Origin of the sequence: Gilliamella sp. Choc5-1 (assembly GCF_001690595.1) — a bacterium.
Taxonomy (GTDB): domain Bacteria; phylum Pseudomonadota; class Gammaproteobacteria; order Enterobacterales; family Orbaceae; genus Gilliamella; species Gilliamella apicola_M.
In genome coordinates this window covers 1-45,104 of the sequence record NZ_LZHH01000115.1, presented here as the reverse complement: position 1 = coordinate 45,104, position 45,104 = coordinate 1, and the positions used below count along the sequence as shown (strand labels likewise).

Below are 45,104 nucleotides of genomic sequence, written 5' to 3'. Positions count from 1 at the left end.
CAACATAAAACAGCAGAGCTTGTTATGTCGGCATTAAGCCAAATTAAACTGCCATTATCGAAATTAGATTTATTTCATTCAGACCGCGGTAAAGAGTTTGATAATCGGTTATTAGCGGATTGTTTTAAGACATTTAATATCACGCATTCATTAAGCAAGAAAGGATGTCCTTATGACAATGCGGTAGCGGAAGCGACATTTAAAACAATTAAAACGGAATTTGTAAAAGGCCAACGTTTTAACTCAACGGCTGAGTTACAACGCGCTTTTTCTGCTTATGCTTATTGGTATAATCATAAACGATTACATTCTTCGTTAGGCTACTTGCCTCCCGTTGAATTTAAAAAACACTTACCCCTTAATTTTTTTGTTTGAAAATGTGTTGCCATTCCAGTGTTGTTTTTTAGGGTGAAGTTGTAATTTTAGCTGTGTGGTAAGAAATTGGTTAATTTGCTGTTTCCATGCCAATAGTTGTTTAGCCGAATTACCGAGTATAAGAAGGTCATCCATATAACGCACATAACCCTTTATTTTTAATTGGTGTTTTATAAAGTGGTCAAGCGGATTTAAATATAAATTAGCAAAAAGTTGGCTACTTGCAGAACCAATCGGAATCCCTGTATCCGTAGGAGACGAGGCTAACCGTTTATGCTTAGGAATGGTGGCTAATAATGCTTTGCTACCGCTAACAACATAAGCGGATTGAGCGACATTTTGTAGTAATATTTTACTTGATACATAGGCAATTAATGATTGGTTATGGGGTGCATGTTTTTTTAGTAAGGTTAACCAGTTATTGAGTAATGTAGGGCGATGAATTGAGTTGAAATAATTTTGAATATCGAGGTGTAAATAGTAAGTATTATTGGGTCTGCGCATTAATTGTTGTACTCGCTTTACGGCATATAAAGTACCCTTACCAATGCGATTAGAATAAAAGTCTTCAATAAAGTGAGGGCTAATTATAGGCTCAGCTTGGTTTACTAACCAACATTGCAATAATCGGTCACGATAAGCTGGTGCATAGATTTCGCGTAGCTTTGGGTCGCAAACGGCAAAACGTGTATAGGTGCTTGGTTGGTACTTTTGGTTTAGTACATCGCTTGCTAACTCGTTACAGAGTTCAGCAATGTTCAATAGTGATAACGATTTTTGTAAACTTTGTGCGGTTTGTGTGGCTACATTTAATAATTGTTTTGTGAGGTTATTATGCATGATGAATTGCTCAACATTGTTAAATCAACTTTTGTTCGACCTAAAATATTTAATGATTTAGTGACATTATACCAATGCTATTGGCAAACGCATTGTCATTTACCTAAATCGTTTAAATTTACCACCGGCGAAGCGATTTTAACCGAGCTTACAGGAGCAATACGCTTTGCGGTATTGTCTAATATCGTTGACCGAGATAACATCGAAGAATGTCAATCAGCCGTTAAACAGTTACAACTTATTCGTGCTTCGTTAGATGTGATTAAAGGGTTGTTGTGTGTGGGTTGGAAGATGAAAATGATTTCGCACGGTGCTTTTGCTTCATTCAACCAATCCATCGACAACATCCAAAAACAGACTACTGGCTGGCAACGTTGGTTTATGGCGCAGGTGGATGATGAGGATTTGGGTCAAGTTAAATAAGTATTTTTAACTTACATCAAGAACAACATTTTGAATGCTTTAGGTTTTGGTGGTAAATAGCACTATTGAAAAAATAGAAGTAAAACATAAATAAAATCAATATCCTATCGGAGCGATTTTATACCTTTAAAAAGCACCTACCCCATCAACCAAAACTAACCCTATCAATAACGTGCCTTATGGTATCAATACTGTTTTTTGATATATTCGCTAAGTTTGATGGATTTGTTGGATCTTTTTAGCCAAACATAATAACCCGATTTTAATTTGAATAAATTTAAATAATTCGTAATTCTTTTAGTGATAATTTTATAAACGCATAAAAAATAGGTGCAAAAATTAAACCAATCACGCCAAAAAGCGTCTCTAAAAAAAGCATCGCAATTAACAATTCACAGATACCTGCATGAATTTTTGCCCCAACTATTTTTGCATTAAGCACATATTCCATTTTATGAATTAAAATTAAATACACAATAATTACCATTGCAACGGTAAACGATACCGTAAATGCAACAAAAAAGATTAATACATTGACAATCAAATTTCCAATAATTGGAATAAGTCCAAAAACAAATGTGGCTAGCACTAAACTTTTACTAAATGGTAAATGAATACCAAACATAGGCAAAATAATAAATAGCAAAATGGCAGTCATTATCGTATTAAATAATGCAATCACAACTTGAGACATAGCAACATATTGGAATACCACAACTAATCGGTTTAAACTAGCCTTTAACGCTTTAGTTAATGGCCTTTGTGTCACAGAATTATGAACTGTATTACGTTGGTTTTGTTTATAACCTAAAATTAATCCAATAATCATTCCCACAATTAATATGACTAAATCATGAAATACTTTTTTGATAATCGATTGTAAATAAAAAACATGATCTTTAAGATAAACCATAATAGTTGATTCAATTTCATCAATATTATCAGGTAAATAATCGGTAACATTTGACGGTAAACTGTTTATTACATTGTTTACAACTAACCTTATATTGGTTAACGTTTCGGTTGGATGCTTGGCCATATCAACAAACCAAGCAAACAAATACCAAAAGCCACCGATAAAAATACCCATAATCACAGTCGTTAGCACTAATATCGAAATTAATTTTGACTGATGGCTAAACCGTGCCATTTTTCGCGATAAAAAATCATCTAATTTTTGTGTTAACGTATAGGTCAACAACCCCGCTATCACTGCCGGCATTAAATGCACTTGCATTAAAATAATGAAACTAACGGAAAACAGTGCCAGACAAAACAGGCCTAATTTTTGATTATGATTAAGTAACATTGTTGTATTATTTCCTTTAATAATCAATGCAATATATTTAGTAAATATATAAGTTAAAATAAGGATAAAATTATAACAGATGGTTTATTATTCGTCCGCTTATTATTAGTCAAATAAAATAAGCTTGAGATAATATTTTTTATAATAATAAAAATCGAATATTTATAGAGTTGGAATTATAAGGTATCAATATTCCATATGAATTATGCTTAGCCAATATAACTATATTAAAATGGGAGGGATATTTATATAGATAATAAAAAATATTATCTATATAAATCGAATTTGTAGAAATCCCTCGCGTTGTTTACAGTAATTTGAAAAACACTGTAATGAATATCCATAAAAAACAAAATTAACTCCTTATCACAGACAAAAAATATGGCGCTTATATCATAAAGAAAAAATAACGGTCAGTGATTTGACAAAACGCTTTATGGTCAGTCGTCCTACCATTTATAACGTACTAAAAAAGCCCGATTGAAGCTGTTTGTGTCTTTAACCAGTCAGAATGAATGTTATAAAACCATCAACTAGGGTATTAAACGTCTGGTTAAAGTCGAAAAATCGATTGAAGATAAATTAAGACGGCAAGCTAAACGCGATAACAAAACCTATCCGGATGGAATGTTACACGTTGATACCAAAGGTTTACCTTTACTTAAAAATGAAACGAAACAGCAAACGAGAAAATATTTATTTGTTGGCATTGATGATTTTTCACGTGAGCTTTATGCCGGTATTTATCCTGATAAATCCCAATTTAGCTCGGCACAATTTTTACAAAACGATGTGTTAGCCCAGTGTCCTTATACCATTACATGTATTTATTCCGATAACGGGCGTGAATATCAAGGCACCAGCGAACACCTATTTGTTAAAATGAAAGCCGATGAGTAATACGTGTCTGTCAGATTAAGCTTGAGCTACTACAGCTCAATCGTTTTATTAATTTTTATAATACGGTTAAAATCCATAAAGCGATCTTTAGGAAAACGCTTATGCGTTTTTAGAGGATTATTTTAACCATGAGGTGTAAACAATTCGACGTTTTCCTACAACAGGAATACCTGCTTCTGCTTCTTTTAATATCGATACAATTTGGTGTTCAGTTATTTTTTTCATGTTTAAATCCTCTTTTACTTTTTATTATGGAGAATTTTCTACTTTTTTGCTGTACTATTTTAGGGGATAGTTATAGATAACTTTTAAATCTATTGATATCGCCTTTGGACAAAGGCGATTTGTCATATCAGAAAATTTACATCGAATATTAACGATATCAATAATTACTTCTATCGCATTTGATACTAACGGATTGATAAATATTACAATTGCATCTGTAAAACAGTTTAAGGAGTTAGCCGTTAACGGTGGAGATGCAATTGTACTGTTATTAACAAAATAAAGTAGAACTTTCGAAAAGAACATGTTTAATAATCTAGAGAAATCTAGAAAATTAATATGTATTGTCGCTAGTGTTTTTATTTCCGTTAAAACAATTACAACCTTATGTCACAAGAATAGATAATAATACTGTTTATACAGATGTCATCCCATCGTTTATTAAAACAGATATCCCTTGCATTATTGGCGAGAATGTCACTATTGGGCATAATGTTATCCTACATAGTTGCACCATTGAAGATGGTGTATTAATTGGTATGGGTAGTACTATATTAAACAATGCTAAAATTGCAAAAAATTGCCTTGTTGGCGCCAACTCGCTAGTAACACACACCATACCTTATGAAGAAGGTTGTTTAATTATGGGATCACCCGCAAAAATTATCCGCAAATTAACTAAAGCTGAAATTACAGCAAATATCACTAATGCACAACGATATGTACAAAATGGTATAAGATTTAAAACTAGCCTACTTCCTGTTGCATAATAACCCAACAATAAATTGCGTTTTAAACGGTATTGGCTCTGTGAGCAAGCACAATTTATGATAAAATGCTAGCTATTTTAATAGCAATAATTTTTAGGTACTTGTTTGAAAAAGCCCAAAATTACAAAAAAACAGATCATTGCTCAATTGATCCTACTAACAATAATAGGTTTATCTGTTTGTTTATTTCTATCGCAGTTCAGTTACGATCCATCCGATCCAGGTTGGTCTCGTACAGCTTGGCACTATCCTATTAGTAATTTTGGCGGTTATATTGGCGCATACATCTGTGACGTTCTGTTTCAATTTTTAGGCTTTATTGCTTATAGCCTACCTTTTATCGCTATTTTTATTTGTTTACAGTCAATCGTTTATTTTTATAAACATGCTAATGATCCTATAAACTACTTTAGTCTTTCATTTCGGATTATTGGTGTGTTAGCATTTATATTTAGTACTACAGGATTTTTTACTTTAAATATTGCTGATTCTGAACAATTTGAAGCGGGCGGTTATTTAGGTGCGATTGTCATCGAAAGCCTTTTACCAATTATAGATAGCATTACTTTATCCTTAATTCTTCTTGGAACTTGCTTGGCCTGTGTCACATTATTAACTGGATTATCATGGTTGAATCTAATTGAAAAATTAGGTGCTTTTGTCATGATTTTACTACTACCGATTAGATGGTTAATTAAGCCTCGCACAGCCAATAAACTTAAACAACCAGATTCACTAAACGAAAAACCAATAGCACAGACTAATGAGGAAATAAAAGATCCTCAATTTACAATACCTTTTGATACAAAACTAGATAAAAAATCAGATGATGATATCAATATCATTCCAACATCAAATACTATCTCTAGTGTTGAAACAACTCAAAATCAGGCTGGAAATACCATCATATCGGCTGACGATAAAACAATCTCAATAAAAACAACCGATGAATTAATCAATTCATCCCACAAAGATACTCAAGTACCGCAGTCAACAACAGCGCCCCTAACAAGTGATAATCCACCAAATAAAGAGCTCGATCCTAACGAGATTTTATCTTGCCTTGAATCAATTATTCAAAACATGAATGGAAACAAAGCTACTCCAGAGCAAGAGCAAACCTTGTCTTCATCAATAGAACAAATAAAACAGGTAATACAAACACAAAAATCAGAAGAAAAACTACCATTCGATGAACCAGAAAAATACACAATTTCAGATGCACCAAGTAAACCACTGTTTACATCAGTACACAACGAACCCAAAATTAATTTTACTAATGAACAAACACCGTTTGAATCATCCATCAACCTTTCAGCTATAGAAACAACTGAAACCAAACAACCATTTATTCAAGAACCACAGGTTATTACAAGTACAAAAGACACTGCATCTATAGAAGATATAGAAAACATAACAGATACAGAGACTGAAACTGAAATAAAAGAAGTGAAAGCAGACGTAGAGCAACTAGAATATGTTGACACTGAAGCTCTAAAAAAAGCAAATCCAATTATTGACGATATCTATCCTGAAGAAGATCGTGTTGAAGATATTCAACATAATCATTTTAATGAAAATGACGAAGATAGCTTAATTCATCCGTTATTAAGACGTAATGATAAACCGTTACCTAAACCGACTACGCCACTACCGTCACTGAACTTATTAACTGCGCCACCAACAGCTCGAATCGAAGTCGATCATGGTGCCTTAAACGCAATGTCGGAACTGATTGAAAAAAGTTTATCGGATTATCGAGTTAAGGCTAAAGTGGTTGATTATTTACTGGGACCTGTGATTACTCGATTTGAAATTGAACTTGCACCGGGTATCAAAGCGGCACGAATTTCAACGCTAGATCGTGACTTAGCACGATCATTATCAATGCCATCGGTTCGTGTAGTTGAAGTTATTCCGGGAAAACCTTATGTAGGTATAGAATTGCCCAATAAAAATCGTCAAACAGTCTATTTTAGAGAAGTCTTAGACAGCCCTCAATTTAAAGATGCTCAATCGCCGTTAACTGTCGTATTAGGAAAAGATATCGCTGGGCAATCAGTGGTTGCTGATCTTGCTAAAATGCCTCATTTACTTGTTGCTGGTACTACTGGCTCGGGTAAATCAGTTGGTGTTAATGCGATGATTTTAAGCATTTTATATAAATCGCAACCTGAAGATGTCAGGTTTATTATGATTGACCCCAAAATGCTAGAGTTATCTATTTATGAAGGAATACCACATTTATTAACACAAGTGGTTACTGATATGAAAGATGCCGCTAATGCATTAAATTGGTGTGTTAACGAAATGGAACGACGCTATCGTCTAATGTCAGCATTAGGTGTGCGTAATATTGCTGGTTATAACGAAAAAATAAAACTAGCAGAACAAATGGGCAGACCAATTCCCGATCCACTTTGGAAACCAACTGATAGTATGGATCTTAATATGCCGACACTCGAAAAATTACCCTATATTGTGGTTATGGTCGATGAGTTTGCTGATTTGATTATGGCTGTCGGTAAAAAAGTCGAAGAACTAATTGCACGGCTTGCTCAAAAAGCGCGAGCAGCAGGTATTCATCTAGTTTTAGCCACACAACGTCCATCGGTGGATGTCATTACGGGCTTAATCAAAGCGAATATACCAACTCGTATCGCTTTTACAGTATCAAGCAAAATTGATTCTCGCACTATTTTAGATCAAATGGGAGCAGAATCATTACTTGGTATGGGAGATATGCTTTATTTAGCCCCTAATAGCTCCATTCCAATTCGTGTTCACGGTGCATTTGTGCGTGATGAAGAAGTGCACGCCGTTGTGCAAGATTGGAAAGCACGTGGCACACCAAAATACGTTGACAATGTCACAGTTGCGACCGATGATAGTGAAAATGGCAATTCCAACTCGTCAGATGAAGAACTCGATCCATTATTTGACCAAGTTGTTGCTTTTGTCATAGAAACACGAAGAGCTTCTATCTCTAGCGTACAACGAAAATTTAGAATTGGCTACAACCGAGCAGCCCGAATTGTCGAACAAATGGAAGTAGAAGGCATTATTAGCGCCCCAAGTCATAATGGAAATCGGGAAGTACTAGCTGTATCAACACATAACGATTATTAGTTTTATCACACACCAATCCATTTAAAAGAGTGGCTTGGTGTTTACATCATAGCATCATGCAAATTAATTAAATCGAATCCCTATAGGTAACCAATAGTAATGAGTGATTATTCTCAGCAAGTAGCATTATTAGAATTACAACTCAATAATGACCCTAACCGATGTTTACCTGCGCAATTAGCAACTAAAGCATTAATCAAAGAAATTTGCTTATCACCAAAACCCGGATTAGTTGATATGAATAATAGTGGAGCACATCGTGATATGGATTTCCAAACCTTTATTCAAAGTATTAGTGCTATTTGTGTCTGGTTTGAACGTTTTTACCAATATGGTAAAACATCAGCTTTGCATAAAAATCAACTTTTTTTAGCTGGCATTAGACCAATTGGTATTAATTGCGAACAAGCGATGTTTAAAGCCACCAATCAAGTTAATACTCATAAAGGCGGGATATTTGCCTTTGGTTTGCTGCTCGGCGCTATTGGCAAGTTAGAGCAATTAAACTTACCAATCAATATACAAAGCATTTGTAACGAAGTTTCATCCATTTGCCAAGGCATTGTTCAAAGCGAGCTAAAACAAAATAATCTAACAAATTCTGTTGGTGAAAAGCTATTTAAACTCCATAACCTTACAGGAGCAAGAGGAGAAGCAGAATCAGGTTATGCAACAGTTAGAAATATCTCACTGCCTATCTTTCAACAAATGCAAAAGAACGGCTATGATGAAGAAACTTGCTTATTACAAGCGATGTTACATTTACTTGCTTTTAATCAAGACACTAATGTAGTTTCACGAGGTGGACTTGATGGCTTGACCTTTGTCCAAGAACAAGCGAAAAAACTCATCAAACAAGGTGGGGTAATCAATCCCAAAGTACGAGAAAATTTATATCATCTTGACAGTGAATTAATAAAACGTAATTTAAGCCCTGGCGGATCAGCGGATTTAATTGCGATTACTTGGTTTTTATCTCAATATAATGGATAAAACAAGACAATAAAAAGATAAGATTTATTGATATAAAAAGTAATTAAAAATAACAGAATTTAATATTTAACACTATTCTCCAATTAATTTTGGGGCTTTAATATCGGCCCCAATTAATATAACCAAAGATGAGTAATAATTATTGATTAATAAAATAACTCACCTTATGTGCTTCAGTCGGTAATGGAACTTCCCATTTATTTAATAACCGCTGAATTGCTTTATTTGGCAACGTAGTATCTCGTGCCGAATTACGGCGATACAACTCTTTTTCTGGTTGTTCAAGATAGACAATTTCCACATTCGCATGATAAGCATAAAGCAAATCGAGTGCTTTTTGACGCATTTCTTGCGATAAGTGGGTCGCATTCCAAATAAAAGGTTGTTTTGTTCTTAACCACTGTTTAACCTTTGCTAACACAAACTGAATAACTAGCCCTTCGTTTTCACCGTGCTTTAGTCTTAGCTCAGATCTAGCATCATCATAAGAAGCAACATCCCATGTTGGATAATGTTTACTCACCCAACTATTTTTACCCGATGCAGGTAAACCAGCTAGCATAATCACCTTAGATCCTTCTTGAGGATATAATGCATAATCGGGTAATACATTACTACCTCGAAAATATTCGATACGAGTATAATCATCAACAAATTGACGAGGTTGATATAAACACCCTTCTTCAAGTGCCAATTGCCTAAAGAGTTCAACTTCATCAAGCGCTCGGCGTTTATCAGCACAAATACGACCTTCCATATCTGCTTTAGCTTGCAAACACAACATCCAAATAGGCAATTGCCACGATAAGCGGTGAATTAAATATTCGGGTGATTTATTTCTTCCCTCATCACTTAAAGCAAAAAAAGGCACTTGATGTACACTAATGATTCGGCAGATTTGTTCCCGCAAATCAAATGGCACCCCCATTCGCCATAGTAATATACGACTACGGATCTCGCCTTTTTTGGAATGCCGTGGTTGTGTAATTTTACCTGTCAACTCATCTATAACGGTGGTTTCTGGCTTAGCGATATCATGTAATAAAGCAGTCATAAATAATACAAACTGCTCATCTTCTGTTGCGTTGGTAAACTCTTCTTGCGTTAATAATGCACGCACAACCATTTGCGTATGAACCCAAACGTTTCCCTCTCCATGATGCGAGGGATCTTGTGGCGTTATTATCAAACTATTCAATTCAGGAATACAGGTTAACCATGGGCTAAAATCATCTGTTGCCAACGTACTTGCTATTTGTTGTTTTAGTACTTGGTAATTCATAATTTACCCCCGTTTAGGCATCCATTATTCCAATTCACTGTTAATTGAGGTGTATATAACTCAACACCTTGAGCCAATTGGTTTGGAATAAAAGGCTGTTCACTATGATGTTGCCCTGCATCTAAAATCGCCTGAACAAAATCCTGCCTAACCCATTTTAATCGATCAATGGTTTGTTCTTCCGATTCGATTTTAAGATATAACCCTTCCATCAAGTCAGAGTTATCGCATTGTTGCCAAGCTTTGCTTAAGTCAAGCTTTTCACGCATCACGATTTGTTCAAAGCAAGTACGCCAATTAGCGGTTTTAGCCAAAGATGGTCTGACTAACGCCAATAAATCGCTCAATTTAGAAGGTGCAATCCCTGCAAATAGCACAGGTACCGATAAAACAGGACCACCAGCTAATAATTGATGTCGCTTTAGGGTAGATAAAAAACAGTTTTGTTGTCTATCCCAAATATCAAACTCGCAAAAATAGTGCGGTAAAGCATCATAAAAAATAGCATGTTTTTTGTGTAACCATTCACCATAAAGGATATAGCGATCTTCTAAACGCTCAAGTAACCAATATTCATGCACGCAAGCCCAATGCTTTAAAAGGTTAAATTGGCGTTCTCGTGAACCACCTATTAAGTAATGTCCTCGAGATTGAAGCAACAGCTCACCACTAGCTGAAAAACTGATAGCACAGTTTGCTCCGTCAAGTTTTTCTTCAATAACAATATATTGACCAGCTAATTGCTTATAAGGACGTTGTCCATGTTCACTATCACCAAACTGTAAGCGTGAGCTTTCTAGGTGCGGTGTTCGTGGATATTTAATTAATTCTAAATTTTGAATATAAGATTCCATTGTCATAATGTTTTCTCCAAAAAAAATAAGGGAAAACCGACAAGGCAAAAATCTATAGATTGAATTGCAACGAAGGGGCTTAGATAATACTAAGCAAAAGACAATATGATAGAAGATACCAAGTCGGCATTAAGATAAAGTGTTAACTACAGGCATTTTGCCACCTCGCTATAATAAAAAATTCAGGTTAAAAAAACGGCGCTATTATTAACGACTGTTAATTATTTGTCAAGTTTAATTGTAATAATTAATTAAGAAATTAAACCAATAATCGATGGTAAATATTACTTTTGCACTAATCTCTATTACGATTTGAATTCCATTGATTCAAATGATTTTCTACTTAATGAAAAGATAATAATATTCAATAAAGCTGAATTCTTGGGAGTAACTTATGAAGGTAAAAATTGTACAATTTTCCATGACACAATTAGTCATTATTAACATTATAGTTCACCTTTATTATAATATAAAACGGTCAATAAACTGGTTAAACAGCAACAAGATAACAATATGTTAGATTGCTATAAATACCAAAGTTATAGCATTACTATCCCAATCCTAATACCACTTCGTTGTAAGATAAACAGCATATTGATTTTGTCATATCAATTGATAGACCAATTGCGGAAAATCCTTATGATGTTATCAATAAGACCATACTACCACTACACTGAGCTAATGCTAAGGGCGCCTGCTCAAGAAAAAATAATCAAGCTATTATTTACTTATTCACAATACGTCTACACAAGATAAGAAGTAAATGGTTACTTTCCGCCAATTTTCCATTATGTAAATGTAATTCCTAATATTCGATCACAATGCATGATAACCGATGTTTATCTGCCATTAGCATAAAAAAATTGATTATTTAGGTGAATAATCTGTACCAAAATAATGTTCACTAATTTTCGACAACTTGCCATTATTGATAATTTGTTGTATCCCTTGGTTAATATCTTTAATTAACTGTTCACCTTTAGCATCTTTACTGATCAATAAATAACTGTATGGCGAACCAATACGATCAGTATCATCTTGGTTTAATTCTATTATTTTTAGATTAAGATTATATTCAGTAATCAATTGCGATAGCATCACTTTATCGATTAATTGAAAATCATATTGTCCAGTTTCAACATGCTGAAGTACAGGCAATAAATCAGCTTCACTATAAACAATTTTAACAGGATTATTTGGATGTTGTTCATTATATAACTCTAATGCGGTAGCATAATTCAGTCCCGGCGTCACTTCGGTTGATTTGCCATTAAGATCGGTAAACTGTTTAATATTGTTATTTTTTGTTGCAACTGCAATAGCATATTGATTTTTAAAAATAGGATCAGAATAGAAATACTTTTCTTTCCGTTTTTCATTCATGGCAAAATTATTAGCACCTACCTGATAACGCTGCGAATCGAGCCCCGCTAAAACTGATGGAAATTCAGTAATTTCAAAGCTAATCTCATATTGAGGTAGATTTGCAAATATTGCTTTTACCACCTCAATATCATACCCCATTAGCTCACCTTTTTTATCTACCGTGGTGAAAGGACTTGGAGCCCCAGATGTTGCAATAATAATTTTTTCTTTACCTTTTGCTTGCGTATCTTTATTTTGATTATCACAGCCAGTTAAAAATAAAGTTCCTACTACTAAAATATTTAACCACTTTTTGTAATTCATAACACTATTTTCTCCTTAAATTTGGCTTAATCTTGCCAATGGATTGATTGAACTGTTTTTATCTACATTTTAAATAAAACCCATTTTTCTCATTTCAGTTAGATGATCGGATTGATAACGAACCATGCCCGTTTTCATTACTTCAAAGCCTAAATTTTTATAAAACTCGACGGTTTGTGGGTGGGTGTAAAGAATAATATTGCACTGTATTATCTGCTCAACAAGTTTATCAACTATCAGCCTTCCATACTGTAGCCCATGTAGATGTTTTGCCAATGCAATGTTATATATAGCCGCCTGACAAACACCATCAGATAATGCACGCCCAACACCAACAATGCGCTCTTGGTCCAGTAAAAATACAACGGCATAGCTATTACGAAACACTAGTTCTTGCATTTTAGCATCCAATGAACTAAGTCCATAAAAAGCAAGTAAATCTGCGACGTCTTGCCAATTAATACCATCACAATGTTGTTGAATAATAATATTCATTCATACTCCATTTATTAAATTTCATAATCAACTGCCGAATAATGTCTGGCTAAAAAATCTTTGGTTCTTTGCTGAGTTGGATTTGAAAACACTTGCTGCGGTGAACCATCTTCAATGATTTTTCCTTTATCTAAAAATAGCACCCGAGTTGCAATGTCATGAACAAAACTCATTTCATGAGAAACTAAAATCATAGTGATACCTGATTTAGCTGCTATTTTTATTGTTGCTAACACTTCTCCCACTAGCTCAGGATCGAGTGCCGAGGTGGGTTCATCAAGCAACAAAACTTTCGGCTCCATAGCTAATGCTCTGGCAATTGCGACCCGTTGCTGTTGTCCTCCTGATAACTGTTTTGGATAATGATAAATTCGCTCAGCAAGACCGACCTGAACTAGTTTTTCATATGCTATCTGCTTTGCCTTATCCTTTGAGTATTTTTTTACAATCATTAGTCCTTCCATGACATTTTCTAAAGCATTTTTTTGTTGAAATAAATTGAATTGTTGAAACACCATTGCTGTTTGCTGGCGAAAGGCTACTACTTTATGCCGTTTTCTACAGCTGACATCAAATTCAAAATTATCAATACGGATCTTTCCTTGCTGTGGTTTTTCTAATAAATTTAGACAACGTAAAAGTGTCGATTTACCCGCTCCGGATGCTCCAATAATCGCAACAATTTCATGGGGGCGAATGTGAAAGTTAAGTTGATTCAATATAATATTATGATGAAAAGATAATGTTAAATTTTGAACATTAATCATAATAATTTTCCTCGGCGATAACTTGGAGTGTCAACACTTTCAGAAATGGTTAAACGCTTTTCTAAATTTTTTATGATTAGCTCAATAATGATGGTTAATGCCCAATAAATTAAAGCCAATGAGATATAAACTTCAAAATAACGGTAACTATGCCCTGCTAAAGTTTTCCCTCTACCAGTCATTTCAGTCACCGAACAAACAAATGCTAATGATGTGCCTTTTAGTAAACCAATCAGCGCATTCGCTAAATTAGGTAATGCCACAATAAAGGCTTCAGGGATCACAATTCTTCGTAACAATTGGCTATAGGTCATGCCCAATGATTGTGCAGCTTCAATCTGACCTTTATTCACAGACTGTAATGCTGCGCGGATTGTTTCTGAATTATAAGCTGCCTCGTTTAACGAAAAGGCAATTAACACAAAAAACATTGGGGATATACCATTAATATTATAGTGAGTATCATAAAAATAATTGATATAACACAATAAGATAGGAATACCATAAAAGCTTAAATAGAGCTGTACTAATAATGGCGTTCCTCTTATAAAAGAGACAAATACCGTTGCTATTTGTGATAATATCGGTATTTTATTCATTTTGATGATAGCAATAATCAGACCGAGCATTACCCCAAGTAACATTGAGAAAAAAGTAATAAAAAGTGTTACAGGTAAATAAGCAAGTAACATTGGGATTTGAGTAAAGATTAATCCAATATCTAATATATTTGGCATTATAATTATCCCATTAATTAAATTAGTGACTTGAACTAAACTGTTTATCTCGGTTATGTGGTGTATGCCAATTACTCACATCTGGACCTAAGGGTAAAATATCATAAGGATTATGCGCATTATCACCCAAAAAATAGCCTTTCTTTATTGCTTCAAAATCAGTAGTTTCACCAAAAGCAGGGATTTGATAAAGGTCTCGAGCATAAGCCCACAAGTTAGGGTAGTCGATAATTCGATTACGATTGGTTTTAAAAGCACAATAGTAGGCAACATCAAATCGAGCTAATGTCACATAGAGGCGAATATCAGAATCAGTTATCTTATCACCAAATAAGTAACGTGACTGACTCAAACGCTGTTCTAACTTATCCAATTGATTAAAAACAAGGTTGTATGCATCTTCATAAGCTTTTTGCGAACGTGCAAAACCTGCTTTATACACACCATTATTCACTTCATGGAATATCACATGATTTAGTTCATCAATATCCGTTCGTAATTTTTCTGGATAAAGGTCAGGTGCACCCTTTTTATGGAAAGGTTTAAATGCGGTTTCCCAATAATAGGTCAGTTTAAAATAATCATTATTAACGACTTTGCCTGTTTTTACATCGACAACCGTTGGCACTGTCGCCCTGCCGTTATACTCACGATCAGTTAAAGCGTAGATTTCAGGTAGATAACGAATACCTAGTACAGGATCAACACCGCTAGCATCAAGCGAAAATTCCCAGCCATTAGAAGTTCTAATCGGACTTACTTTACCGATACTAATTACATCTTCTAATCCCAATAATTTAATAGCAATCATTGAGCGATGCGCCCAAGGGCAAATAGCCGCCCAAATTAAGCGATAACGGCCTGCTTCAACCGGTAGCTGTCCAGGTTCATCGCCAAATGGTGTAATAAAGCGATTTGTCTGGCGAACAAATGCTCCATTTTTGTCAATCTCATTATTTTCAGTAGTAACGATCTTTCCTACCACTAAAGACATACGCTTACTCCTTATTTTTTTGTACCGCAAAATTTTAACTATTTGGCAACTAGGTGGGTTAAATTTAGCATCAAATATTTTGCAGTTAAAATAACAAATAAGCATATTTATATAATTATCAATTATATAGAAGATAAGCCACTATATGAAAATTATCTTAACTTAAATATTTATTTTCCTAACCGTCTATATAATCTTTCTGGTCGTCCAATTTTTCCATGATTAAGCTCTACCATTAGTAATTTGATTTGGACACAATATTCTAAATACCGCCGTGCGGTTGTTTTACTAATGTTGGCCTTTTCTACAATTTCGTCAACGGTGAGTGCTTTATCGGTTTGCATAAATAGGTCTTTGACTTTTTGTAGTGTGATTTCTTCAATACCTTTTGAGCGGCGATTCATGTTAACAAAGTCTTTGGTTTGTAAGTTGAACAGTTCGTCAATTTTGCGTTGATTGACGTGTTTTTGTAGGCTTTGTCGGTATAAAAATAGTTCAAAACGCTCAAGCGAGTGTTTTAATCGTTGATAAGAGACGGGTTTAATCAAATAATCAAAAGCACCATAACGAATTGCTTTGCTGCAAGTATCCATGTCGCTTGCTGCGGTAATAAAAATAACATAACTGTCTAGCTGGTTATTGATTATGTATTCAAATAATTCTATTCCCTGTCCATCTGGTAAATAGTTATCAAGCAAAATTAAAGTTGGTTTTAGCTTTTCAACCATGATTTTGGCTTCGTCTAAATTTGATGCGATGCCAATGACTTTGACTTTGGTATCTTTTTGAATAAACTCTGCATTCAATTCGGCTAATATTGGTTCGTCTTCGACAATAAGTACTTTAATGGCGTTTTCTTGAAATTCGTTCATACAATTACCTTCCTATTATTTGGGAATAAATACAGAAAAAATTGTTCCATACGGAGTATTATCTTCAAATGTAATATAACCATTAGCTTTTTTTATGTAGGTTGAAACAAGATGTAAACCAATACCATGCTCTTTACCTTCTTGAGAGGTAACTCCAGGTTCAAAGATAGAGCTACGAATACCTTGATCGATCCCACAACCTTGGTCGCTAATTTCAAGGACGATTTCGTTTGTTGCGTCACTAAGATATAAGTAAATTGTTTTATCGCCATCTTTGTTTTTTAGGCTAGCGTTGAAAGCATTATCAAGTAAATTACCTAAAATTGACATAAATTCTGTTTCGGTGATAAGTGACGGTAATGCACTTAATTGGCATGCGGGGTCAAATATGAGCTTTAGACCGATTTCGTGCGCTTTTGAATATTTGCCAATGAGTAATCCGCAAATCGCGGGGATTTGAATATTTTCGGTAATAAAATCCAGATTATTTTGGTTATCAGCAGACTGTAAGGCGATAAATGATTGCGCTTCTGCATACCGTTTCATATAAATCAATCCTGATAACGTTGCCAACCAGTTAAGATGTTCATGCCTAATAGCACGCAGATTATCGACATATTGTGTTACTTGCGTTAGTTGCATGCTCAGTAGATTGATGTCGTTAAAATTACGAAATGTGATAACCCAACCCTGGATTTTTTCGTCTACAATAATACGGATTCTATTGGCAATAACGCTAATATTGTTAAAGTAACAGATGTGGTCATGTATATCTTGATGTTGATTATCCTTGCCATAAATAAAATCGTTAGATTTTATAAAATCACTTAATTTGTGGTTGATTAAGGAATCATCGTTGTAGCTAATTTCTAACATGCATCTGGCCGATTGGTTAATATTGATTATTTTATAATTAAGATCGATTGCGATAACGCCTTCAAAAATCGACTCCATGATCGACTTTTGGCTTTTTACGAGTAGTGCAATTGCTTTAGGTTCTAGATTCAGCATCTGATTTTTAATCGCTTTTGAAAAAAAGTATGAAAAAATAAATAATGCTAAAAACAATAACGAACAAAAAACAATAAACGGTATAAATTGCTTTATACGCAATGCATAAATATCATCAATCAGATAACCAACTGAAACAATTCCTATAACTTTACCATGTTCAATAATTGGCGCTTTACCCCTTAGTGCTAACCCTAAAGATCCTTCGCTAATGGTGATACTACTATTGCCATTAAGCACCTCTCGATTATCATTACCTATCATGGGCGAAAATAAAGATCTACCAGATGTATGAAATAGGCGATTTGCATTCATATCGCCAATAACAATATAGCTTGCATCACTTTGTTCAAATATTTCCTTAATTAAAATGGCTATTTTATTAATGTCTTTGTCTTGGACATATTGAATTAAATTTGGTAAGACAGATAACTCTTTTGCCTGAATTTGAGCCTTTTCGCCTAGGCTTCTGTATAAATTGGTTTCTGTTATATTCCAAATGTAGCTTTGTAATAACGCAAGAACAGTCAACGAAAACAACAAAAGCGATAAAAAAAGCTTTGTTGTAAACGATAATTGGAGTTTTTTTTGCATTTTTACATGATTATCTATTTGTATTAAGTTGAAATAAGTGTAACACAGCATTAAAAAACATAGATCCTTTAAAACCATAAAAACCACAGTTAATTTATGATTTATATCACAAAAAATTAATTAATTTTTTGTAAAGATAGCCGCCATTGATTTCGAATAAATAAAATCATTTTTGGAGAAAAAATACATGGTGGATTTCAATTCAATTGGAAAAACGCATAATGAAGAAAAATCAACAATTAATCATATAGAAGAAAAACAAACAGGGTGGCCATATAACTGGTGGCGACTGATGGACAATTATAAAATTGGTGTCATTCCACTTCCATTATTTATTATTGCCGGTATTCTTATTTGTTTAGAAGTGTTAGTAACAGGTAAATTACCTAGCGAAATCGTTGTAATGGTGGTAACTTGTGCTTTCTTTGGTTTTTTATGTGGCGAGATAGGTAAACGCTTACCGATTGTTGGGAAAATGGGTGCAGCTGCAATTTGTGCAACGTTTATTCCATCTGCACTAGTTTATTATGGTATTTTGCCTAAACCCGTTGTTGAAGCAACAACTAAATTCTATAAAGATACCCATATCCTTTACTTATATATTTGCTGTATTATCGTGGGTAGTATTATGAATATGGATAAGCGAACACTTATCCAAGGCTTCTTAAGAATCTTTGCGCCAATGCTTTGTGGTGAAATTGTTGGTATGATCGTTGGTGTTTCTGTTGGTTATTTACTTGGTTTAACTCCGTTTGAAACATTTTTCTTCTTAGTATTACCAATTATGGCTGGTGGTGTTGGTGAAGGTGCTATTCCTCTTTCAATCGGTTATGCGACAATTTTAGGTATGGAACAAGGCGATGCGCTTGGTCGCGTGTTACCAATTGTTATGCTTGGTGGTTTAACAGGTATTATCTGTGGTGGTATTCTTAACCGTATTGGTAAAGCTTATCCGCATTTAACTGGTAACGGTCGTTTATTACCTGCTTCTAAAGATGATCACTCAATGAACAAAAAAAATACTAAAACTGAAATGGCAATAGACGTTACAACATTTGCTTCAGGTGTTTTACTAGCAGCTATCCTTTATATGGTAGGTATGATTGGTCACAAATTAATCGGCCTTCCAGCACCAGTTGGGATGTTATTTGCTGCCGTTTTTGTTAAGCTAGTATCAGGTGTTTCACCAAAAGTATTGAGCGGTTCACAAGTTGTTTATAAATTTTTCCAAACATCTGTAACTTATCCTATTTTATTTGCAGTAGGTGTGGCAATTACTCCTTGGGAAAAAATTGTTGATGCTTTCACTATTACTAACTTAATTGTTATTGTTTGTACTGTTGTGAGCTTAGTGACTACTGGTTTCTTTGTGTCAAAAGCGCTTGGTATGTATCCAGTTGATGCTGCGGTTATATCTTGTTGTCAAAGTGGTCAAGGCGGAACAGGTGACGTGGCAATTCTAACTGCTGCCGAACGTATGGAATTAATGCCATTTGCACAAATTGCAACGCGTATTGGTGGCGCAATCAATGTGTCTGTATCATTACTCATTTTGGGCAATTTCTTAGTATAGATTTTACATTTCAAAAAACAACCTTAGTTTATACTAGGGTTGTTTATTTTATAGTTACAATTAGTACAAACAGCTTTTAAGGAGTTTTCATGAAGCTTATCAGTTATCTTGTCTCTGGTAGAGCAAGTTTTGGTCTTCTTACTCACAATGGCATTGTTGATTTGAAACAAAAATTAGGTGATAAATACGCTGATTTAAAATCACTACTCGCTGATGATCAAGGATTAGCTATTGCCAAAACCTATCTCGATGCCCCAAGCGACATTGATGAACAAGATATTACTTATTTACCTGTTATTCCAAATCCAAATAAGATTTTATGTGTTGGTATGAATTACGCTGAAAAACGCGCTGAATTTAATGAAACCAGTTCAGCTCCAACACTTTTTGTTCGTTTCCCTGATTCTCAAACAGGTCATAAAACTAATATTATTAAACCTGCTATCACTAATGAATTAGATTATGAAGGTGAATTAGCTATTATCATTGGGAAAGCAGGTTTTCGTATTAGCCAAGAAGATGCGCTATCTTATGTAGCAGGTTATAGCTGTTATATGGATGGTTCAATTCGTGACTGGCAATACACTTGGTTTACCGCAGGTAAGAACTGGCCAAGCACGGGAGCATTTGGTCCATGTATTACAACAAGTGATGAGATCCCAGATCCAACAGTATTATCGTTAACCACTTATTTAAATGGTCAAGAAATGCAACATGATTCAGTCAAAAATCTGGTGCATACTGTTCCTGAGTTAATTTCTTATATTAGTACATTTACTCATTTATCACCTGGTGATGTAATTTTAACTGGTTCACCAGGCGGTGTGGGGAAAAAACGTAATCCTCCTGTGTTTATGCAAAATGGTGATACAATAGAAGTTGAAATAACTGGGATTGGTCGTTTAACCAATTATATAGTCGCTGAAAAAGGGTAAATTTATGTACGATTTGGTTGATTATGCCGTTGTTGATATTTCTAAATCTGAGCAAGATTATCAAGAAATTAAGCAGTTATTATTACGTTCTGATCTTAATTTAGATTCACAAGTGACTATTTTTATCGTTGCTAAAGTTAATACTAAAATTATAGCTTGTGCAGGTATTGAGCGTGATATTATTAAATGTGTTGCTATTGATTCTGATTATCGCGGTAATCAACTAAATCTAACTTTAATGGATCACGCCATAAAATATGCCAACGATAATGGCTATTTTCACCTTTTTTTATATACTAAGCCTGAAAATATTGACTTTTTTAAAGGATGTGGCTTTTACCCTATTGTAGAAATTACCGATCTGGTCGTCCTTATGGAAAACACCCCTGTTGGTATTAAACAGTATTGTAAAAAACTCAATATACAGCAAAAAGAAGGGGGGAAAATTGGCAGTATTGTGATGAATGCCAACCCTTTTACAAAAGGACATCAGTATCTTGTGCAATATGCAGCGAGCCAATGTGACTGGTTGCATGTTTTTGTTGTTAATGAAAATGCCTCGCTATTTTCATTTGATACACGCTTAAAGTTAGTTAAAGATGGCACAAGACAAATAAAAAATGTTACAGTGCATGCAAGCTCGCCTTATATCATTTCAAGAGCTACGTTTCCTACTTATTTTTTAAAAGATAAGACAAAAATAGATCAAGCTTATATGGGGATTGATCTTCTTATATTCCGAAATTATATTGCGCCAGCGCTTAACATTACCTATCGATTTGTTGGGACTGAACCTTATGATGAAGTGACGAAAGCTTATAATGAAGCAATGCGCTATTGGCTTGAAGATAAAAAAGTCACTGCTCAATCAGTGATAAATGTGGTTGAAGTTCCACGAATAACCGAAGACGATACTATTGTATCGGCCTCATTAGTGAGGAAATTATTAGCATCTAAGCAATATGAGCAGGTAAAAAAACTAGTTCCACCAACAACGTGGGATTACCTTTCAGCTAATTTGGATCAATTTAAAATTTAATACATTTTAAAAGGTAACAAAATGAAAATACAAAAAGAAGCCATGGCAGGGACTCTCGAATCAAGTGATTTGTTAGTCAAAGTTATACCTAATACCGGGATTGAAATTGTTATTAATAGTGATGTTAATAAGCAATTTGGCGATCAAATTCGCGCTGTGGTTGAGCAAACATTACAAGACTTAAATGTAACCGATGGCCTAATTATTATTGATGACAAAGGCGCACTTGATTGCGCTATTAAAGCAAGAATTCAATGTGCTGTATTACGTGGCGCAGAAGAAGAAAACTTAGATTGGAGTAAACTACTATGAAAAAATTACGTCGAAGTATGCTATTTCTTCCTGGTGCAAATGCAGCAATGTTATCAACCTCTTTTGTTTATAAACCCGATTCAATTATGTTTGACCTTGAAGATGCGGTTTCAATCAAAGAAAAAGATTCAGCTCGTTTATTAGTTGCACAAACTTTACTTCTTCCTGTTTATAAAGAACATGGAATTGAAACAGTAGTACGAATCAACGCGCTTGATACTCCATTTGGTTTAAAAGACCTTGAAGCAGTAGTAAGAGCTGGTGTTGATGTTGTGCGTTTACCAATGACCAATAGCGCTGAAGATATCCATGAGCTAGAAGCGCATGTAGAACGAATTGAAAAAGAGTGTGGGCGCGAAGTGGGCAGCACTAAATTAATGGCTGCAATTGAATCTGCTCAAGGTGTGGTTAATGCGGTTTCGATCGCTCAATCTTCACCTCGTTTAATTGGTATTGCACTGGCGGCATTTGACTATCTTGTTGATATGCAAACTGAACGTGGCGATGGTACTGAGTTATTTTATGCTCGTTGTGCCGTTTTACATGCTGCGCGTGTAGCTGGCATTGATGCCTTTGATGTGGTGTATTCAAATGTTAATGATGATGAAGGCTTTTTAAAAGAAGTCAGCCTAATTAAAAAACTCGGATATAACGGTAAATCACTTATCAATCCAAAACAAATTGAACTGTTACATAATGCTTATGCGCCAACTGCTGCTGAAGTTGAAAATGCCCAAAAAGTAGTTGAAGCGGCTGAAGAAGGTGAAAGAAAAGGCCTTGGTGTTATTTCTCTAAATGGCAAAATGATTGATGCTCCGATTATTGCTCGTGCTAGAAAAGTGATTGAGTTAGCAAAATATTCCGGTGTACGTAAAGAAATTTGATAGGATTGAAAAATGACTACTTCTATAAACAAAAAAATTGATGATTTGCTTAAACAGCACCCTGATCTCAAGAATATTAAGCCTTTTATTGACGCTAATGCTACGACTCCATATTTAAAAGATGAGTCTAAATACACGCGTAAATTGTGCGATTCTATTGAACAAGCAATTCATAAATGTGAATTGCGTGATGGTATGACAATTTCTTTCCATCATGCATTTCGTGAGGGCGATAAAGTTATCAACAAAGTGGTTGAAACGATTAGCAAATTAGGAATTAAAAACCTAACATTAGCGTCAAGTTCTTTATTAAGTTGTAATGCAGCACTTATCCCTCATATCGAATCAGGTGTGATTACCAAGATCTATACATCGGGTTTGCGTGGTAAATTAGCTGATGCCATTTCACACGGTTTAATGGATAACCCTGTTCATATCCATTCTCATGGTGGACGTGTAAAACTGATTCAAAGTGGCGAAATTAATATTGATATCGCATTTTTAGCGGTTTCTACTGCCGATGAACAAGGTAATGCTAATGGTGTATCAGGTAAATCACAATGTGGTGCATTAGGTTATGCCATGGTTGATGCACAATTTGCTAAGAAAGTGGTATTACTTACTGAAGATATTGTTGGCTACCCTAATCACCCTGCAAGTATCCGTCAAGATCAAGTGGACTATATTGTTAAAGTCGATGAAGTAGGTGATCCAACTAAAATCAGCGTTGGTGCTGCTCGTATTACTAGTAACCCTCGTGAGCTGATGATTGCGCGTTATGCGGCAGATGTTATTGAGTATTCAGGCTATTTTAAAGATGGATTTTCTATTCAAACAGGTTCTGGTGCATCTTCAACCGCAGCAACACGTTTCCTAGAAAATCGTATGCGTGCTAAAAATATCACCGCATCATTTGCTTTAGGTGGTATTACTGCAAGTATTGTTGATCTGCATGAAAAAGGTCTAGTAAAACGCTTACTTGATACACAAAGTTTTGATGGCGCAGCGGGACAATCTTTAGGTCGAAATAAAGATCATATTGAAGTTTCAACGAATGTCTATGCAAACCCAGCCTCTAAAGGTGCGAGTGTCGATGAGTTAGATATTGTGATCCTTAGTGCGTTAGAAATTGACCTTGATTATAACGTTAACGTGTTAACCGGTTCTGACGGTGTTATGCGTGGCGCATCAGGTGGTCACTGTGATACCGCTGCTGGTGCAAATTTAACGATTATTGTTGCGCCACTCATTCGTAGCCGAATCCCTACTGTAATTAAGAAAGTGACAACAGTTGTAACGCCGGGTGAAAGTGTCGACGTTCTTGTTACTGACCATGGTATAGCGGTTAACCCTGCTCGCCCTGAAATTGCAGAACGATTAAAAGCGGCTAATTTGCCAGTCATGAGTATTGAAGAGCTATATCAACGTGCTGTTTCCTTAACGGGTGAACCAAAACCAATTGAATTTAATGATAAAATCGTTGGTATTGTCCATTTCCGTGATGGTTCAGTCATTGATGTGGTTCGTCAAGTTAAGGACTAATTAACCACAAGGTAGCATGGCATTAGTCGATGTCATGCTACTTATTTTTCATTATGAATGATCTATTAATTAAATTTGATGATGGCACCCCTATCACACTTGAACAGATGCTTTTGGCTAAAGAAAAACGTGTACAAAGCCAACAAGAAGCAATAAAACGTTATCATTATCCGCTTATTTCATTAAGCTTAGTTATTCCCGGCCCAATAAAAAATAGTAGTGGCGCCAGTCGATTATTTAAAGAGGCCATTGCCACTATACACAACAGCTTATCAAAAAACAGCATTCCATTAATACATGAAATCCAATTTCATCACATTACTGGCTATGAAGCCATTATTATCGCAAAATGCGCTGCCGATGTACTAAAGCAGTACTGTATTAATATCGAAGATAATCATCCTTTAGGTCGCCTGTGGGATATTGATGTCATAGACCCAATAACCCAACAAAGTATTTCTCGCGCTAAATTTGATCACCACTCAAGACAATGTTTAGTCTGCCAAGAAATGGCTAAAGTATGTAGTCGAAGCAGAAAACACACTATTGATGAGGTCTTTTCTGCCATTGAAAAAATAACAAACGACTATTTTAGCAAGCCAATGTATTAGACCTAGAAATTAATTACGTTGTTTACAGTAATTAGAGAAACTACTGTAATAAATGTACATAAAAAAACAACATCCCCAGTATCACAGACAAGCAATATGGTGCTGATATCATAAAAAAAAATAACTGCTACTGATTTGCTAAACGCTATAAAAAATCTATCTTAGTAAAATACGACATATCGAGGCCAAGCGTCTATCTAGAACATGCTATTTATAACTCCCAAAAGTTCACATGACATTAAATAACATTACTGCGATGAACATAAAAAACTAAAATAAACGACGTAATTTTTTAGGTAAGCTGTGATCGCTATTGAGTAGTTACTCGATTGTTCGCTTTTTAGGTTATATTTTTGTAAAAAATATTCAGGATTCTATACCGTTTGGAGATTAAAAAAATCAAAAGAGTAATATGTATTTCAAATTAAAATTTGCATAACTAGCAAACATTTAGCAGTTTAAATTTATAAAAAAACAAAACATTATAGATTTATTAACTTTCATAATACCGTTAAACCGTCCAAAACGATTTTTGGGGAAAACGCCTTATGCGTTTAAAGGATTATTTTAATCATGAAGTGTAAACAACTCGATGTTTTTCTACATATCAAAGAATATAAAAACATTTGGATTAACGAAATAAACCTATTTCATTAATCCAAATAGCTAACTGTAGATAAAACTTAAAAATTAAACTTTTGCTAATGCTTGTTGTAAATCAGCAAGTAAATCGGCAATATCTTCCAACCCAACAGAAATACGCAATAACTGATCGGAAATACCCGCTGTTTTTCGAGCCTCAGCACTAATGCCTGAGTGAGTCATCGTTGCTGGATGGCATACAAGACTTTCAACACCACCAAGTGATTGAGCTAAGGTGAAAATTTTAAGCGATTGTAAAAACGTTGGCATGGTATCAGCATCACCTACTAATTCAAAACTAAGTAATGAGCCAAAGCCTTTTTGCTGTTTTTTTGCTATATCATGCCCAAGGTTTGAGGGTAAAGAGGGCTGGTAAACTTTAGCTATTTTGGGGTGATTAACTAAAAATTCAACAACTTTTTGTGCATTGTCCTGCTGTAATTTTATCCGCGCTGATAGTGTTCTTAATCCACGTAACAGAAGATAACTGTCAAATGATGATGTCATCGTGCCAATATTATTAGCCCACCATAAAACATCTGTAGCTAGTTGCTGATCTTTAAAGACTAAAATTCCCGCTAATAAATCTGAATGTCCGTTTAAAAATTTAGTACAAGAATGACTGACAATATCAGCACCAAGCTCCAAAGGCTTTTGTAATATCGGTGTCATAAAGGTATTATCGACTAAAACTAATGCTCCGACTTGATGGGCTTGCTCTGCAATTTCTTGAATATCAACAACCCGTAATAAAGGATTACTTGGTGTTTCAATTAATACTAATTTAGGGCACAGACTAAGTGCTTCTTTTAATGCAATAGGATCGGATTGATCAACAAATTTGGCTTTAAAATAACCACGTTGACTTAAACTATTAAAAAGCCGGTAACTACCACCATAGCAATCATGTGGTGCCACAACTAGATCATTAGGCGTTAATAATGCAACACTGATTAAATGAATCGCCGACATACCACAATTAGTTAAAATGGCATCAATACCACCTTCAAGTTTAGCAATTGTTTGCTCTACCAAGCGACGGCTAGGATTCGCTTTTCGAGCGTAGTCAAACTCTCTTGGTTTAGCAAATGCTTCATAGCGATAACAAGTAGATGGAGTAATAACGGGAACAACACTGCCATATTGATCATCAGTATTTAATCCACCGCGAACAGCAATAGTCCCTTGACTTAAGTTTTCAGTTTGAATAGTCATGATAATGCCCTCAAACAATATTTTATTTAATATAAGATTAGTCCTTTAAGCATAACACATAAAAAAAAGACGTCAACATGTCTAGACGTCTAACTGTCTTGATGTGTAGATTGCAGTAATCTGAAAAAAAAGATAAAATTACTCACATTATTTGTGATGTAATTTTGGTGAACAATGATGGAATGGAACGGCGAATACATAAGCCCTTATGCAGAGCATGGTAAAAAAAGTGAACAGGTAAAAAAAATCACAGTGTCAATTCCACTTAAAGTATTAAAAATACTAACTGATGAGCGTACTCGCAGACAAGTGAATAATTTGCGTCACGCAACAAATAGTGAATTATTATGTGAAGCTTTTCTTCATGCTTACACAGGTCAACCTTTACCTGGTGATGAAGATTTGCAAAAAGACCGAGAAGATGGTATTCCGATGAAAACACAAAAAATAATGCGAAATCTAGGTATCGCCCCAGATTTAATTGATGAATAAAAGGTTATTTTTCAATAATTTTTTCTTAAAAATAAAAAGGCACATTAAGCGCCTTTTTATTTTTGCTTATCGCAATATTATTTTTTACCGCCAACCATAGCAAAACGTTGTTTAAATTTATCTACACGTCCGCCAGTTGCAACATCACGTTGTTTACCTGTATAAAACGGATGGCATTCACCACATACGTCAAGATGAATATCATGACCAATAGTTGAATGAGTTTTAATTACGTTACCGCAAGAGCAAGTTGCATTAATTGCAGTATATTCTGGATGGATACCTTCTTTCATAATAAACCTCTAAAGTTTGTTCGTATCGCTATATAAATGGCTATAAAAGCAAAATCTATACACCATACGAGGGCTAAAAAACATGATAAGGCTGCAAATTATATGCCTTAAAGGTTAAATAATCAAGCTACAAAAGGATAATTAAACAGGTAACTGTCCTATTGTTACTTGTAACTCAACTTTTTCACCATTTCGCAATACAATAATGGGGACTGTTGTGCCAGGTTTCAACTCAGCAATTTCATCCATTGTTTCAACTATTGATTTAACGGGTTTGTTATTTACCATAATCAAGATATCATTTGTTTGTACGCCTGCTTGTAACGAAGGACCTTCAGTATTGGTGACTAAAATACCTAATACCACCGGTATATCACTTGGATTTTGAGTTGGCGCAAACTCTAAACCATCAATCCCAATATAACCACGAATAATTTTTCCATCTTGGATTAATTTATTCATAATTTTTACAGCTAAAGAAGTTGGAATCGCAAATCCAATACCTTCTGGAACATCGTTCCCTAAATTTTTTGCAAAGGAGAGAGTATTAATCCCCATTAATTCGCCTTTGGTATTAACTAGTGCTCCGCCAGAATTACCATGATTTATTGATGCATCAGTTTGAATAAAATTTTGTCTTCGATAAGGACTTAACCCATCACGACCAGTGGCACTAATAATGCCTTGTGTAATGGTTTGACCTATATTGTAAGGATTACCTATTGCTAAAACCACATCACCAATCTTTGGTTCACGTTTCAGGTTTATGGATATAGTTGGAAGATTAGTTGCTTCAATTTTTAACACCGCAATATCCACTAGCTTATCAGAACCAACAGGCAGTGCTTCAAAAATTCGTCCATCTTGTAATGCAACAATAATTTGTTCTGCACCATCTATAACATGGTAATTAGTCACAATATATCCCTGCTTACTCATAATTACCCCAGAACCAAGCGGAGTTATTGCACTATTTTGTGCTCCTTGAGATAAAGAATTAATTGAGCGACTATAAATATTAACTACAGCAGGGGCTGCAATTTTAACAGCACTAGAATAACTTAATGGGTTATCACTAAAAATTGAGTTTGGAAAATCTGATTGAGTTCCTTTTTGTAAAGATGGGAAAATAATCAATAAAACAATAGCTAAAACAGCACCAATTAAGATTGGCCATAGAATTTTTTTGAGCATTAATTTTAGAGTTATAATGGGATGAATAGCAAAGATTTTAACACATAAGTATAAAGGTTAAAATTGGAGTTTTTGTCGATGCTAAAGCATCGACAATATAAAAATAAGTTAATTAGCGTAAAATTAAATATAAACGACTATCACCACGAATTATATTCAATGCAATTACCGATGGGCTACTCTCAATAATTTTACGAAGATCTGTAATATTTGTTACTCGTTCTTTATTAACACCAATAATAAGATCACCCTCTTGTAGGCTGAGTCGAGATGCAGAGGAATTTTTAGCAATATTTTCTATTAATACCCCTTTTTGTCCTTTAATTTCGCCATTGATAAGCGTTGCACCATCAAGAGCAGAATGCAATGATTTTGCTTCAGTTGTGGTTTCGTCACTATTTTTCAATTTAACATCAACTGTTATCTCTTTACCGTCTCGAATTAATCCTAATTTTACCGTTCTGCCTGCACCCGTTGTTGCAATTTTAGCACGCAATTCAGCAAAACTATCCACTGGCTTACCATCCATTGAAACGATAACGTCTCCTGACTTAATTCCAGCCACTTTTGCTGCTGAATCATCAAGAACTTCACTAACAAATGCGCCTTTTTGAATATCTAAACCAAATGCTTTTGCAATATCAGAAGTTAACTCATTACCTTTTATACCAAGTACACCACGTTTCACTTCACCATATTCAATAAGTTGAGAAGTTAGATTTTTTACCATATTACTTGGGATTGCAAAACCGATACCAACATTACCTCCGCTAGGAGCAATAATTGCGGTATTTACACCAACTAACTCACCATTCAAGTTGACCAACGCACCACCTGAGTTACCCTGATTAATTGATGCATCAGTTTGGATAAAATTCTCAAAACCATTCATATTAAGCCCTGTTCGAGCAAGCGCTGAAATGATTCCAGAAGTAACTGTTTGACCAATACCAAATGGGTTACCAATTGCAACAACGTAATCGCCAACACGTAACTCATCTGAATCTGCAAGTTTAATTGCGGTTAATTTTTTTGCATCTTCGAGTTTAAGTAAAGCTATATCACTTTGTGGATCTTTACCAATAAGTTTTGCTTTATATTCATGACCATCATTTAATGAAACTGTTATTTTATCAGCATTATCAATAACATGATTATTGGTGACCACATAGCCTTTTTCTGCATCAATAATCACACCTGATCCCAAGCCTGAAAAAGCCCTTGATTGACTATCCGGATAACCAAAAAATCGTCTAAATTCCTCTGGCATATTGTTTTGCATTTGTGCAGTACCTTCAACCTTAATACTAACAACTGAAGGTAATACTGTTTCAAGCATAGGGGCTAAACTTGGTTGCTGTACATTATTATCAGTTGAGATAGGAGGAAAAGAAGCAAAAGCATTTGGAAGAGCGGACAAACTCAATCCTAAACTTAATGCTATAATACTTAACAATTTTTTTTGTTTTTTTAATGAATCAATCATTTTATAACTCTCACTTTTACAAAAAATTAATCTCTATAAAAATATTTTGCCATTAGTTAATGGCAAATAAAATTACCACAGTTAATCTTAGTTAAGATTTGTTTTCATCTGTTTTAAATAAGCCAGATGAATTATCTGAATAATCTCTTGGTTGCTTATCAAGCATAGCTTCTTTTGACTCATCTGAATCAGAGGTAGAGTCAAAATCCAAAGATGATCCTTTATCACTATGAATAAATTGAGTAGAATTCTCAGCCATATGTTGATAAAGACGGCGAAACTCTTTTGCCATATTATCCAATATTTCCGCACTGTGAGAAAAATGTTTGGCAATCATTTGTTTTTGTTCAACTAATTCATCCTTTGTTTGATCTAGCTCCTGTTTAATTTTCGCATATTTACGAGCCTTAGGACTAATAATATTCATAAAAATGTAGCCTAAAATAAAGCCAATTACTAACCCAATTATAAGATAAATAAACATATGTTTATCCATAACTCACTCCTTGTATCTTTAAGATATAAAATTAATGTATTGTTATCAGTTCTTATTTTGCATGGTTGGCAAGTTTTATCAATTGTTTTTTTAACTTGTTTGGTGCATTTTCTGCTAATGCATATAAAAGCATTGAACTTTTAATTGTCATCGCACTAGAAGCTAACGATGAATTAGATGTTTGGAATTGCCGCTGTGATAACTTTACCGCTATATTTGGATTAATCAAATATTGAATAGATGACAGGGATGTCAAAACAGTTTTTCGTATCTCTGAGATTAAATTGCTTTGTTCATATTTCAATCTAGTCAGCCAGCCAGCGGTACTTACTTCTAAAATTAAGATGCCTTGGCGATAATTAGCTACACGACATTGTTCACTCAGCGGTGAGGGTAATAAATCATTAACCACTTTAGATAATGTTTTTAATGCATTAGTTCTATCTTGAATTTTAGACAAACAAGAGGCATGCGTCACTATTGACGTTAGCATTTGTGGCTCGTTATAACGCATATTTTAGCTACCTCTCCTTTTTGAAAAATAAATGTTATTTTCTAAAAAACTAAAAGAATGGATAGTATAATAATTTATCTTATTTATAGGTAAAAGTCTTATTGAAAAACTTTATTTACAATTTGATAAACACCTTTTTACAAGATTAGCGTAATTTCTACAACGTCTAAAAATAACTTACCATTTTATAATGAATTGAAAAATGAATAAATTTATGTTAACGTAAAATTTAGCTTGCTTGCAATTATTTTAAATATGTTAGCTAAATAAAATCAGGGATATATACATAAAGAGCTATAAAAATATACACTACAATTGAATCATAAATAACCTATTAGAGACCAATAAACAACAAAAAATTTTGGCCCACCCTTTTTATGTAATATGTCAAACAATAAAAATATAGAAATTTAATTATAAGGAATTTTTTACTTTATGTTAATAAATTTTCTCCTAGTATTAATTATAGCTTTAATTTGGTTATTTTTTGCATACAATAAGCTTAGACATTTAGCTGAAAATGTTAAACAAAAACAATCAAATATTTATGTAACAATAAAGAAAAGACATGATATAGCACAAAGACTGTCTGATATAGCATCTAATTATGGTGATCACGAAAAGTTAGCTCATTTCACTATTACTGAGAGTGATAGTGTTTCTAATGCAAATATTACATCCTCTCAAACATCACGTATTATAGGCAATATCCAGATGATGGCTAACCGTTTTCCTGATTTAAAAGCGAATTCAACTTATCAACAATTGATGACACAGCTTGATGAAATTGAAAATACTATTTTAGAAAGAAGAGAGGCTTATAACGCTGCTGTTCAAATTTATAATTCAACCCGTGGTAGTATTCCTCATTTATTTTATGCAAGTAAACTTGGTTTTGTTGAAGCCACCTATTTTGAAGTAGATGAAAATGGAATAGAGCAACTTCCATCATTTAAAACTGATGATGGCAAAATTTTAAGGGACACTATGGGTAGAATGGCATCTGTAGCAACTGAAAATGTAAAAAAAATTAAAGACCCGAAAGAGCACAAGAGTCAAGAGACGAACCAGCAAGAATAATCAGTAATTTCTTAATTTATCGATTAGGTCTTCTTTTTATATAATTTAACTGAATTTAAGAAACTCATAGTTTGTTTGTATTTTCAACCAAAATTTAGCCGACAATTGTCGGCGAAAAAGCAAAAATAATAGAATATTACGCAAAGCCTTTCAAACCAACCACATGCACATGTTCTTGGTTATTAATAACTTTACGTACTAGTTTATAGGTTGTTCCTTTTTCAGGACTGATGTTTTCAGGGGCGGCAATGATTAATTGCATTTCTAATCGTTCACAAAGTTCAAATAGTGTTGCAATTGATTTGGCATCTAGTCGAGCTGCTTCGTCTAAGAATAGTAGACGACATGGCAAAATATCTTTATTCCGAAGTCGTTTGGATTCTTCTTCCCAACTTTGAATCACCATAAGTAAAATTGACATACCTGTACCAATTGCTTCACCCGTTGATAATGCACCGCTTTCAGCACGTAACCAACCATCTGCACCTCGATTCACCTCAACATCCATTTCAAGATAATTTCGATAATCTAGCAGTTCTTCACCAATATTTTGAGCAGTTCGTTGTCCCATATCAATATGTGGATTTAAACGTTGATAGAGTTTAGCTAACGCTTCTGAGAAGGTAATACGATTATTACTAAATAGATCTTGATGTTCATTTTGCTCATCGGCAAGTGCAGCTAAAAGAGTTGAATGAGCTTCGCGAACATTGACATTTAAACGCACGCCATTAACTTGACCAAATGCCACTGCTTGTAATCCTTGGTTAAGCATACGAATACGATTTTGTTCGCGCTGTATGGTTTTACGAATAATATTCGATACACTCTTCGAGCTAATTGCCAGTTGCTGTTCACGCGAAGTGAGTTCTTCTGTTAAGCGTGACAATTCAATTTCCATCTGTTCAATGGCTTCAATTGGATCGTCAGTTTTAACAATATCCTGGCGAATCCGTTCACGCAAATGTGCGTAAACAGCGATATAGAATTGGATTTTACGTTCTGGGCGTTTTGGATCTTCTGATAGTCTTAATACATCCCGCAAATGTTCATTGTCATTAACAGCTAAACGTAAGGAACCTAATGCTTTATCTGACATTGAGCGCAATTCATCCGCACTTAAATAGGCAAGTTCACGTCGATGTAAACGCCGTTCAACACTATTTTCTTTAACAAGCCTTAAAACTAAACACCAACCCGCTTTGGCTTGCACTACTTGTTCGCGTAGTTGCTTATAATCTCGCAGTGTTTGAGTTAGCCGTTTTTGCAATTGTGTCATTTCGCTTTCGCACATAATGAGTTGCTTTTCAAGCGATGTACAATGTTGACGATTGTTATTTAATTTTTGATGGATTTCATCACGACGTAATCGAGCACGTTCTTCAGTGATCGCATCGGCTTTTACCCCAATTTGTTCAATTTCTTTTTGTAGCTCATGCAACATATCGCGCTTGGTTTCAAATGCACTTTTAAGCGAAGCTAGCGTTTGATTATATTGATTGTATTTGTCTTGATACTGTTGCATCTGGCTGCGAGCTTCAGTTCTTTGAGTTTCGACGATTTCTAAGCGAGAACGTAATTTTTCATTTAAATCACTATTTTCATTTAACATACCTGCCGAGTCTTCATAGCTAAAGTGGGCACGACGTTGCATTACTTCAGTTAAGGCAAAAACTTGTTGGCGGATAGTCTGTTGTTGTGCTTTAACTGTATTGTATTGTTCTCGTAAAACCTCATTTTGTTCAGGATCACTTTGTAAAACAGCTAAAATTGGTTCAAGCTCTGAAACGGTATTACCATTACGGCTAACATATTGCGCAGATTCTTGTGCTTGTGCTACTTGTTCACGTAAATCGTCAATCCTATCGGCCAGATCATCATCAGCCAATAAATGCATTTGCGCAACCAAGCGATTTATGGTTGCTAATTGTTCTTTGCAATTAGTAACTTGTTGCTGATTTTGTTTATCAATACTTTCCTGAGACGATAATTGTCGTTCAATTTCAGTGCGTCTTGTCGTTAATTTTTGCGCTTCAGCTTCAGGATCGATATCAAAAGCAACTCCTAAATGTTGACCAATAAATTGCCCAACATTTTGTTCAATTCGTTGTAATTTTTGTAAATCAAATGAGATAGTTGCATAGCGTTCATGTAATTCATCACGTTCGGCAGATAATTTTTCAAGGTGAATCTCACGAGCGGCACGACCAAATAGTGGTACTTTAGGAAAGCTTGAGAATCGCCATTGACGATCGCCCGTTTTGACAAGTACCGCTTTATTCATTTCCTCACAATCAAAAACACTATCATCAAATGATGAAGGATCACCTTCGATAAAATAGATATCTTCAGGGTAATCTTCATCACTTGCGGTAAGGTTTTCTAATTGCTGTTTAACTAATGATAAATCTGGTACAACAATAGCTTGTCTTGATGGACCATATAATGCAGAAAAGTAAGGTGCATCATCAATTGTTACATCTTCATAAATTTCAGAAAGTAATACACCATTAAATCGTTCTGCTAACGAAGACAAACGTCCATCATCGACACCACTAGGTTGATTTAGTTGCTCAATTTGAACATCTAATTGGTTGCGTCTAAAACTGATTTGGTCTCGCTCAGTAACAAGTATTCGCTCTTTTTCTAGCAGTTTTTGCATATGTTGAGTGACATCTTGACTATTATTAAACTGTTCACTAGTTTGTTCTTGTAAAGCGATTAATGCATCTTGTGCTTTCAACCATAATGGAGCTTTTTGACGATAATCAGCTATTTTTGATTGAATTTGTTCAAGCTCTTGCCTAAATTCAATACGTTTTTCGCTAGATTCATTAGCTCGTTCGGCTGTTTCGTCTAATTGCAATTCAAGTTCTTGTTTGAAATCATCTAGTTCATCGTAATTAACTTGGCGTTCAATACGTTTACAAAATTGTGTTAATAACGATTCTGCTTCTTTTTGTTCAAAAAATCGTTGTTCTAGCTCATCTAGTTGTAGCTGTAAATGCTCGGCTTGTTCTGCTTGGTAACATTGTGATGGCCATTGTCTTAATGCTTCTTTAGCGGCCGCAAAAGCGTCACTTCGGGTAACATCGCCAACTAATTTGATCACTAATTGATAAGCACGGTCAAACTGATTAATTGCCGCATCAGATACACTTAATTTTTGCTCGAGTTCAAGAACTTGTTCCGTGATCTCTTTTTGCTTTTCTTCAAACAATTCATAGTGATTTTCAATATTACTAATACCTAATTTTGGTAACTGGCATAATGACTGAGCATTTTTTAACGCCTGTAAGGCCTGTTGGTATTGAATTGCACGTGTTTGTTGAACATCAAGAGCCTGTTGGTAATCAGCTAATTGAGTCTTGATTTCGTCAACTTCTTGTTCTGTTTGTTCTACTTGCTCACGATAGGTTTGGTACTGTTCATTCGCTTCAAGTACCACTTCGTTTTGTTCTTCTAACTTTAAGTTTAAATCATCTAAATCTGCTTGATAACGGTCAATTTTTTCCTGTTGACGTAATGCTGTTTGCACTAAATTGAGGTGATCATTAGCCGCCTGTAAGTCGGTTTCCAAATCACTTTGCGCATCTTGATGTTCTTTAAGTTCTTTTGCCATTTCAACTTGGCGGTATTGATTGCTTATAAGCAGATCTTGTGTTTTAAACATATCACGGCGCAGGCCAAGTACTGATTCTATATGAACTCGGCGTTCATTATTATGGCGCATATAATCAGCTGCCACATAATTAGTTGACTCAGTAATTAAGTGTTTAAATAAGTCACGATCCGATTGTGTTACTCGAATGGCTTCTAACGTCATCCGATTCTCGCGTAATGCGGCTTCCATATCTTGGAAAGCTTTTCGCACACCACTATTTTCTGGTAATAAATAATCACGTAGGGAACGAGTAATAGCACTTGAGATACCACCATAAAGTGAGGCCTCAATCAAACGGTAATATTTACTTCTATCGGATGGAGAGCGTAAGCGTTTTGGTAAAATACCAAAATCAAACATAACCGAATGATAATCAGTAATTGAGTTAAATTGTTTAAAGATAATGCCTTCCATTGATTCGGCTTTATCTTTTAACTCTGGTAACGATAAGATTCGCGCTTGTTTATCATTTAAACGCTCCGTAACCAACTCTGTTGGGCTTACACTGATAGATAATCCTTGCAATAAAAAAGGCTTGATATCGACTTTTTTGTCCCGCCCTGCTACTTGTTGCAAACGTACACCACAAATAATCCTTTGGTTCCGTGAGTTAATTACGTCCAGCATAGAATAACAGACGCCTGGTTTTAATTTACCATGCAAGCCTTTATCTCGTGAACCTGATGTGGCTCCAGCCTCGGTTGTATTTCTAAAGTGTAATAAAGTTAAGTCGGGTATTAATGCAGTTACAAATGCCGCCATGGTAGTTGATTTACCAGCACCATTACCACCAGATAATGTCGTAACTAATTGGTCAAGCTCAAAAGTTCGTGCAAAAAAACCATTCCAGTTAATTAGCGTTAATGAGTGAAATTTACCGTGTCCAATCATGATTATTCAGTCTCCTCATTAACATCTTCATCTTGTTCTTCATTATTATCATCTAAAATAAGTGCTGATTCGATTTTAATTGCTTCGCCATCTCGAATTAGGCGTAATTGCGCTTCTTGTGCGTCATCACTACTTCGTACATCCGCACCAAAACGGAAAATTGATTCGTTAATGCGAAAACGGCTACTGTCATTACCAACAATAAAAAAAATCATGCCTAGCCGGCGTAGGCGATTTAACGCTGTTTTCACTTTATCAAATAGTTTTTGGCGATCTAAATCTGAACCTGTTGAACGTTGGTTTACTAATTTGAGTAACTTACTTTCATCTGCTAATGAAACCAGTTCATCAAACAATTCTTGTAAGGTAAAAATCCCCTCATGCGCTAATCTCTCGGGACTTAAATACAAATAACAAAGTACTTTGCCAACAAGCATATCAAGCTCCGATAATACTGAACGAGGAATCAATGTTGTTGAGCGAGGACGAAGATAGAAAAATCCTTCAGGCGCACGGATTAGCTCAACATTATAACGTTGATAAAATTGTTCAAGCTCAAGTTGGAAATCCATTAGAAAAGCATGATGATCAAGTTCATCAATACCAATATGACGGCCAGAGCGTAGTAAACTATCCAGTTCTGGAAAGATCGGATTAGCAATTGCTTGGGCCAATTTAACGGGTATATATTTATCGATAGAAGCTTGAGAACTAGCGACTATGCGCCCCATAACTTCATCAAGATGATGTGCGGTTTGTTGTGTTTCGAAATCGTTAGTATCTGTTGATGACATGTGCTTGTACCTTAGCTCCATAATCGTTAATAGGTTTCCATTCGGCAGGAATTCCAAGCCAATCATCTTCAGCAATACCGAGACGAATAGCCTGATCAATAAATAATCTCGCTATATCAAAATGTTGTTCGCGCGGGAACTGAGCCAAATAGTTATGAATGGTAGCGCCCATATCAAGTGGTTTATTTTCTTGCTTAAATACCATTAAATTTTGTTCAATATGAGCAATAATATGTTCTTGAATCTCTTCAATCATTTCAAATTCAAGTTCCGAAGGTAATTCTCCAGTTACCTCAGCATCATGTAGTGCCAATTCTTCATCACGCATATCTAGTAAGCGATCGGCATTAGCAAAAGTGAGTGACCAAGGCAAATCAAAGTATCCTTGAATCGATTTTCGTAAGCGTTGCGAAAACACACGATTTTTATCTAAATCAATAGCAGTACGAATAAATTTATGAACATGGCGATCATAACCGATCCAAAGATCAATCGCTTTTTGCCCCCAACCAATAATTCGATCTAGTTTACCTTGCAGATCCATAACTACATTGTTGATTTTATCTAGTTCTGGATTATCAAGCGTCGCATCTTGTATTAAAAGTAAACTGGCTTGTAATTTATCACCTGCAGCAGCCAAAGTATCTTGTAATTCCCGCAATGTTTGTGATGTTTCAGTCAGTAACCCTTCACAACTGCTAATTGCTGCTTGCCAATCTTGACTTAATAGAGCAGAAATATTTTGTTTAACATCAGCTTGTTGTTCATCCATCACTCGTTGTGTGATATCGATACTATCAAAAATTTCAGCGACTGAATATTTTAATGGCGCAAAGACATTTCGATGCCAATGTAAATCATCACCACCTTCGATGGCTGCATCTGCAGCTCGTTTTAACTCTTGCGCAACAATAGATAATTGAATGGATAAACGCAGCGTTGAGAATTCACGTTGGCGAATATAATAATCAGAAATACCTATCCCTAACGGAGTTAAACGATAAATCGAAAAACCGTCTGTCATTTCACTTGCAAAACGTGTGATTAAGCGTTGGCGTACCAAATCATTGATAGCATTATTAGCTCGCAATGTAATAGTGTCTTCACTCTGCTCGAAAATTTGTGAAACATGCCTAAAAGCATCAATTAATTCAGATTCCGTCATTTCACCGTCAAAACGTTCGCTATTTAATACGGCAATAGCTAATAAAAAAGCTAACCTTTCCACAGGCAAAGCGATCGAAAAATCATTCTTTTTTGCCCAAGAGACCAGTTCTGGCACTGATTGGGAAAAATCAATCATAAAAAATCCTTAATTCAAGGAGAACAAAATCGAATCATGCCTTAAAGTTTACACTTCAAGGTAGACACAAAAATAACGCCAATTATATAACAATATAGAGTAAATTTGTAATGGAATTCAATGAAAGCATTAAAACTGTTTTATTTAAATTATAGCTATTTCGATATAGCCTTATAATAATATTAATTAATAAATATTACTCAGATAATTTAAAAATCTTATTTCTTGAATAAAAAATAGATTCCCTACTCGCACATAACCCTATTTATGCTAAAATCAACTTACATACAATAAACTAACATAAGGACGTAACGAAATGCATATCGGTATACCTAAAGAACGGTTAGCCAATGAAGCTAGAGTTGCAGCAACTCCTTTGACTGTTGGACAACTGTTAAAACTGGGCTTTACAGTTTCCGTAGAACAAGGCGCTGGACATGCTGCTCATTATGAAGACCAAGCTTTTATTGATGCTGGGGCTACAATTCAAAACGCACAAGACATTTGGCAAAATGATTTAATTTTGAAGTTTCATGCACCAAACGACGATGAAATATCTTTAATGAAAGAGGGTTCAACCCTTATTAGTTATATTTATCCAGCTCAACATAAAGAACTATTAGAAAAATTAGCCACCAAAAATATTACTGTAATGGCTATGGATTGTGTACCACGTATTTCACGCGCACAATCTCTAGATGCATTAAGCTCAATGTCTAATATTGCTGGTTATCGTTCAGTTATTGAAGCAGCAAATCAATTTGGTCGATTCTTTACAGGTCAAGTTACTGCTGCTGGTAAAGTGCCTCCTGCTAAAATATTAGTTATTGGAGCAGGTGTTGCTGGCCTTGCCGCCATTGGCGCAGCGGTGAGTTTAGGGGCAATTGTTCGTGCTTTTGACACCCGCCCTGAAGTTGCCGAACAAATTAACAGCATGGGAGCTGACTTTTTAGAGTTAGATTTTGAAGAAGAAGCAGGCTCTGGCGACGGCTATGCTAAACAGATGTCAGCGGCCTTTATTGAAGCTGAAATGGCACTGTTTGCAGAGCAAGCTAAAGATGTTGATATCATCATAACAACAGCACTAATTCCAGGTAAACCAGCTCCAAAACTCATTTCGAAAGAAATGGTTGAATCAATGAAACCTGGTAGTGTTATTGTTGATTTGGCTGCGTTAACTGGTGGTAACTGTGAATTAACTAAACCAGGTGAAATTTTCGAAACAGATAACAATGTTAAAATTGTTGGTTATACTGATTTAGCTAATCGTATGCCAGCACAAGCATCACAGCTTTATGGTACAAACATTGTTAACCTATTAAAACTACTTGCTAAAGAAAAAGACGGTAATATTGATATCAATTTTGAAGATGTTGTAATTCGTGGTGTAACTGTGGTTAAAGATAAAGAAATCACTTGGCCAGCACCGCCGATTCAAGTATCTGCTCAACCTCAGAAAAAAGCAGCAGAGCCAATTGTTAAACCAGAACCAAAGCCAATGGATCCTCGCAAAAAATATGGTATTTTAGCTTTAGTTCTCATTGCTTTCTTCTGGCTTGCAAACTCCGTTCCTGAAAGCTTTTTAGGGCATTTTACTGTATTTGCATTATCTTGCGTTGTTGGTTACTACGTTGTATGGAATGTTACACATTCTTTGCATACACCACTAATGTCGGTAACTAATGCAATTTCTGGAATTATATTGGTCGGAGCAATTCTGCAAGTCAGTGATGATAATGGCTTAACTACGGCAATTGCTTTTGTTGCTATTTTGATTGCTAGTATCAATATTTTTGGTGGATTCTTTGTTACTCAAAGAATGCTGAAAATGTTCCAACGTGGCAAGTAAAGGAGAGCATACATTATGAGTAATGGAATCATTCAAGCAGCCTATGTTATTGCTGCATTACTTTTTATCTTTAGCTTACGAGGTCTTTCCAACCAAGAATCTGCCAAATCTGGTAATATTTACGGTATGATTGGTATGGTAATCGCACTTATTGCAGCAGTTGCAAGTATTAAAGGCGGATTACACTGGATAGTTATTGCAATGATTATTGGTGCTATAATTGGTTTATATTTGGCTAAAAAAGTTGAAATGACTCAAATGCCAGAACTTGTTGCACTACTTCATAGCTTTGTTGGAATGGCTGCTGTTCTAGTTGGTTTAAACAGTTATTTAGATCCACACATTCAAAATTTTCAAGGTGGAGAGTTAACTGTACATTTAGTAGAGATTTTTGTTGGTGTCTTTATTGGCGCAGTAACCTTCTCTGGCTCTGTTGTCGCATTTGGTAAATTAAATGGACGCATTAGCTCAAAACCATTATCAATTCCAAATAAACATTATTGGAATCTAGCAGCAATTGTTGTTTCTATCATTTTAATGTTTACTTTTGTTGAAGTAAAAAGTGGTGCTGGTGCAACAATTAGTTTATTGATCATGGCAATTATTGCATTCGTGTTTGGTTTCCATCTTGTTGCTTCAATTGGTGGTGCTGACATGCCTGTTGTTATTTCAATGCTAAATTCTTATTCAGGTTGGGCAGCAGCAGCAGCAGGCTTTATGTTAGGCAACGATCTACTAATTGTAACTGGTGCGTTAGTTGGTTCATCAGGCGCAATTCTTTCATATATTATGTGTAAAGCGATGAACCGCTCATTTATTAGTGTTATTGCTGGCGGTTTCGGTAGCGATGGTAGTACAGCTAGTTCATCAGATGAAGAACAAGGTGAATACCGTGAAATGCAACCAGCCGAAGTTGCGCAAACATTAAAAGAAGCCCGCTCAGTTATTATTGTTCCTGGATATGGTATGGCAGTTGCTCAAGCTCAAGGTGCAGTAAGTAATATTACTGAAAGACTACGTGGTATGGGTATAGAAGTTCGTTTTGGTATTCACCCAGTAGCAGGACGTTTACCTGGGCATATGAATGTATTATTAGCCGAAGCAAAAGTCCCTTATGATATTGTATTAGAAATGGATGAAATCAACGATGACTTCCCTGATACTGATGTGGTTTGGGTAATTGGAGCTAACGATACAGTCAACCCAGCGGCAGAAGAAGATCCAAATAGCCCAATTGCTGGCATGCCTGTTCTTGAAGTTTGGAAAGCAAAAACGGTTGTTATTTCTAAACGCTCAATGAATACTGGTTATGCAGGTGTACAAAACCCACTATTCTTTAAAGAAAATAGCTATATGCTATTTGGTGATGCTAAAGACAGTGTTGAAAAAGTATTACAAAATCTTTAATGATTAATTCATTCAATATACTGCGGCTTCTGTCGCAGTATATTTCTAAAATAGGCACTTAATTTAAATTCGCCTTAGCTAAAAAATCGATTATTTGATCCGTTATTTCACGGCGTATCTCTGTCCTTATGCGATTCCCACCATCTTTACAAATGATTGCTTCTCCTTTAGCCTCTTGCTCTAAAATACCTATAGCACCTGATTTACAAATTTGCATGAAACTAAAATGCATTGCATCAGGTATAAAAACGCCGAGTTGTTTACATTCATGATTAAAATAATCCTTTAACGGCTTTCCTATTGGTTTATAGGTAGTTGATTTTTGTCGACTTTTGCTTGATACGCTAGTTATCGCAGTTTATCTACATAAACATTTATCTAACCAACAAAGACAGCGCCATTTTTGTCAAGAAGTTTCAGGAACGCCCTATGTTTATGTAAAAAACCAAAAAATCATATTTATACCAACAAGCAAAAATTCTCTAGTTTGCTGTTTGGTTTTATTTTTAAGTAAAGGTAAACCTTTGGTATCAACCTGTAGCATTTCTCTCAAGTAGGTTTTGTTATCTCCTTTAGCTTACTGTTTTAATTTATCTCCAATGGATTTTTTCAAGTTTAACCATATGCTTAATTCCCGAACCGATGGTTTTATTGCGTTTAAAATTATTTTACATCTCTATGATGTATAAATTTCACTCAAATAAATGATATTTTTTAAGCTTATCATAATAATATCTTTAAAAATTATCTAAATAGGAGTAGATTATTTTTTCAGTAAAAATAAAAAAGAGCGATATTATGGTAAATTTCCAAAAATCCAAAAAATTGGATAATGTTTGTTATGACATCCGAGGACCAATTCTTGAACATGCAAAACGATTAGAAGAAGAAGGCCAAACAATCCTAAAACTAAATATTGGAAATCCAGCCCCATTCGGTTTTGCCGCACCAGATGAATTATTGGTTGATGTTATTCGCAATTTGCCATCCTCACAAGGATATAGTGATTCAAAAGGGCTTTATTCTGCACGAAAAGCGATCATGCAGCATTATCAAGCTAGAGGGATCACCAGCTTGGATGTTGAAGATATTTATATTGGTAACGGCGTATCAGAGCTCATTGTTCAGTCCATGCAAGCATTACTCAATAGTGGTGATGAAATACTTGTGCCTATGCCAGATTATCCATTATGGACAGCAGCTATTAGCTTGTCTGGAGGTAATGCTGTACATTATCTTTGCGATGAAGAAGCAAATTGGTCGCCAGATTTAGATGATATTAAACAAAAAATCACACCAAAAACAAAAGGCATTGTCATTATTAATCCAAATAATCCAACGGGGGCAGTTTATAGTAAAGAAGTATTACTTGAGATCGCCGAAGTAGCTCGTCAAAATAACTTAATAATTTTTGCCGATGAGATTTACGACAAGATTTTATATGATGATGCTATGCATCATTCCATTGCTGCATTAGCTCCCGATTTATTTGTCATTACCATGAGTGGGCTATCAAAAACATATCGTGTAGCTGGATTTAGGCAAGGTTGGATGGCGCTTTGTGGTCCAAAACACCATGTAAAAGGCTATATTGAAGGTTTGAATATGCTTGCATCCATGCGTTTATGTGCCAATGTACCATTACAACATGCTATTCAAGGAGCGCTAGGCGGCTACCAAAGTATTAATGAATTTATCACTCCTGGCGGACGTTTGTACGATCAATGTATGCTAGCATGGCGTTTGCTTAATGATATTCCTGGAGTTTCATGCACCAAACCACAAGGTGCATTATATTTATTTCCAAAACTTGATCAAAAAAAGTTTAATATTCACAATGATCAGAAATTAGTTTTAGATTTTTTATTACGAGAAAAAGTCTTACTTGTGCAAGGAACTGGTTTTAACTGGCATAAACCAGATCATGTTAGAATGGTTGCTTTACCTTATTTAGGTGAACTTGAAGATGCTATTGGAAGGTTTGCTAAGTTTTTATCTCAATATAAACAATAAAAGAAAATTTTAATTAAATCCCCCAATATAATTGGGGATTGTACTATTAAATTAACCCTATTATCTATATTCAAATCGCATTAATTGATATTAACATAATAATTATTTTAAGGAATTCCTATCGTTATTTACAGGAATTAGAGAAATTACTGTAAACGACGCGAGGCATTTTCTACAGATATGGATTTTAATGATATAAATGATGTTGGCGTTCATATCATTACCCCGCGTGCCTATGAGCTACTCCAACCTTTATTCGATAATTCGGTCGAAGTGTTACCTTTAAAAAGTAATGACGGTACTTATTTTCTGCTCAATATCATTTGGATCGGCTACACTAATTCATACAACTTTTTTAAGGGGTAAGGTAAACTTATCACAACTAAAAAAGGAACAAATATGAATAAGATTAAACGCAAAAGACGAACATTCACAGATGATTTTAAACAGCAAATGGTCAGTCTTTATCAACATGGTAAATCACGTAGTGAAATCGTTGCAGAATATGATTTGACGCCATCAGCATTGGACCGTTGGATAACGCAATCAAGCCAAAGTGGCTCATTTAAAACAAAAGATAATCGCAGTCCACAAGAACAAGAGCTAATCGCGTTGC

Annotated in this window: 40 protein-coding genes and 1 pseudogene; 20 read left to right on the top strand and 21 right to left on the bottom strand. The window is 35.0% G+C overall.

All coding sequences use genetic code 11. The annotated features are described in order from the left end of the window. Positions 1-375 (top strand): integrase core domain-containing protein (locus A9G35_RS10390; RefSeq protein WP_141673858.1); only part of this gene is annotated, 375 nt, incomplete at its 5' end. On the opposite strand, the gene A9G35_RS10385 is transcribed toward A9G35_RS10390, so the two are convergent. Next, positions 352-1,215, bottom strand: coding sequence for an RNA-directed DNA polymerase (locus tag A9G35_RS10385; RefSeq protein WP_065636800.1), 864 nt, complete (start codon positions 1,213-1,215; stop codon positions 352-354). The genes A9G35_RS10390 and A9G35_RS10385 overlap by 24 nt on opposite strands. Between A9G35_RS10385 and A9G35_RS10380 the strand changes: the two genes are divergently transcribed. After that, positions 1,210-1,638: a four helix bundle protein gene (locus tag A9G35_RS10380; RefSeq protein ID WP_065636799.1), complete on the top strand. Its 429-nt coding sequence runs from the start codon at positions 1,210-1,212 to the stop codon at positions 1,636-1,638. The genes A9G35_RS10385 and A9G35_RS10380 overlap by 6 nt on opposite strands. Positions 1,639-1,915: 277 nt before the next feature. On the opposite strand, the gene A9G35_RS10375 is transcribed toward A9G35_RS10380, so the two are convergent. Further along, positions 1,916-2,947, bottom strand: a complete 1,032-nt coding sequence (locus tag A9G35_RS10375; protein WP_065636798.1) for an AI-2E family transporter — start codon at positions 2,945-2,947, stop codon at positions 1,916-1,918. Between the two features lie 379 nt (positions 2,948-3,326). Between A9G35_RS10375 and A9G35_RS14190 the strand changes: the two genes are divergently transcribed. The 5 genes from A9G35_RS14190 (at position 3,327) to citG (ending at position 8,964) form a co-directional block, all read left to right on the top strand. Next, positions 3,327-3,431 (top strand): HTH domain-containing protein, encoded by a 105-nt coding sequence (locus A9G35_RS14190; protein WP_141673859.1) that lies wholly within the window; start codon positions 3,327-3,329, stop codon positions 3,429-3,431. Positions 3,432-3,574: 143 nt separating this feature from the next. Further along, a complete protein-coding gene (locus tag A9G35_RS13280; RefSeq protein WP_065636797.1) occupies positions 3,575-3,847 on the top strand; it encodes a DDE-type integrase/transposase/recombinase in 273 nt (90 codons plus the stop codon). Positions 3,848-4,425: 578 nt separating this feature from the next. Further along, positions 4,426-4,842, top strand: coding sequence for a gamma carbonic anhydrase family protein (locus tag A9G35_RS10365; protein WP_065609079.1), 417 nt, complete (start codon positions 4,426-4,428; stop codon positions 4,840-4,842). 105 nt (positions 4,843-4,947) lie between these two features. Next, a complete protein-coding gene (locus A9G35_RS14185) occupies positions 4,948-7,971 on the top strand; it encodes a DNA translocase FtsK 4TM domain-containing protein (RefSeq protein ID WP_081300200.1) in 3,024 nt (1,007 codons plus the stop codon). Between the two features lie 99 nt (positions 7,972-8,070). Then, the gene (citG, locus tag A9G35_RS10355) at positions 8,071-8,964 is read left to right on the top strand and encodes a triphosphoribosyl-dephospho-CoA synthase CitG (RefSeq protein ID WP_065636796.1); all 894 of its coding nucleotides are present in this window, start codon (positions 8,071-8,073) and stop codon (positions 8,962-8,964) included. A gap of 139 nt (positions 8,965-9,103) precedes the next feature. Here citG and A9G35_RS10350 read toward each other — a convergent pair whose 3' ends face one another. The 9 genes from A9G35_RS10350 to A9G35_RS10310 all read right to left on the bottom strand — a co-directional run bounded on the left by A9G35_RS10350 (position 9,104) and on the right by A9G35_RS10310 (position 18,259). Beyond that, a complete protein-coding gene (locus A9G35_RS10350; RefSeq protein ID WP_065636795.1) occupies positions 9,104-10,246 on the bottom strand; it encodes an AAA family ATPase in 1,143 nt (380 codons plus the stop codon). Then, complete coding sequence (locus tag A9G35_RS10345; protein ID WP_176701420.1) at positions 10,243-11,106, bottom strand: RNA ligase family protein; 864 nt, start codon at positions 11,104-11,106, stop codon at positions 10,243-10,245. Before A9G35_RS10345 ends, A9G35_RS10350 begins: the two co-directional genes overlap by 4 nt. Before the next feature lie 861 nt (positions 11,107-11,967). Continuing rightward, complete coding sequence (locus A9G35_RS10340) at positions 11,968-12,789, bottom strand: transporter substrate-binding domain-containing protein (RefSeq protein ID WP_065636794.1); 822 nt, start codon at positions 12,787-12,789, stop codon at positions 11,968-11,970. Positions 12,790-12,858: 69 nt separating this feature from the next. After that, positions 12,859-13,284 (bottom strand): GNAT family N-acetyltransferase, encoded by a 426-nt coding sequence (locus A9G35_RS10335; RefSeq protein ID WP_065636793.1) that lies wholly within the window; start codon positions 13,282-13,284, stop codon positions 12,859-12,861. A gap of 14 nt (positions 13,285-13,298) precedes the next feature. Next, positions 13,299-14,051, bottom strand: coding sequence for an amino acid ABC transporter ATP-binding protein (locus A9G35_RS10330; protein ID WP_065636792.1), 753 nt, complete (start codon positions 14,049-14,051; stop codon positions 13,299-13,301). Beyond that, on the bottom strand, positions 14,048-14,788 hold the full coding sequence (locus A9G35_RS10325) for an amino acid ABC transporter permease (RefSeq protein WP_065636791.1): 741 nt from the start codon (positions 14,786-14,788) through the stop codon (positions 14,048-14,050). Before A9G35_RS10325 ends, A9G35_RS10330 begins: the two co-directional genes overlap by 4 nt. A 22-nt stretch (positions 14,789-14,810) precedes the next feature. After that, positions 14,811-15,782: a glutathione S-transferase family protein gene (locus A9G35_RS10320; protein WP_065636790.1), complete on the bottom strand. Its 972-nt coding sequence runs from the start codon at positions 15,780-15,782 to the stop codon at positions 14,811-14,813. Between the two features lie 170 nt (positions 15,783-15,952). Continuing rightward, positions 15,953-16,654, bottom strand: coding sequence for a response regulator (locus A9G35_RS10315; protein ID WP_065636789.1), 702 nt, complete (start codon positions 16,652-16,654; stop codon positions 15,953-15,955). A gap of 15 nt (positions 16,655-16,669) precedes the next feature. Next, complete coding sequence (locus A9G35_RS10310; RefSeq protein ID WP_065636803.1) at positions 16,670-18,259, bottom strand: ATP-binding protein; 1,590 nt, start codon at positions 18,257-18,259, stop codon at positions 16,670-16,672. Between the two features lie 280 nt (positions 18,260-18,539). Here A9G35_RS10310 and A9G35_RS10305 point away from each other — a divergent pair. The 7 genes and pseudogenes from A9G35_RS10305 to citX form a co-directional block, all read left to right on the top strand. Beyond that, positions 18,540-19,832 (top strand): annotated as a pseudogene (locus tag A9G35_RS10305) (2-hydroxycarboxylate transporter family protein); the annotation flags it as partial. Positions 19,833-19,921: 89 nt separating this feature from the next. Then, positions 19,922-20,767, top strand: coding sequence for a fumarylacetoacetate hydrolase family protein (locus A9G35_RS10300; RefSeq protein WP_065636788.1), 846 nt, complete (start codon positions 19,922-19,924; stop codon positions 20,765-20,767). Between the two features lie 4 nt (positions 20,768-20,771). Further along, positions 20,772-21,806, top strand: coding sequence for a [citrate (pro-3S)-lyase] ligase (gene citC / locus A9G35_RS10295; protein WP_065636787.1), 1,035 nt, complete (start codon positions 20,772-20,774; stop codon positions 21,804-21,806). A 21-nt stretch (positions 21,807-21,827) separates the two neighbouring features. After that, positions 21,828-22,118 carry a citrate lyase acyl carrier protein gene (gene citD, locus A9G35_RS10290; RefSeq protein ID WP_065636786.1) on the top strand — a complete coding sequence of 97 codons (291 nt, stop codon included), beginning with the start codon at positions 21,828-21,830 and terminating at the stop codon, positions 22,116-22,118. After that, positions 22,115-23,002 (top strand): citrate (pro-3S)-lyase subunit beta, encoded by an 888-nt coding sequence (gene citE, locus A9G35_RS10285; RefSeq protein ID WP_065636785.1) that lies wholly within the window; start codon positions 22,115-22,117, stop codon positions 23,000-23,002. Before citD ends, citE begins: the two co-directional genes overlap by 4 nt. A 12-nt stretch (positions 23,003-23,014) precedes the next feature. Further along, positions 23,015-24,544 (top strand): citrate lyase subunit alpha, encoded by a 1,530-nt coding sequence (gene citF / locus A9G35_RS10280; RefSeq protein ID WP_065636784.1) that lies wholly within the window; start codon positions 23,015-23,017, stop codon positions 24,542-24,544. Between the two features lie 53 nt (positions 24,545-24,597). Then, positions 24,598-25,155: a citrate lyase holo-[acyl-carrier protein] synthase gene (citX, locus tag A9G35_RS10275; protein WP_065636783.1), complete on the top strand. Its 558-nt coding sequence runs from the start codon at positions 24,598-24,600 to the stop codon at positions 25,153-25,155. 690 nt (positions 25,156-25,845) lie between these two features. Here citX and metB read toward each other — a convergent pair. Further along, positions 25,846-27,012, bottom strand: a complete 1,167-nt coding sequence (metB, locus tag A9G35_RS10270) for a cystathionine gamma-synthase (RefSeq protein WP_065636782.1) — start codon at positions 27,010-27,012, stop codon at positions 25,846-25,848. Between the two features lie 174 nt (positions 27,013-27,186). Here metB and metJ point away from each other — a divergent pair, with 174 nt between their 5' ends. Continuing rightward, positions 27,187-27,504 (top strand): met regulon transcriptional regulator MetJ, encoded by a 318-nt coding sequence (metJ, locus tag A9G35_RS10265; RefSeq protein ID WP_065636781.1) that lies wholly within the window; start codon positions 27,187-27,189, stop codon positions 27,502-27,504. Positions 27,505-27,581: 77 nt separating this feature from the next. Here metJ and rpmE read toward each other — a convergent pair whose 3' ends face one another. The 5 genes from rpmE to A9G35_RS10240 form a co-directional block, all read right to left on the bottom strand. Beyond that, a complete protein-coding gene (gene rpmE, locus A9G35_RS10260) occupies positions 27,582-27,797 on the bottom strand; it encodes a 50S ribosomal protein L31 (protein ID WP_065636780.1) in 216 nt (71 codons plus the stop codon). A gap of 141 nt (positions 27,798-27,938) precedes the next feature. Next, positions 27,939-28,991, bottom strand: coding sequence for an outer membrane-stress sensor serine endopeptidase DegS (degS, locus tag A9G35_RS10255; RefSeq protein ID WP_065636779.1), 1,053 nt, complete (start codon positions 28,989-28,991; stop codon positions 27,939-27,941). 112 nt (positions 28,992-29,103) lie between these two features. Further along, positions 29,104-30,477, bottom strand: coding sequence for a Do family serine endopeptidase (locus A9G35_RS10250; RefSeq protein ID WP_065636778.1), 1,374 nt, complete (start codon positions 30,475-30,477; stop codon positions 29,104-29,106). A gap of 91 nt (positions 30,478-30,568) precedes the next feature. Further along, positions 30,569-30,973, bottom strand: coding sequence for a YhcB family protein (locus A9G35_RS10245; RefSeq protein ID WP_065636777.1), 405 nt, complete (start codon positions 30,971-30,973; stop codon positions 30,569-30,571). Between the two features lie 52 nt (positions 30,974-31,025). After that, on the bottom strand, positions 31,026-31,487 hold the full coding sequence (locus tag A9G35_RS10240; RefSeq protein WP_065636776.1) for a DUF721 domain-containing protein: 462 nt from the start codon (positions 31,485-31,487) through the stop codon (positions 31,026-31,028). A 435-nt stretch (positions 31,488-31,922) separates the two neighbouring features. Here A9G35_RS10240 and A9G35_RS10235 point away from each other — a divergent pair, with 435 nt between their 5' ends. After that, positions 31,923-32,567, top strand: coding sequence for a LemA family protein (locus A9G35_RS10235; protein WP_065636775.1), 645 nt, complete (start codon positions 31,923-31,925; stop codon positions 32,565-32,567). A 136-nt stretch (positions 32,568-32,703) separates the two neighbouring features. On the opposite strand, the gene mukB is transcribed toward A9G35_RS10235, so the two are convergent. From mukB to mukF, 3 genes are read right to left on the bottom strand one after another with little or no spacing between them, the layout of a single operon-like run. Next, on the bottom strand, positions 32,704-37,122 hold the full coding sequence (gene mukB / locus A9G35_RS10230; RefSeq protein WP_065636774.1) for a chromosome partition protein MukB: 4,419 nt from the start codon (positions 37,120-37,122) through the stop codon (positions 32,704-32,706). 2 nt (positions 37,123-37,124) lie between these two features. After that, positions 37,125-37,853, bottom strand: coding sequence for a chromosome partition protein MukE (gene mukE, locus A9G35_RS10225; protein ID WP_065636801.1), 729 nt, complete (start codon positions 37,851-37,853; stop codon positions 37,125-37,127). A 43-nt stretch (positions 37,854-37,896) separates the two neighbouring features. Continuing rightward, a complete protein-coding gene (gene mukF, locus A9G35_RS10220) occupies positions 37,897-39,219 on the bottom strand; it encodes a chromosome partition protein MukF (protein ID WP_065608633.1) in 1,323 nt (440 codons plus the stop codon). Positions 39,220-39,535: 316 nt separating this feature from the next. Between mukF and pntA the strand changes: the two genes are divergently transcribed. Next, the gene (gene pntA / locus A9G35_RS10215) at positions 39,536-41,068 is read left to right on the top strand and encodes a Re/Si-specific NAD(P)(+) transhydrogenase subunit alpha (protein ID WP_065636773.1); all 1,533 of its coding nucleotides are present in this window, start codon (positions 39,536-39,538) and stop codon (positions 41,066-41,068) included. A gap of 15 nt (positions 41,069-41,083) precedes the next feature. Continuing rightward, the gene (pntB, locus tag A9G35_RS10210) at positions 41,084-42,475 is read left to right on the top strand and encodes a Re/Si-specific NAD(P)(+) transhydrogenase subunit beta (protein ID WP_065636772.1); all 1,392 of its coding nucleotides are present in this window, start codon (positions 41,084-41,086) and stop codon (positions 42,473-42,475) included. A gap of 58 nt (positions 42,476-42,533) precedes the next feature. On the opposite strand, the gene A9G35_RS13750 is transcribed toward pntB, so the two are convergent. Beyond that, positions 42,534-42,692 carry a hypothetical protein gene (locus A9G35_RS13750; RefSeq protein ID WP_218057261.1) on the bottom strand — a complete coding sequence of 53 codons (159 nt, stop codon included), beginning with the start codon at positions 42,690-42,692 and terminating at the stop codon, positions 42,534-42,536. Between the two features lie 581 nt (positions 42,693-43,273). On the opposite strand from A9G35_RS13750, the gene A9G35_RS10205 reads away from it, so the two are divergent. After that, complete coding sequence (locus A9G35_RS10205; protein ID WP_065636771.1) at positions 43,274-44,488, top strand: pyridoxal phosphate-dependent aminotransferase; 1,215 nt, start codon at positions 43,274-43,276, stop codon at positions 44,486-44,488. Between the two features lie 399 nt (positions 44,489-44,887). Continuing rightward, positions 44,888-45,104: transposase (locus A9G35_RS10195; RefSeq protein WP_065636769.1), on the top strand; the 217-nt coding region annotated here is incomplete at its 3' end.

Excerpts from the sequence above, each read along its gene's own strand:
- A9G35_RS10380 (WP_065636799.1), top strand. The coding sequence starts at position 1,210 with ATGCATGATGAATTGCTCAACATTGTTAAATCAACTTTTGTTCGACCT.
- A9G35_RS10385 (WP_065636800.1), bottom strand. The coding sequence starts at position 1,215 with ATGCATAATAACCTCACAAAACAATTATTAAATGTAGCCACACAAACC.
- A9G35_RS10375 (WP_065636798.1), bottom strand. The coding sequence starts at position 2,947 with ATGTTACTTAATCATAATCAAAAATTAGGCCTGTTTTGTCTGGCACTG.
- A9G35_RS13280 (WP_065636797.1), top strand. The coding sequence starts at position 3,575 with ATGTTACACGTTGATACCAAAGGTTTACCTTTACTTAAAAATGAAACG.
- citG (WP_065636796.1), top strand. The coding sequence starts at position 8,071 with ATGAGTGATTATTCTCAGCAAGTAGCATTATTAGAATTACAACTCAAT.
- A9G35_RS10350 (WP_065636795.1), bottom strand. The coding sequence starts at position 10,246 with ATGAATTACCAAGTACTAAAACAACAAATAGCAAGTACGTTGGCAACA.
- A9G35_RS10345 (WP_176701420.1), bottom strand. The coding sequence starts at position 11,106 with ATGACAATGGAATCTTATATTCAAAATTTAGAATTAATTAAATATCCA.
- A9G35_RS10340 (WP_065636794.1), bottom strand. The coding sequence starts at position 12,789 with ATGAATTACAAAAAGTGGTTAAATATTTTAGTAGTAGGAACTTTATTT.
- A9G35_RS10335 (WP_065636793.1), bottom strand. The coding sequence starts at position 13,284 with ATGAATATTATTATTCAACAACATTGTGATGGTATTAATTGGCAAGAC.
- A9G35_RS10330 (WP_065636792.1), bottom strand. The coding sequence starts at position 14,051 with ATGATTAATGTTCAAAATTTAACATTATCTTTTCATCATAATATTATA.
- A9G35_RS10325 (WP_065636791.1), bottom strand. The coding sequence starts at position 14,788 with ATGCCAAATATATTAGATATTGGATTAATCTTTACTCAAATCCCAATG.
- A9G35_RS10320 (WP_065636790.1), bottom strand. The coding sequence starts at position 15,782 with ATGTCTTTAGTGGTAGGAAAGATCGTTACTACTGAAAATAATGAGATT.
- A9G35_RS10315 (WP_065636789.1), bottom strand. The coding sequence starts at position 16,654 with ATGAACGAATTTCAAGAAAACGCCATTAAAGTACTTATTGTCGAAGAC.
- A9G35_RS10310 (WP_065636803.1), bottom strand. The coding sequence starts at position 18,259 with ATGCAAAAAAAACTCCAATTATCGTTTACAACAAAGCTTTTTTTATCG.
- A9G35_RS10300 (WP_065636788.1), top strand. The coding sequence starts at position 19,922 with ATGAAGCTTATCAGTTATCTTGTCTCTGGTAGAGCAAGTTTTGGTCTT.
- citC (WP_065636787.1), top strand. The coding sequence starts at position 20,772 with ATGTACGATTTGGTTGATTATGCCGTTGTTGATATTTCTAAATCTGAG.
- citD (WP_065636786.1), top strand. The coding sequence starts at position 21,828 with ATGAAAATACAAAAAGAAGCCATGGCAGGGACTCTCGAATCAAGTGAT.
- citE (WP_065636785.1), top strand. The coding sequence starts at position 22,115 with ATGAAAAAATTACGTCGAAGTATGCTATTTCTTCCTGGTGCAAATGCA.
- citF (WP_065636784.1), top strand. The coding sequence starts at position 23,015 with ATGACTACTTCTATAAACAAAAAAATTGATGATTTGCTTAAACAGCAC.
- citX (WP_065636783.1), top strand. The coding sequence starts at position 24,598 with ATGAATGATCTATTAATTAAATTTGATGATGGCACCCCTATCACACTT.
- metB (WP_065636782.1), bottom strand. The coding sequence starts at position 27,012 with ATGACTATTCAAACTGAAAACTTAAGTCAAGGGACTATTGCTGTTCGC.
- metJ (WP_065636781.1), top strand. The coding sequence starts at position 27,187 with ATGATGGAATGGAACGGCGAATACATAAGCCCTTATGCAGAGCATGGT.
- rpmE (WP_065636780.1), bottom strand. The coding sequence starts at position 27,797 with ATGAAAGAAGGTATCCATCCAGAATATACTGCAATTAATGCAACTTGC.
- degS (WP_065636779.1), bottom strand. The coding sequence starts at position 28,991 with ATGCTCAAAAAAATTCTATGGCCAATCTTAATTGGTGCTGTTTTAGCT.
- A9G35_RS10250 (WP_065636778.1), bottom strand. The coding sequence starts at position 30,477 with ATGATTGATTCATTAAAAAAACAAAAAAAATTGTTAAGTATTATAGCA.
- A9G35_RS10245 (WP_065636777.1), bottom strand. The coding sequence starts at position 30,973 with ATGGATAAACATATGTTTATTTATCTTATAATTGGGTTAGTAATTGGC.
- A9G35_RS10240 (WP_065636776.1), bottom strand. The coding sequence starts at position 31,487 with ATGCGTTATAACGAGCCACAAATGCTAACGTCAATAGTGACGCATGCC.
- A9G35_RS10235 (WP_065636775.1), top strand. The coding sequence starts at position 31,923 with ATGTTAATAAATTTTCTCCTAGTATTAATTATAGCTTTAATTTGGTTA.
- mukB (WP_065636774.1), bottom strand. The coding sequence starts at position 37,122 with ATGATTGGACACGGTAAATTTCACTCATTAACGCTAATTAACTGGAAT.
- mukE (WP_065636801.1), bottom strand. The coding sequence starts at position 37,853 with ATGGGGCGCATAGTCGCTAGTTCTCAAGCTTCTATCGATAAATATATA.
- mukF (WP_065608633.1), bottom strand. The coding sequence starts at position 39,219 with ATGATTGATTTTTCCCAATCAGTGCCAGAACTGGTCTCTTGGGCAAAA.
- pntA (WP_065636773.1), top strand. The coding sequence starts at position 39,536 with ATGCATATCGGTATACCTAAAGAACGGTTAGCCAATGAAGCTAGAGTT.
- pntB (WP_065636772.1), top strand. The coding sequence starts at position 41,084 with ATGAGTAATGGAATCATTCAAGCAGCCTATGTTATTGCTGCATTACTT.
- A9G35_RS13750 (WP_218057261.1), bottom strand. The coding sequence starts at position 42,692 with ATGCAAATTTGTAAATCAGGTGCTATAGGTATTTTAGAGCAAGAGGCT.
- A9G35_RS10205 (WP_065636771.1), top strand. The coding sequence starts at position 43,274 with ATGGTAAATTTCCAAAAATCCAAAAAATTGGATAATGTTTGTTATGAC.